Source organism: Dyadobacter sp. LHD-138 (genome assembly GCF_030929615.1).
In the GTDB taxonomy this organism is placed as follows: Bacteria; Bacteroidota; Bacteroidia; order Cytophagales; family Spirosomataceae; genus Dyadobacter.
In genome coordinates this window covers 115,343-173,013 of record NZ_JAVFVU010000005.1, presented here as the reverse complement: position 1 = coordinate 173,013, position 57,671 = coordinate 115,343, and the positions used below count along the sequence as shown (strand labels likewise).

Annotated in this window: 45 protein-coding genes (2 of these 45 running past the window's edge); 21 read left to right on the top strand and 24 right to left on the bottom strand. The window is 43.8% G+C overall.

What is annotated here, in order from left to right:
* The 5 genes from lon to RB622_RS04895 form a co-directional block, all read right to left on the bottom strand.
* Window positions 1–880, bottom strand: the start of a protein-coding gene (lon, locus tag RB622_RS04915) for an endopeptidase La (protein ID WP_308045408.1). Its footprint begins 1,598 nt before the window's first position; only the first 880 of its 2,478 coding nucleotides appear in the window; it begins with the start codon at window positions 878–880; its stop codon lies off the left edge, out of view.
* Window positions 881–1,049: 169 nt separating this feature from the next.
* Window positions 1,050–1,499: a DUF6702 family protein gene (locus RB622_RS04910; RefSeq protein WP_308045407.1), complete on the bottom strand. Its 450-nt coding sequence runs from the start codon at window positions 1,497–1,499 to the stop codon at window positions 1,050–1,052.
* Between the two features lie 117 nt (window positions 1,500–1,616).
* Window positions 1,617–2,918: an RIP metalloprotease RseP gene (rseP, locus tag RB622_RS04905; RefSeq protein ID WP_308045406.1), complete on the bottom strand. Its 1,302-nt coding sequence runs from the start codon at window positions 2,916–2,918 to the stop codon at window positions 1,617–1,619.
* Window positions 2,919–3,139: 221 nt separating this feature from the next.
* The gene (locus RB622_RS04900; protein ID WP_308045405.1) at window positions 3,140–4,954 is read right to left on the bottom strand and encodes a MutS-related protein; all 1,815 of its coding nucleotides are present in this window, start codon (window positions 4,952–4,954) and stop codon (window positions 3,140–3,142) included.
* The gene (locus RB622_RS04895) at window positions 4,954–6,771 is read right to left on the bottom strand and encodes an ABC transporter transmembrane domain-containing protein (protein WP_308045404.1); all 1,818 of its coding nucleotides are present in this window, start codon (window positions 6,769–6,771) and stop codon (window positions 4,954–4,956) included. Before RB622_RS04895 ends, RB622_RS04900 begins: the two co-directional genes overlap by 1 nt.
* Window positions 6,772–7,534: 763 nt before the next feature.
* Here RB622_RS04895 and RB622_RS04890 point away from each other — a divergent pair.
* The 5 genes from RB622_RS04890 to RB622_RS04870 all read left to right on the top strand — a co-directional run bounded on the left by RB622_RS04890 (window position 7,535) and on the right by RB622_RS04870 (window position 11,722).
* The gene (locus tag RB622_RS04890) at window positions 7,535–8,104 is read left to right on the top strand and encodes a sigma-70 family RNA polymerase sigma factor (protein ID WP_308045403.1); all 570 of its coding nucleotides are present in this window, start codon (window positions 7,535–7,537) and stop codon (window positions 8,102–8,104) included.
* Window positions 8,085–9,617 carry a hypothetical protein gene (locus RB622_RS04885; protein ID WP_308045402.1) on the top strand — a complete coding sequence of 511 codons (1,533 nt, stop codon included), beginning with the start codon at window positions 8,085–8,087 and terminating at the stop codon, window positions 9,615–9,617. The genes RB622_RS04890 and RB622_RS04885 overlap by 20 nt, the downstream gene beginning before the upstream one ends.
* A gap of 93 nt (window positions 9,618–9,710) precedes the next feature.
* The gene (locus tag RB622_RS04880; protein WP_308045401.1) at window positions 9,711–10,229 is read left to right on the top strand and encodes a Rieske (2Fe-2S) protein; all 519 of its coding nucleotides are present in this window, start codon (window positions 9,711–9,713) and stop codon (window positions 10,227–10,229) included.
* 11 nt (window positions 10,230–10,240) lie between these two features.
* Entirely contained in the window at window positions 10,241–11,143 is a 903-nt protein-coding gene (locus tag RB622_RS04875; RefSeq protein WP_308045399.1) for a DUF5777 family beta-barrel protein, read from the top strand.
* Between the two features lie 12 nt (window positions 11,144–11,155).
* Window positions 11,156–11,722, top strand: coding sequence for a YceI family protein (locus tag RB622_RS04870; protein ID WP_308045397.1), 567 nt, complete (start codon window positions 11,156–11,158; stop codon window positions 11,720–11,722).
* An 18-nt stretch (window positions 11,723–11,740) separates the two neighbouring features.
* Here the strand turns inward: RB622_RS04870 and RB622_RS04865 are convergent, their stop codons facing one another.
* A complete protein-coding gene (locus RB622_RS04865; RefSeq protein ID WP_308045396.1) occupies window positions 11,741–15,220 on the bottom strand; it encodes a glycoside hydrolase family 2 TIM barrel-domain containing protein in 3,480 nt (1,159 codons plus the stop codon).
* Window positions 15,221–15,403: 183 nt separating this feature from the next.
* On the opposite strand from RB622_RS04865, the gene RB622_RS04860 reads away from it, so the two are divergent.
* Window positions 15,404–16,177 (top strand): type III pantothenate kinase, encoded by a 774-nt coding sequence (locus RB622_RS04860; protein WP_308045395.1) that lies wholly within the window; start codon window positions 15,404–15,406, stop codon window positions 16,175–16,177.
* Window positions 16,178–16,182: 5 nt separating this feature from the next.
* Here the strand turns inward: RB622_RS04860 and RB622_RS04855 are convergent, their stop codons facing one another.
* Window positions 16,183–16,590 (bottom strand): gamma-glutamylcyclotransferase family protein, encoded by a 408-nt coding sequence (locus RB622_RS04855; protein ID WP_308045394.1) that lies wholly within the window; start codon window positions 16,588–16,590, stop codon window positions 16,183–16,185.
* Window positions 16,591–16,742: 152 nt separating this feature from the next.
* Between RB622_RS04855 and RB622_RS04850 the strand changes: the two genes are divergently transcribed.
* Both RB622_RS04850 and RB622_RS04845 read left to right on the top strand, forming a co-directional pair.
* Window positions 16,743–18,203: a TonB-dependent receptor gene (locus RB622_RS04850; RefSeq protein WP_308045393.1), complete on the top strand. Its 1,461-nt coding sequence runs from the start codon at window positions 16,743–16,745 to the stop codon at window positions 18,201–18,203.
* Between the two features lie 337 nt (window positions 18,204–18,540).
* Window positions 18,541–19,851 carry a Gfo/Idh/MocA family oxidoreductase gene (locus RB622_RS04845; RefSeq protein ID WP_308045391.1) on the top strand — a complete coding sequence of 437 codons (1,311 nt, stop codon included), beginning with the start codon at window positions 18,541–18,543 and terminating at the stop codon, window positions 19,849–19,851.
* Between the two features lie 573 nt (window positions 19,852–20,424).
* On the opposite strand, the gene accC is transcribed toward RB622_RS04845, so the two are convergent.
* From accC to RB622_RS04800, 9 genes are all read right to left on the bottom strand, one after another.
* Window positions 20,425–21,768, bottom strand: a complete 1,344-nt coding sequence (gene accC, locus RB622_RS04840; RefSeq protein WP_308045390.1) for an acetyl-CoA carboxylase biotin carboxylase subunit — start codon at window positions 21,766–21,768, stop codon at window positions 20,425–20,427.
* A 37-nt stretch (window positions 21,769–21,805) separates the two neighbouring features.
* The gene (gene accB, locus RB622_RS04835) at window positions 21,806–22,282 is read right to left on the bottom strand and encodes an acetyl-CoA carboxylase biotin carboxyl carrier protein (RefSeq protein WP_308045389.1); all 477 of its coding nucleotides are present in this window, start codon (window positions 22,280–22,282) and stop codon (window positions 21,806–21,808) included.
* A gap of 34 nt (window positions 22,283–22,316) precedes the next feature.
* The gene (gene efp / locus RB622_RS04830; protein ID WP_308045388.1) at window positions 22,317–22,883 is read right to left on the bottom strand and encodes an elongation factor P; all 567 of its coding nucleotides are present in this window, start codon (window positions 22,881–22,883) and stop codon (window positions 22,317–22,319) included.
* Window positions 22,884–22,958: 75 nt separating this feature from the next.
* Window positions 22,959–23,963 (bottom strand): beta-ketoacyl-ACP synthase III, encoded by a 1,005-nt coding sequence (locus tag RB622_RS04825; protein ID WP_308045387.1) that lies wholly within the window; start codon window positions 23,961–23,963, stop codon window positions 22,959–22,961.
* 89 nt (window positions 23,964–24,052) lie between these two features.
* On the bottom strand, window positions 24,053–24,991 hold the full coding sequence (plsX, locus tag RB622_RS04820; RefSeq protein ID WP_308045386.1) for a phosphate acyltransferase PlsX: 939 nt from the start codon (window positions 24,989–24,991) through the stop codon (window positions 24,053–24,055).
* A 131-nt stretch (window positions 24,992–25,122) separates the two neighbouring features.
* Complete coding sequence (gene rpmF, locus RB622_RS04815) at window positions 25,123–25,317, bottom strand: 50S ribosomal protein L32 (protein ID WP_090337350.1); 195 nt, start codon at window positions 25,315–25,317, stop codon at window positions 25,123–25,125.
* A 63-nt stretch (window positions 25,318–25,380) separates the two neighbouring features.
* Window positions 25,381–25,947 (bottom strand): DUF177 domain-containing protein, encoded by a 567-nt coding sequence (locus RB622_RS04810; protein ID WP_308045385.1) that lies wholly within the window; start codon window positions 25,945–25,947, stop codon window positions 25,381–25,383.
* Window positions 25,948–26,091: 144 nt separating this feature from the next.
* Window positions 26,092–26,724, bottom strand: coding sequence for a NeuD/PglB/VioB family sugar acetyltransferase (locus RB622_RS04805; RefSeq protein ID WP_308045384.1), 633 nt, complete (start codon window positions 26,722–26,724; stop codon window positions 26,092–26,094).
* A gap of 85 nt (window positions 26,725–26,809) precedes the next feature.
* Window positions 26,810–27,469, bottom strand: a complete 660-nt coding sequence (locus tag RB622_RS04800) for a hypothetical protein (protein ID WP_308045383.1) — start codon at window positions 27,467–27,469, stop codon at window positions 26,810–26,812.
* 110 nt (window positions 27,470–27,579) lie between these two features.
* On the opposite strand from RB622_RS04800, the gene RB622_RS04795 reads away from it, so the two are divergent.
* A complete protein-coding gene (locus RB622_RS04795; RefSeq protein ID WP_308045382.1) occupies window positions 27,580–29,055 on the top strand; it encodes a M61 family peptidase in 1,476 nt (491 codons plus the stop codon).
* Between the two features lie 74 nt (window positions 29,056–29,129).
* Window positions 29,130–30,482 (top strand): hypothetical protein, encoded by a 1,353-nt coding sequence (locus RB622_RS04790; RefSeq protein ID WP_308045381.1) that lies wholly within the window; start codon window positions 29,130–29,132, stop codon window positions 30,480–30,482.
* A 289-nt stretch (window positions 30,483–30,771) separates the two neighbouring features.
* Here RB622_RS04790 and RB622_RS04785 read toward each other — a convergent pair whose 3' ends face one another.
* Window positions 30,772–31,686, bottom strand: coding sequence for a TIGR01777 family oxidoreductase (locus tag RB622_RS04785; RefSeq protein ID WP_308045380.1), 915 nt, complete (start codon window positions 31,684–31,686; stop codon window positions 30,772–30,774).
* Window positions 31,687–31,741: 55 nt separating this feature from the next.
* A complete protein-coding gene (locus RB622_RS04780) occupies window positions 31,742–32,557 on the bottom strand; it encodes a lysophospholipid acyltransferase family protein (RefSeq protein ID WP_308045379.1) in 816 nt (271 codons plus the stop codon).
* A gap of 269 nt (window positions 32,558–32,826) precedes the next feature.
* Between RB622_RS04780 and RB622_RS04775 the strand changes: the two genes are divergently transcribed.
* A complete protein-coding gene (locus RB622_RS04775; RefSeq protein WP_308045378.1) occupies window positions 32,827–34,302 on the top strand; it encodes a M48 family metalloprotease in 1,476 nt (491 codons plus the stop codon).
* A gap of 82 nt (window positions 34,303–34,384) precedes the next feature.
* On the opposite strand, the gene RB622_RS04770 is transcribed toward RB622_RS04775, so the two are convergent.
* Entirely contained in the window at window positions 34,385–36,499 is a 2,115-nt protein-coding gene (locus RB622_RS04770; RefSeq protein WP_308045377.1) for a cytochrome c biogenesis protein CcdA, read from the bottom strand.
* Between the two features lie 320 nt (window positions 36,500–36,819).
* Here RB622_RS04770 and argB point away from each other — a divergent pair, with 320 nt between their 5' ends.
* The 3 genes from argB to RB622_RS04755 all read left to right on the top strand — a co-directional run bounded on the left by argB (window position 36,820) and on the right by RB622_RS04755 (window position 43,039).
* Window positions 36,820–37,608, top strand: a complete 789-nt coding sequence (argB, locus tag RB622_RS04765; RefSeq protein ID WP_308045376.1) for an acetylglutamate kinase — start codon at window positions 36,820–36,822, stop codon at window positions 37,606–37,608.
* 499 nt (window positions 37,609–38,107) lie between these two features.
* Window positions 38,108–41,431: a SusC/RagA family TonB-linked outer membrane protein gene (locus RB622_RS04760; RefSeq protein ID WP_308045375.1), complete on the top strand. Its 3,324-nt coding sequence runs from the start codon at window positions 38,108–38,110 to the stop codon at window positions 41,429–41,431.
* A gap of 18 nt (window positions 41,432–41,449) precedes the next feature.
* Window positions 41,450–43,039, top strand: coding sequence for a SusD/RagB family nutrient-binding outer membrane lipoprotein (locus RB622_RS04755; protein WP_308045374.1), 1,590 nt, complete (start codon window positions 41,450–41,452; stop codon window positions 43,037–43,039).
* A 177-nt stretch (window positions 43,040–43,216) separates the two neighbouring features.
* Here RB622_RS04755 and RB622_RS04750 read toward each other — a convergent pair whose 3' ends face one another.
* A complete protein-coding gene (locus RB622_RS04750) occupies window positions 43,217–44,773 on the bottom strand; it encodes a VCBS repeat-containing protein (RefSeq protein ID WP_308045373.1) in 1,557 nt (518 codons plus the stop codon).
* A 127-nt stretch (window positions 44,774–44,900) separates the two neighbouring features.
* Window positions 44,901–48,317, bottom strand: a complete 3,417-nt coding sequence (locus RB622_RS04745) for a HEAT repeat domain-containing protein (protein ID WP_308045372.1) — start codon at window positions 48,315–48,317, stop codon at window positions 44,901–44,903.
* 287 nt (window positions 48,318–48,604) lie between these two features.
* Between RB622_RS04745 and RB622_RS04740 the strand changes: the two genes are divergently transcribed.
* From RB622_RS04740 to RB622_RS04730, 3 genes are all read left to right on the top strand, one after another.
* Window positions 48,605–48,850 (top strand): DUF1456 family protein, encoded by a 246-nt coding sequence (locus RB622_RS04740; protein ID WP_254561857.1) that lies wholly within the window; start codon window positions 48,605–48,607, stop codon window positions 48,848–48,850.
* A 144-nt stretch (window positions 48,851–48,994) separates the two neighbouring features.
* The gene (locus RB622_RS04735; RefSeq protein ID WP_308045371.1) at window positions 48,995–50,284 is read left to right on the top strand and encodes a hemolysin family protein; all 1,290 of its coding nucleotides are present in this window, start codon (window positions 48,995–48,997) and stop codon (window positions 50,282–50,284) included.
* Between the two features lie 74 nt (window positions 50,285–50,358).
* Window positions 50,359–50,706: a hypothetical protein gene (locus RB622_RS04730; RefSeq protein WP_308045370.1), complete on the top strand. Its 348-nt coding sequence runs from the start codon at window positions 50,359–50,361 to the stop codon at window positions 50,704–50,706.
* A gap of 12 nt (window positions 50,707–50,718) precedes the next feature.
* Here the strand turns inward: RB622_RS04730 and RB622_RS04725 are convergent, their stop codons facing one another.
* Window positions 50,719–51,408 carry an SDR family NAD(P)-dependent oxidoreductase gene (locus tag RB622_RS04725; protein ID WP_308045369.1) on the bottom strand — a complete coding sequence of 230 codons (690 nt, stop codon included), beginning with the start codon at window positions 51,406–51,408 and terminating at the stop codon, window positions 50,719–50,721.
* A gap of 92 nt (window positions 51,409–51,500) precedes the next feature.
* A complete protein-coding gene (gene argH, locus RB622_RS04720; RefSeq protein WP_308045368.1) occupies window positions 51,501–52,838 on the bottom strand; it encodes an argininosuccinate lyase in 1,338 nt (445 codons plus the stop codon).
* Between the two features lie 246 nt (window positions 52,839–53,084).
* On the opposite strand from argH, the gene RB622_RS04715 reads away from it, so the two are divergent.
* Together RB622_RS04715 and RB622_RS04710 are read left to right on the top strand one after the other, a co-directional pair.
* Complete coding sequence (locus RB622_RS04715) at window positions 53,085–53,519, top strand: carboxymuconolactone decarboxylase family protein (protein ID WP_308045367.1); 435 nt, start codon at window positions 53,085–53,087, stop codon at window positions 53,517–53,519.
* 12 nt (window positions 53,520–53,531) lie between these two features.
* On the top strand, window positions 53,532–53,930 hold the full coding sequence (locus RB622_RS04710) for a GNAT family N-acetyltransferase (protein WP_308045366.1): 399 nt from the start codon (window positions 53,532–53,534) through the stop codon (window positions 53,928–53,930).
* Between the two features lie 28 nt (window positions 53,931–53,958).
* Here RB622_RS04710 and RB622_RS04705 read toward each other — a convergent pair whose 3' ends face one another.
* On the bottom strand, window positions 53,959–54,465 hold the full coding sequence (locus RB622_RS04705; protein WP_308045365.1) for a C40 family peptidase: 507 nt from the start codon (window positions 54,463–54,465) through the stop codon (window positions 53,959–53,961).
* A 282-nt stretch (window positions 54,466–54,747) separates the two neighbouring features.
* On the opposite strand from RB622_RS04705, the gene RB622_RS04700 reads away from it, so the two are divergent.
* Entirely contained in the window at window positions 54,748–55,920 is a 1,173-nt protein-coding gene (locus tag RB622_RS04700; protein ID WP_308045364.1) for an AIR synthase related protein, read from the top strand.
* Between the two features lie 178 nt (window positions 55,921–56,098).
* Window positions 56,099–57,671 carry the 5' portion of a PQQ-dependent sugar dehydrogenase gene (locus tag RB622_RS04695; RefSeq protein ID WP_308045363.1) on the top strand. It continues 134 nt past the right edge of the window, so 1,573 of the gene's 1,707 nt are visible here — the first part of the coding sequence; its start codon is at window positions 56,099–56,101; its stop codon lies off the right edge, out of view.

Here is a 57,671-nt window from a genome sequence, read left to right as displayed (position 1 = left end):
GCAAACGAACGGAATCAGACCATTTTTTCTGATTTGCTTTGGCACGGATGTCATCCATATCGCGCTCCGGACTATCAATACCCAACTCATCGTGCAAAACTTTGATTTGCTGACGCAGGTAATAATCACGCTGTTGCTGGTCGATATCCGAACTGGCTTTCGACTGAATTTCACGCTTCAGTTCAAGCATTTCAATCTCCCGCATCATGTACTGAAGCAAAAGCGTAGCCTGCTTGTGTCCGTTTCTTTCTTCCAGTAATCTCTGCTTGTCGGCTACTTCAACATTAATATTTGAAGAAAGAAAATGGATCAGGAATACGGGACTTTCAATATTGTCCAGCGCAATTCTTGCTTCCTGCGGAATCTCAGGGTTCAAACGCATAATTTTATGCGCTCCGTCACGAAGTGACTGCAACAATGCTTTTGATTCTTTTTTAGTAGGTGTCACGAAGGAATCTTCGATCGCCTCTACTTCCGCAGTCAGGTATGGATCTTCGCTTAAAATCTTTTTAATTTCAAAACGCTGACGGCCCTGAACGATGATTGTCACGTTTCCATCGGGAAGTGTGATCATTTTCAGGATATGTGCAACCGTTCCGATTTTATGCAGATCGTCGGCCGTAGGATCTTCTTTATTTGGTTTTGCCTGGGTTACAGCACCTAAAATCCGCATGTTTATATCCGAATTCCGGTAGATTTTCTTTACCAGACGTATCGCTTTTTGGCGCACGACGGTGACAGGAATTACCATGCCCGGAAAAAGTACAGTTTGCCTGATGGGCAAAATGGCAAGTTCATTAGGTACTTCAAAAGGTTCATCGGAGCCCTCAGGACCACCAAGGGGGACAATTTCTAGGCTATCTAAATCCGAATCGGACATAAGCAGCCGACTATAGAGGTCAGAAGGTTCAAATTTCATAGGCATTCTGTCATAATGACAGATAATCTTTTCCCAATTTATAAATAATGACTTTCAAAAGAAAGGGAATATATAAACAAAATAGCCGTGCCAATGGAATTATTGTCAGGCTATTTGTAAATAAATCCATTTAAATCGTTTGAACGGTTTGTCCTTTCTTAAACAAAAATGTTTTAGGTCCCGTGGTATATTTTAGATTTGTCATATTGACCTGGTCGTCAAAAATTTCCATCAGGATCGTATTCTGAAGTTTCCAGCCTTCCGGGTTGTCAGGAAAAGGCACTTCAAGGTATATCCAGGTTGCATCTGCCTCCTCTTCTTTGCCAAGGTACTGCACTTCCGCTTTCTTTTGCGCGTTGCTGAGTGCAAAATGTTTCCGGATATAACGTTCTACAAACGGATTATTCTGATCATTATTTTTAATCGAGAAAATGCGTTTGTTGTTATCCTCGGAAACGCCTTTTTCAAGGTCGTCGGTAAAAATCCGTATGCTTATTTCAAAAGATTTGGCAGGCTTGTTATACTGCATCTGCGTTACGCTGACATGATATTGATGTTTTGGCGCAAATGAGCTGGACAAGCAAAAGATTAGGATCAGAAAGGGGAGATGGTTGATCTTCAATGCAAACCTTTAAGAAGATGTAACAGTATTTGAATTGCCCGGTTTATGTCAGATAAGCCGGGCAATGAATATTTTCTAGAAAACAGCTTTCCAGACGTCGTTGAAAATAGCAAAGGCCATTAAACCCAGCAGTAAAACCATACCTACTTTCTGCGCATTTTCAAGGAAAGTGTCAGATGGTTTGCGGCCTGAAATGATTTCGTAAGAAAGGATCACGGCATGTCCGCCATCCAAAGCCGGAATTGGCAATGCGTTCATAAAGGCTAGCACCATCGAAAGCAGACCTGTAAGGTGCCAGAAACGTGCCCAGTCCCAAACGCCACCAAACATTCTGGCAATACCGATCGGGCCACTCAGCGCTTTGGAAGCAGAAACTTCACCGCGGAATATTTTACCAAAACCCTTGATGTTATTGAAAACAACGGCAAAAGCGTTTTTAGTACCTTCCTGCATGGCCTGACCAAGCGTGTAGTTAATTGTTGTAAAAACAAGCAGGTTTTCCGCGCCAATACCGATTGTTCCTTCATCCGAAACTTTAACGTCTATGATCTGCTGCTGTCCTGCACGGTCGATACCGATTTTGGCGACCTGCCCTTTCAAGGGAGGAAGCTGAGCCTGCAATTCCGTGTAAAAACGAATAGGCGCACTGTTGATCGAAACAATTTTATCACCTACTTTAAGTCCGGCTTTTTGTGCAGGGGCGCCAGGAGAAAGCTCGCCAATTTTAAATGGCATCGCCGGGCGTATGAAATTCCCTTTTTCTTCCGGATCAGATAGTTTTTCGATAAAGTTATTAGGGATATCAATATCAATTTCTTCGCCGGCACGATCCACGGTGTAAGAACTGTTGCTGCCTAAAAAGACATCAGAACTGATTACCTCGTTAAAGTCGCTAAAAGATTTTCCGTTGACCTTAATGATCTTATCGCCCGTACGCAGGCCGATCTGCTGTGCAAGATCTCCCGCAATAATTCCGTATTTATTAACTTCTTCTTTGGATAGAATCTTTTCTCCTTCATTGTAAGCAATCACGATAAAGATGATCACACCCACGATGACATTGACGATGATACCGCCAAGCATTACGATTAGGCGCTGCCAGGCGGGTTTTGAACGAAATTCCCATGGCTGAGGATCTTTGTTCATCGCATCCGTATCCATGGATTCATCAATCATACCCGATATTTTCACAAAGCCACCCAGTGGAATGGCACCTATTCCATATTCAGTTTCTCCTTTTTGTATACTCCATATCTTCGGCGGAAATCCGATGAAGTATTTTTCCACACGCATACCAAACATCTTAGCGGCAAACATATGCCCCCACTCATGCAATCCCACCAAAATAGACAAACCCAAAATGAGCTGTCCCGCCATAATTAAGTACTCTAAGTATTCCATTCAGATCTTTGAAGTAATTGAAAATTGATAATGGAAAATTGAAAATAAAACTCCTTTTCGCGAGGCGACCAGGAGCCTGTCATTTCAAAGATTAAACTTTTACTTTTATTGTTAATACAAATAAACGTAAACTCAAACAGTAAAGTTACGCAAAAGCCACAATTTCGTTTAAAAACCTTTGATGAACGGTATCAGGGTTATGAATTTTTCATATCGATATCAATGCCCATCATCCGCATGAGCTCCGACGCGTTGAAAGATTTGCAAATTCCGTCGTGCAGCTGATAATCGAATTTTAGCTGACCGTTCTCCACATCCGACCGGAAGTGGAAGTTATGGACGTAAGACTCCGTCGCTCCCCATTCTCCTAATTCAAGGTCATGTGTTGAGACCAGTCCGGCTGAGCTTTTGGTATGCAACTGACGGATTAACGCCTCGGCACCTTTATGTCGGTCGGCGGAATTTGTTCCTTTTAATATCTCATCCAAAAGATAGAAAACCGGCGACTGATTTTTTTCGTCGGCGAGTTCCAGTAGTTGTCTTAACCGTTTTAATTCGGCATAAAACGATGATGTGCTTTCTTCCAAAGAATCCTGTGTACGCATGCTGCTGAACACGCGGACCGGTGCGCATGCAAATTTGGCGGCAGAAACCACTGCGCCCATCTGAGCCAGTACGAGATTAAGTCCGATCGTCCGTAAAAAGGTACTTTTGCCCGACATATTGGAACCTGTAACCAGGATGGTGTGGCCCAAACCATTCATATGGAAAGGATTACTCACCCGTTTTTCTCTGGGAATAAGCGGATGGCCCATTTGGATCGTTTCAATATACACATCTTTTTGCCAGGTGACCTGAGGAACCGTATGTTCCGGATAAGCAAAGGCATTCCCCGCCAGACTGTTCATGGCTTCGATATCAGCCAGGACGTTGAGCCAGCTATTTAAATCATCCTTGTGGGCCTTTTTCCATTTTTCAAGACCAGCCAGACAATACAGATCCCAAAGCATTGGGATACAGACAAAGACGAAAAAATAAGGATTGTTATGATAATCGAGTCTTTCAAATAAGACACCTGATTTTCTTAAAGAATGTGCAGCGCCGCGGATTAAAGTCTGGCGTTGTTTCCACCAGCGGGAGCGAAAAGTTGCCCCATCGGCAATATCCAGCAAATCGGCATAAGCAGCCAATGTAAGTCCCAGCGCCGTGGTACGGGAAACAAGTCCCTGTATTACTTCCTTATAACGTCGGAGTATGAGCAGGTGCCATGCTAAACTCAGCATCAACAACCAGGCAGGAATTAGTCCTGCGAAAGTCAGTCCGCCAATGATTAGCGTCACAAGTGGCCAGAACCGCCAGCGCAAAGATGCCTGTAAGGAATCGGGTAAAATTTCCGTGGACCAATCCCGGAATGCGCTTACCTGCTGCTGCGCATGCTGATGCAAAAGGGCCGTGGCTTCCCAGGTTTGCCGGAACTCGGGATTGTTTTTAAATTCTTCAACTGCCTCCTGCCGCATCAGAATTTCTTCCAGCGGTGCATGGTTTTTAAGCCAATTTGCCAGTCTGCGGCTGCCTTCTGCCGTGCGCGTTCGGTTTAGAACCCTATACAATGAATAATCGCCGAAAATATCAAGGTCTGTTGCGAACGCGTGATTTTTTTCCTGATAATGAATACCCGTGTCTTTTCTTTTAAACCGAAATGACAAACGTTCGATTTCATCCTCATTGATGGTCTGGATATTGCGCTGGAAATTACGTTTTCTCTTTGCCGTTTGCTGTAACCGCATCAGAATCAGAAAAAGTACAAGTGCGATCGCCGCACCGATGCCCCAACCCGGTTGTCCTGTTTTATTTCCAACCCATAATGTCGCGAAAATGCAGAGAAAAGCGACAACCCTACCGATAGAAAGTACATTGGAACGTTCCTGAGCAATTTGCTCAGCTACTTTTGCTTTCTGAAGTTCCGTTTCAAAAAAAGTGTGTGGGTTTGTCGTTTCCTTATGATTATCCATCAATGCGCCTCTGCTGTTTCAAACTGTAATTTAATCAGACTTGCATACAAGCCGTTGTCGAGCAGAGATAATTCCTGATGTGAGCCCGACTCGGCAATTTTGCCGTCTCTGATTACATAAATGGAATCTACTTTTCTGATCGTTGCCAGTCTGTGTGCAATGACGATGGTGGTGCGGTTTTGCATCAGTTCATTCAGGGCAATTTGGACCAGTTTTTCTGATTCTGCATCCAGCGAGCTTGTTGCTTCATCCAGGATCAGGATTTTCGGATCCTTTAAAATCGCACGTGCAATGGCAATACGCTGACGTTGTCCTCCTGATAGTTTTATACCACGCTCGCCAACAACGGTTTCGAACCGCTCAGGGAACGAATCGATGAACTCAGTGGCATAGGCTTTGTTCGCAGCCTCATAAACCTCTTCTTTTGTCGCAGAAGGTCGGCCATACGCAATATTTTCATAAATCGTCCCCCCAAAAAGAATAACCTCTTGTGGAACGATGGCAATGTTTTTCCGTAATTCTGAAATTCCGTATTCGGATATTGGTTTTCCATCAACCAGAATATTTCCGGATTGATTGTTGTAATACCGCATCAGCAGCTGAATGATCGTAGATTTCCCTGCGCCGCTGTATCCGACCAACGCAATTTTTTCTCCTGCATTCACATGGAAAGAAATTCCCTTTAGTACCGGCAGATCAGCCCTGGATGGATAGGAGAAGTGAACGTTTTTATAGGTAATATCCCCTCTAACCGGTGAAATCGAAGTGTTTGCCGACTCTTCAACCGATACTTCGGATGTTTCTGCCAGCAATTCAAAAATACGTTCCGACGCTCCGACGGTTTTGTTGATCTGTGCATACAAATCGCCAAGGCCTCCAATGGAAGCACCAATAAAAGTGGTATACAAAATGAACGTGAACAAATCGGACAGGTTCATATCCCCGGATTGCACCAGACCTGCGCCAAACCAAATCACGCCAACAATGCCTCCAAAGATTGCAAAGATGATAAACGAGACAAATCCACCACGATAAGTCGCGGCATGGAGTGCCAGTTTTACAACTTTTCCCAACGCCGTTTGATATCTGTTCACTTCCAGATGTTCATTTGTAAAAGCCTTCACAACATTAACAGACTGCAAAGTTTCTTCCACGATCACGTTGGCGGCAGCCAGTTCATCCTGTGCTTTTTTAGACAAACGACGGATGTATCTTCCAAAAAACATGGCTGCAATAACCAGAATCGGGAATGTACCCATCATGAACAATGTTAGTTTCCAGGATGTGTATGAAATAATGGCAATACCGACGACCAACGTGGCTATCTGACGGAAAAATTCAGCGATCGTGAATGACAAAACACCTTCCAGCTGAGAAACATCGGAAGTTACGCGGCTGGTTAATTCTCCGACACGGCGCTGTTCCAGAAATCCTATGGGCAGCGTTATAATTTTGGCATAGGTGTCCCGGCGCAGATCGGCCATGGCCCTTTCGCTGACACGGGTAAACAGGAATATTCGCAGGAAAGAAAAAACAGCCTGGAAAATGAGGACAAAAACCAGGAAGAAGGTAATCTGGTTGATGGTATATTGTGATTTTCCTTCGATGACTTCAACAATGCTTCCGATAAGTTTCGGGAAAGCGAGCGATGTGAAGGTTGAAAGTGTCAGGAATATCATCCCGACTATGAAAAGCCACTTGTAAGGAAGTATGTAACGAAAAAGGGCGAAAGTTTTTTTTAGTCCTTCCCAACTAATTTTTTTTACTGCAAAAGGAGATTCTGATTCTCCCTCATCACTAATTCTTCTTTTGGCCATTGCAAAAATCTATTCAATAAAGGTTACTTAACTGGTATTAACAAAGGGGTAACGGTAATTACGGATTGGTAAATTTAGGTCAAATGCCTGATAACCATATTCCTATCATCAGGGCAGCAAAAGTACGGAATAATTGATAATTACGGACAAGATTGATAAGCCGGATCATTGAGAATTATCATTAGTTTAATAAAAATGGCATTTTTCTGTTTTTTACTAAAAGTAATCCAATGGATATTTTGTAGAATGAATTTTACAAATGTCAATTTAGTGATAAACTGTTATCTGCGTGAAAAAAGAGAAAAAAATTATTCGATTTTGTCGCTTCAAAGCATATAAAACCAACTCTGAAAGGTCTGGATATGAGAACCAACCGCAGCCAACACCACCAGCCGTTCCGTAGGAACGTTTCGTGGTATTGACAGGACTAATTAAATTAATGAGGAATGAAAAGAATCTTAAACGATGGGTGAAATTAAGAATCATGAAATGTTAAAAAAACTTCGGGTAGCGTACGTTTCCTGTTTTTCGTGATGAAAAAAAACCAAGAAAAATCATGAACTTGAGTAATTATTTTTGGAGGTTAAAAATGATAGAACTGGCTCTTTCTTTTGCTCTTTATCCTGTGCTTTCGAAGCTTTATTTGGAGGATAAATTCAGGATTTGGCGTATTACTTACTGCTTTGAAAATTTATTTTCAAAAAAACAGAAACGCACGCAACCGCGGTGACAATTACAACGTAAGTATAGAAAAACAAACGAGATGCCCGAGTATAACTCCGCCGTTCTACAAGAACTACTCGACGGCTGTTTGCAAAAGAACCGCCGTAGTCAGGAGCTGTTGTATAAACAGTTTTATGGCTATGCTATGAGTATCTGTTTACGCTATACACGGAGTCGGGAAGAGGCGAAGGAAATAATGAACGATGGTTTTTTAAAGATTTTTACCAAGCTTGATAGTTTTGATCAAAGCCGTTCCTTTAAAAGTTGGTTGAGCAGGGTCATGATAAATACCGCACTGGATCATTACCGGCACGAAATTCGTCATGAAGTTTTGGATGATGTGGAAGCTGCGGATCAGGTGTTTGTGGATGAAACTGTAATCAACAAAATGGCGCATGAAGAGATAATCAGCCTTGTACAAGAATTAACGCCGGCCTATAGACTGGTTTTTAGTCTGGCTGTGATTGACGGGTACACGCACGAAGAAATTGCCGAACAATTAAATATTTCCGTAGGCGCTTCAAAATCAAATTTGTCGCGGGCCAGGGAAAAGTTGAGAATTATGCTATCCAAAATTAACATTGACAATTATGAAAGAGTTACCAGATGACGAACTGGATAAGCTCTTCAAAAAGTCTGCGGAAGAGCTTGATTCGATATTTGATCCTCAGGATTGGAACGCGCTGAGCAAGAGTTTGGATGGTGCTGATGGAAAAACACCCGCGATGTGGTGGAGAAAATGGTGGTCGGCAGGTTTGCTTGCCTTGCTGATGACAGGCGGAATTGGTACTTATTTGCTAACGAATAACGCAAAAGAATCTGAAAATAATTTTGCTGCCAAGAATGCCGGTCAAACATCGATAGGTCCTGCGCCTGCGATTAAAAAGGATGAAGCGGATAATAATAAAACGGTTGAAAAACTGGCCGGTGAAAATTTGGATGGACAAAATAAAGATGTTGTCCGAATCAAAAACGCTGGCCAGGGCGATGAAACTGGTACTGTTGCAAAAAGCGATGGGGTAGGGATATCAACGAGAGAAAATGGTTTGCCGGGGACGGTGGTTAACAAAGAAATTGCTGCAACAAAAAATAGAAAGATACTGCCCCGTCGCTGGTCTAAGACAGGCGGAGTGTACTTAGAGCCTAACCGTTCTATTGGGAGAGGGGGTGACGGGGCATTTAATTTAGCGGACAATGTTGATAATTCTTCGGGAATTCAGCGCGGTGCCGGAAAAGTAAGGGAGAAAGAAGTTTTGGAGCAGTCAGGAAGCGCTGGAAGTGAAGTTTTTAATTCCGGAAACCGGATGGCAGAAAATGCCGGGACCGACAACGTTTTCAAGCCTGGTGTCGCGGACAATATTCCCGTTGGCTCCCATGATGTGGCTGAGGAAAACCGGTTATTGATTGCTGCGGATTTGCTGGAAGCGCGGGCAATGGTTTGGAATAAAACAAGTACGTTGCCGAAGGTGAGGCCAGCTGGGACACCGGTTTTGGAAACAACCAAAACAGCGGAAGAAAAAGAACCCTCCCCGAAATTTGCCGTGCGTTTTAGTTATTCTCCGGAGCTTAGCACCGTAGGTGTGAAAAATTTCTCAAAACCGGGCACAGCCGTTTCGCTGCTTATTGAATATGCATTGTTCCGGAAATTATACATTCAGACCGGCGTAACCAGAAGTTCGAAAGTTTACAATGCAAAAGCCGGTGAGTACGAATGGCCTGCCAGCTGGTATGACCAGAAAGTGTTGCCAACCAGTGTTGACGGGGTGTGTAAGATCATCGAAATACCGTTGAACCTGCGTTATGATATAGCGCAAACCGAACGCTCACGCTGGTTTGCAGGCGCAGGCGCTTCCTCTTATTATATGCAAAATGAAAAGTACGATTACAATTATTCTAAATACGTTCATTACCCAAAGTGGCCGAATTATGAAACTTCAACCGGCTGGTATTGGCTGAGCCACTTGAATGCCTCGGTTGGATATGAGTATCGTTTGTCGAAAAAATTATCGCTGATCGCAGAACCCTATGTGAGAATTCCAGTTAAAAAGGTTGGGTTTGGTAAGGTGGATCTGTTTACGTTTGGTACTTGGTTTTCAGTTAGATATACCCCTGTTTTTAAATAAGTAGTAAAATTTAATGTCTCCTGTTCATTCCCTGAAAATCAGGGAACGGGATGTTTTTGCCAATTTTTTTCATTCATTCCTAATTAATTCACCATGAACACTACTCAAAAAGAAACGATGAAAAGGGCCGAATTCCTGAGAAGTCTGAGCCTTGGAACATCCACACTGATGGCTGTTTATTGTCTTGGCTCACTTACCTCATGCAGCACAGGGGAAATGGATCCGGTTACAACGCCTCCAACGCCGACAACGCCTGGCGGGACAACCGGTCTTACAGGCAATGCAACGACTTCGGCAGGTGCGATCAACTTTACGGTTGACCTGACCAATGCGACCTATTCAAAGTTGAAAACGGCTGGCTCATTTGCCATCATCGGCGATCTGATCGTGGCTTTTTCCACAACCAAAACATACGTGGCACTGTCAAAAGTATGCACGCATGAAGGAACAACGGTGCAGTACCGCAGTGCTGAAAATGATATCTATTGTCCGAACCACGGCTCGGAATATGCCCTTACGGGCACAGTGGATAATGGTCCTGCTGTTGCCTCGCTGAAGGCGTACAAGGCTGTTGTCTCCGCAGATGGAAATACATTAACAGTAACCGCGTAATTCTGAAGACGATGAAAGCACTCCGCCCCGCAATCATTTTACTTTTTGCTGTAAATTCGCTCCATGCACAGAATGATCTGCTTGGAGAATTGAATAAACTGGATAGCAATGCCACTGTGCCCGTGCAGGCAACTTTTAAATCGACCCGGATCATTAATGGACACTCGGTGGAGACGGTTAAGAAAAACCACATGGATTTTCGGATCTCTCACCGTTTTGGCCGACTGAATTCTGGGTCATATCAACTGTACGGATTGGATCAGGCCACACTGAGACTGGGTTTTGAATATGGTATTTCGAACGATCTGATGATCGGTGTGGGCCGTAGCACGGAACAAAAAGCATTTGATTTTTTTGGGAAATACCGGCTGATCAAACAAACTACCGGAGCGCGGCAGATACCTTTATCGGTAACACTCTTTGGAAGTGCGGCGATCCGTACGCTGCGTCCGGTTTTAGAAGATGAAGTCACCCGCAGTTTTAAAAATAAGCTGACTTATGTATATCAGGCACTTATCGCCCGCAAGTTCAGCGAGAGACTTTCACTGCAAATAACACCAACCTATCTATATCGAAACCTGCCTGAACTAGCCGGAGACAAGCGTGGGCTTTTCTCCGTTGGTTTGGGGGGGCGCTTAAAGCTGAGCAAAAGAGTTTCCGTGAATGCTGAATATTTTTGGGCAGCGCATGATAAAAACGCTACGCTGCCTTATCATGACTCCATGGCCTTTGGCGTCGATATCGAGACCGGCGGGCATGTGTTTCAGCTACATTTTACCAATTCACTGGGGATGATCGAAAAACAATTTATAGGAGAAACGACCGGCAGCTGGGGGAAAGGGGATGTGCATTACGGCTTCAATATCTCACGAACTTTCAGTTTTGACAAGAAAAGCAAGAAAGTGCAATATTAAACATACAGATTTATGAGACATCATATAGTCCTGATCGTAATCTTCCTGATTGCGTTTGCAGGCGTATCAGGGGCGGTTTTCGCCCAGGGAGGCATGTTTGCAACAGCTGGTGGGAATACAAAGTTTTCGTCTGAAACGCCGATGGAAAATATCTATGCGGAAAACAAAAAGACGCAGGTGTTATTGAATACGGCGACGAATGAAATCGCCGTCCGAATGAACATGCGTGACTTTGTTTTTCCAAATAAATTGATGCAGGAACATTTTAATGAAAACTACATGGAGTCGGTCAAATATCCTACGGGGACTTTCAGCGGAAAACTGGATCAGGTTATTGATTTTACTAAAGACGGAACCTATGACGCCTCTGCAACCGGAAGTTTTACGGTGCACGGAGTCAGTAAAAACCGGACGATTAAAGGGAAGCTAAAAATAGAAGGGGGAAAAGTGATGATTAGCGCCGATTTTGAAGTGGCCCTGGTTGATCATAAGATCGATATTCCTCAGATTGTTTTTGTGAAAATCGCACAATCGATCAAGGTAAAAGTGGAGTACATCCTCTCGCCATACAAAAAATAGGAGAGGATGTACAGGAAGTTATCTTCTTCTCTTTTTCTTTTTAGAGCCTGATTTTTTTCTAGAAACCGACTTGTTTTTACGAGTCGGTTTCTTTCTGTGTGATACTTTCTTCCGTGCGTATTTGGATGAATATTTTCTTACTGTTGGTTTTACAGCTTCTTCTTCCTCATCGTCAGCTGAATTGTCCCCTGCAACCTGCTCGTCTCCTTCGGCAGCGGCAGTTTTTGCTTTGGAAGCGACATCCGGAAGCCTGGTATGCGTGATTTGGTCAAGATTGGAAGCATTGTCAATTCCTTTTAAACGGTAAGCATAGGAATACGGACGCGCTTGCAGCCTGTACTTGTCATGCACACGCGGCGACCAGCTGTCATCACCACCAAGTCCCATTTGCGCAAGGTCCAGATTTACCACGGTGGTATTCCCTCTGGAAAGTACTGAGGCACGTTTTTTTGCCGCCAACAATTCCTTGTCGGTATAATCATGGACATTTACGTTGAAAACCGAATCGCTGATCGCAATCAGTCCGAGGCCTTCTTCATTGGTAATGGCAGTCCAGCGTACATCCGTTTTATTTCCGTTTTCCTGAGGACTTATGTACGGGAAATGCTGGTCGGCAACGCTACCCTCATACAACCCGATTCGGCCACTTGTTTTTCGGTCGGCATACGTTTCGTACGGCCCGTTTCCAAACCACTGAATCTTGTTATAGGTGGCAGGCATTTGAAATTGAAAGCCAACTTTTGCCAGTTCCGGCCATTCGCCGCTTGGTGTGAAGGTGTTTTGTACACGAATATCGCCCGTTGCATAAATCGTGTAAACGGAGCTGACGATCATGCCACCAGTCCGGCTGCGAAGGCTTTTCATCATTGTAACCTTAAACACGTGCGGATTCAGTTTCTCAACACGCAGGTCAGAGCCTGTCAGTTTCAGTGAATCCAGATTTGCGTTTCTCCATTGGGCGGCAAAGCTTTGTTTTCCACCGCCTTCGTCGTTATCCGTAGGTACGCGCCAGAAATTTGCAAAAGGACCTGATTCCAGCATTTCTTCCTTTTTATAAACAAACGAAGACATGCGGGCGTTTTTCTTGTTAAAACTGACAGAAAAATGCTGTCCGCTGATCGTTACCCCTTTACCGCGAACCAGCGATAATTTCAAGGCAGGACTCCGGGTATAAGCGACATCTTTTTCTTCCTCAGTGGAAACTTCAAGAGGAACCTGATACCAGGCAATTTCATGATTGTCTAGAGCCCATAAAGTTGGTTTTTTTAACCGGATGCTTAAATTTAAAAAGTATTGGTAACCCGGTTTTGGGTTATTGGGAAACTGATACGGGATCGAAAGCTGCTGCGATTGTTTGGGTAGGGCATTCAGGTTTGCAAGGGTCCCCTCGCTAATAAATTTCCCATTTTCCTGTAAAGACCAAACCAGTTCAAAACCGTTTAGCGAAATAAAATCATAATTATTTTTGATCTTAATCTGACGCTGACCAGTGCGCAGGGTATCGGGGAGATCGAATTTAATGTACTGATAAACTTTTTTTACCTCATTGATTTCCGGTTGCGGTACACGGTCGGGGTTAACGAGCCCGTCACCTGCATTGGCCCCATCAATGTAGTTGAAATAATCCCAGTAAGTCGTTCCATCGGCTGTTTTAAACTGCAAACCCTGATCGACCCAGTCCCAGATAAAGCCACCCTGCATGGTCGGATATTTTTCAATAACATCCCAGTATTCCTTGAAATTGCCAATGCTGTTGCCCATGCCGTGGGCAAATTCGCAAACGATTAACGGTCTGTTTTTATCTTTTTTTACCAATTCGATCATGTCATTGACCGAAGGGTACATCACCGAAATGATATCAAAATTGCTGAGCGCCGTCGGCTTGTAATTGCTTCTTCCCTCATAATGGATCGGCCGTGTCGGATCGGACAGACGGATATAATCAGCCAACGCGTTGAAATTTGCGCCCATACCGGATTCATTTCCCAGGGACCAGATAATAATCGAAGGATGATTTTTATCCCGCTCAATCATCGCAGTGCCTCTGGCAAGAAACGCGGCCTTCCATTGCGGTTTGTCAGCCAGAATGATATTCTTTCTCCACAGTTCATGACTTTCGATGTTCGCTTCATCCATCACGTACAGGCCATATTCGTCGCATAAGTCATACCATTCGGGCACGTTCGGATAATGCGAGGTACGTACGGCATTGATATTGTGCTGTTTCATCAGCGTAATATCTTTGATCATTAGCGCACGGCTCATCACCCGGCCGGTCTCAGGATCAAATTCGTGGCGGTTGACACCTTTGATGGTGATTGCCTTACCGTTTACGAGCAGCTGTCCGCCCGCGATTTTTATCTCGCGAAACCCGACGCGCTGGCTGACGGCTTCAATGGTTTTGCCATCGGAATTGAGTATTTGAATACTGAGGGTATACAATGAAGGCGATTCTGCACTCCATTTTTCCGGATTGGTTACCGGGATTTCAATCCGGATGGGAATTTCACCCTGGGGTTCAACATTGCCAATCTGCCGGCTGATGGGTGCCACAACCACAGATTTTTTTGAGTCATACAACGTGAAAACCAATTGATTTCCCGCAGCGGTCTGTTTTGAAAAATTCTTTACGTAGGTGCTGATCTTTAACGTGGCGTTCTGGTAATTGGCGTCCAGATCCGTGCGCACTGCAAAATCGTTGATGTGGACATCGGGAAGGGTAATCAGATTGACATCGCGGAAAATTCCTGAAAGGCGCCAGAAATCCTGATCTTCAAGATAACTTCCATCGGACCAGTTGACAACTTCTACCGCCAAATGATTTATTCCCGATTTTACGTCGCCGGTCACATTAAATTCAAAAGGAGTCATCCCGTCTTCATGATAGCCAATGGCTTCACCATTCAACCAGACATAACAAGCCGACTGAACGCCTCCGAACTGAAGAAAGAAAGTCTTTCCTTTGTCGCTATCGGATACATTAAACGTTGTGCGGTAAAGTCCGGTCGCATTGGTGTCCGCATCGATTCCCGGAGGATTTGCCTTGAACGGATGTTTGATATTGGCGAAAACCGGTTTGTCATAAGCACGGCCTTCACGTGCACCGGCGACCTGCCAGTTGGAAGGAACGGTAAGATTATCCCAATTGACGGTAGAAAATGACGGCTGGAAAAAATTTGAAGGCGCTTTGGAAGGATGGGAAACCCACTTAAATTTCCATGTGCCGTTTAGCGAATGTACAAAAGGTGATTTTTTATCAAGCTGCAAGGCACTTTTTTCGTCGTCATAAGGGACAAAATCGGCACGCCCTTTTTCGGTATTGACACTGATGATTTCAGGATCCTTCCATTCTGGAACGACCCGGTCTGGAACGACCCGGTCTGGATTGACCCGGTCTGGATTGACCCGGTCTGGAACGACCTGGGCGTTTGAAGATAAAGTGGTTAAAAACAGAAAAATATATAATGCAAGGAACCGGCAGTCATTCAAATGATACATGTTTTTACTAAATCGGGGATGAACTTTACCTACTACAAAAGTAACCTGAGGGTGTAGTGTCGGGTATTTGTAAAAGTATTAAAAGTAGGTTTAAACAAAAAGAAACTGTGGTTAAAAACGCCCTTAATTGCCGTTTTATTTCGATAATGCTTTTATTTGTTCTCTTAATATAAAATTCTGATTATGCTGTTAGCTGTCGATGTTGGTAACACGGATACTGTTTTTGGTCTTTACGAGCGGGACAGCTGGACGCATGTCTGGCGGGTGCGTTCTCTGGCGCAGGAAAGTGAATCACATTATGCATCCAGGTTAATGCTTCATTTTCTGGAAGCCGGCATATCCTTTGATGATGTAAAAACGGTGGTATTAAGCAGTGTGGTGCCGGCGCTCACCCCTACGATTCAGAAAATGCTCCGTTCGTTTTTCAGTGTTGATACCATCACGGTCGGGCCAAACACATTTCCCGGTTTGACGATTGCCATTGATCATCCGCATGAACTGGGCGCGGACCTTATTGCCAATGCCGTGGCGGTGATGACCCGGTACAAACAAAATTGCGTGGTGGTTGATTTTGGTACGGCGCTTACTTTTACAACGGTTTCAAACAAGGGAGAAATTCTGGGCGTGGCGATTCTGCCGGGACTGGTTACTGCCGTTAAGGCATTGTTTGCCAATACGGCTCAACTTCCTGAAGTTCCTTTGAAACTTCCTGCTTCGGCTATTGGCAAAAACACAGTCCAGTCGATCCAGGCTGGAATTTTGCTGGGTTATGAGGGTTTGGTAAAATCTTTAATTCACCGCATCCGGCTCGAAATGAACGGTGATTGTATCGCTGTCGCGACGGGTGGCTTATCATCCATTATCGATACGCTCCGTGATGAATTTATTGAAATCGACCCGAAACTGACTTTGGACGGTTTGAGGATTATTGGTGAAAAAATTAACGCGACGCGATAGCCGGATTACGGCTTGCAGGTTCTGAAATCACCGTTTTCTATTTTTTTTAAGTTCGTCGTATCCTGATTGTAAAGATAAACCCAGCAGGGAAGATCCGATCCGTCCTGCATTTGGATGGGTATGATCTTCCGGAGGTACAGACTTTTCTCTTGGTCTTCAAAAACGTCCTCATATTCGTCCAGTTCGGGCAGTACTATGGCTTTATTGGTCAGCCTGTAAACCTCTCCATGAACGCTGTTTTCGCTGTTTTTCATATAAACGGCTCCCGGATACCAGCTTATTTGATACAGCGAACCGGGGAATGATCCCTTGCCTTCGAACCTTGATAAAGCATGCAGTCGCCGGGCAAAAGGATTTTCGAAGCCTTGCATCAAAGTACCATAGGTAAACAGGAAATCGGTGTTTGCATTCATGGGGATAAATTGGATTTAAAACAATCTTATAATAGTAATATTATATAGAATTTTTCGGTTCTAAGGTATAATTGATCATTCTTAATAACTATTAGGAATGGGATTTTTCTTATATTTACGATGAAGAGCACTTCATCTAACCCAGAATTGATATGTACGAAAAGAATCTCGGTACCAAACAAAAGGCGTTACGGATTAATCTTGATCGCCGGATTTATGGCTCATTTGCTGAAATCGGTGCAGGGCAGGAAACAGCTGCCTTCTTTTTCAAATCGGGTGGTGCATCGGGTACGATTGCCAAGACAATGTCTGCCTATGATATGACTTTCAGCGATGCAATTTATGGAACGGAAGAAGGCGGGCGTTATGTCGTTGAGTCAAGGTTGATGAAGATGCTGAACCGGGAATACAATCTGGTGGAAAAACGTCTTCAGGAAAAAAGAGGTGAAGAGAGCCAGTTTTTTGCATTTGCCAATACTGTAGTAGCGTTAAACTTTCAAAAAACGAATGAATCCCACGGCTGGATCGGCCTTCAGTTTCAGCTGACACCGCTTGGCCCCACCAATTATGTGGTGATTCACGTACGGATGCGTGATGATGAAAATCTGCTTCAGCAACAGGCGTTGGGTATTATCGGCGTAAATCTGATGTACGGTTGCTTCTTTTATCATAAATCTCCGGAAATACTTTTAATGTCCTTAATGGACGATCTTATTCCCGACAGAATCGAAATCGATATGGTCCGTTTCAGCGGTCCTGATTTTGTAAAGGTTGATAACCGTCTGATGAGCCTTCGTTTGGTAAAAAACGGGTTTACCGACGCGGCCTTGTTTGGTTCTGATGGTGGTGTTTTACAGCCTTCCGAGGCGTTGTACAAAAAACATATTCTCATGATGCGCGGCCGTTTGCGCCCGATCACGAATGTACATATTGATTTGATCAGCAACGGGCAGAAGCAATTTCTTGCTGAACCGGATGTTGATGAATCCAAAGTTGTTTTGGTTTCAGAGCTGACACTTCACAATTTGAAGGGCTCTGATAAGGATATTGATGAAAAGGATTTCCTTGACCGTGTGGATATTTTGTGTTCGCTCGGCCACATGGTTATGATCTCCAACCACCACGAATATTTCCGTCTGGTTGCTTATCTGTCGCGGCTTTCTAAACTGAAAGCAGGTTTATTGCTGGGCAGCCCGAGTTTGCAGGATATTTTTGAAGAAAAACACTATGAATTTCTTCCCGGAGGCATTCTTGAGTCGTTCGCTACACTGTTTAGCCGTAAGGTGAAGTTGTTTATTTACCCGACTTTGCAGCCCGATGGCTCGGTGTACAGCTGTGAAAATTTTGTTGTGCCGGATCACCTGCGCCCTTTGTTCCAGTACCTGATTATTAACAATAAAATTGAAGATATCCGGAACTACAACAAAGAGCACATGCACATCACGACGGACAGCGTGCTTGAAAAAATCAAAAGGGGAGAACCCGGATGGGAAAAACTGGTACCGGAAAATGTCGCCGTTATCATCAAGGAAAAATCACTTTTCGGTTTACCAAATCAAGAAAACTATATCAATACGGTGAAGTCAATTCATCAGGCTGTTGGTAATTTATGAGTTTGATAAGCTGACATTTCGCGTGACATTTCATTACGTCACAGGAAAACCCATCGTGCCAGGATTATTTTCTGGTGCGATGGGTTTTCTCACGCTGGCACTTTACAGTCCTGCACTCTTCTTTTTTGATTATAAATGAATCGGCGTTTCATTTCTGCTATTCGGTAGCTGGGTAAAATTATTGTGATTGGTACTTAAGTAAATAATAATTGTACTTTGAGGCACTTGTCGTTCGGGGTATGATTTAAATAACTCGTCTAAATTATTAGCGGTCAGTAGGGTATAATCATTTGTCTATTGACTTGTCTAAACTTTAAACTTCCTAAATCAGCGACTCATGAAGAAAGAACACGAAGTTTCGCGCCGTGACTTTATCAAAAACACGGCCGGTGCGGCAGTAGTATTTTCCATTCCTTCCATTATTCCAGCGAGTGCTTTCGGTGCCAACGACCGGGTTCGTGTGGCGGTTATCGGTGTGAATGGCCGCGGACAGGATCATATCAAGGGTTTTTCAAAACTTGCCAATGTGGAAGTGGCAACCTTATGTGACCCGGATGATGTGATTTTACAAACACGGGCGAAGGAGTTTTCTGAAAAGAATAATGGTAAAAAAGTGAAGACGGAAAATGATCTTCGTAAAGTTTATGAGGATAAATCCATTGACGCAGTCAGTATTGCAACGCCAAACCACTGGCATTCGCTGGCGGCAATCTGGGCTTGTCAGGCTGGTAAAGATGTGTATGTGGAAAAGCCCGGCTCCCATAATCTGCATGAGGGACGCAAGATGGTTGAGGCGGCGCATAAGTATAAGCGCGTTGTCCAGCATGGCGTGCAATTGAGGAGTTCAGAAGCTTTGCAGGAAGCGGTGAAACATATGCGCGCCGGTTTGATTGGAAACGTGTATATGGCCCGTGGATTGGTGTATAAATGGAGACCGGATATTGGAAACAAAGGCACAGAGCCCGTTCCTGCCGGATTAAATTATGATCTGTGGACGGGGCCGGCAGAAATGAAGCCTTTTTCCAAAAACTACGTGCATTACAACTGGCACTGGCATTGGAATTATGGAAATGGTGATGTGGGAAATCAGGGCATCCATGAAACTGATATGTGTATGTGGGGATTGGGCGTGGACACTTTCCCTGAAAAGATAACTTCCTCGGGCGGTAAATTTCTGTGGGACGATGCGAAGGAAACGCCGGAGGTATTAAGTTCTTCCTTCATTTATCCAAAGGAAAAGAAGATCATTGAATTTGAAGTACGTCCCTGGATGACCAACGATGAAGGCGGCGTGGGTATCGGTAATATATTTTATGGCAGCGAAGGTTATCTGGTTGTCAAAGGATATGATTTTTATGAAACATTCCTGGGGAAAGATAAAAAGCCCGGCCCCACACGGAAGGCTGGGGGAGACCATTACAAAAACTTCATTGATGCCGTGGTGGCACGTGATCCTAAAATGGTGAATGGCCCGGTAGAAACGGCCCATTTATCGTCGGGATTGGCGCATTTAGGCAATATTGCGTACCGGACGGGTCGTGCGTTAACCTTTGACCCTAAAACGGAAAAGTTTGTGGGCGATGACGATGCGAATACTTACCTGACAAGGAAGTACAGAGCACCGTATACCGTCCCGGAAATTGTATAGAGAATTATTTTGAGTGTGCTTATAAGAGAATAGCCCGGAAGAATTTTTTCGGGCTATTTTAATACAGCTCATGTTTTGCTGCATTTGATATTAATTTCATTGGAAAATAGTTTTCTACCCGAAAATAATTTAGTTGGTTCTATCAATACCACGAAACGCTCCTACGAAGCGAAAACCACATAAATTCATCCGAGTTTCTACCAACGAAATGTCCCGATGGAACAGAGATATTTGGATGCTTCGGCGTTTTGTTCCAATAGGATATTTGTTTGGCGGTCCGCCGCGCGGTAGCAATGATATTGAAATATCGTTCCCTTGGAACGGTTGGTGCTTCAAAGTTTAGTCTTTTTGATTGCTATAAGAATTATCTTCGCGTAGCGTAGGGAAATAGTTGAGGAAGAATATGATTTATGCAGCTTGACAGGCTCCTTAGAGCTATTTGTTTTTTACTTCACCTTCAAACACAGAAAAGGTGTCCGGTTATCAAAACCAAACACCTTTTCAAATAATATATAAGTATAAACGCAGCGCTACTCCGCGTAAACCTCCCGAAGCTCTGCGTTTAAACGAAAATTAAAGCGTAGAAAAATCAAACGACTCCAGATATTTCGTTGTGAAGTTTCCGGATTTGAATCCAGGATCGTCCATCAGTTTGATATGGAATGGAATGGTTGTCTTAATGCCTTCAATGACAAACTCCTGCAACGCACGTTTCATTCTGGTTAGGACTTCTTCGCGCGACTGGCCGCTTACGATCAGTTTCGCGATCATCGAGTCATAGTTTGGCGGAATGGTATAACCGCTGTAAACATGGCTGTCGATACGGATACCGTGACCGCCAGGAAAATGCAGATTTGTGATTTTTCCAGGAGACGGGCGGAAACCATTTGCAGGATCTTCCGCATTGATACGGCATTCCATAGCGAACAATTTAGGCGTATAATTGATACCCAGAATAGGCTCGCCTGCTGCAACTTTGATTTGTTCTTTAATTAAATCAAAATCGGTAACTTCTTCCGTAATCGGGTGTTCAACCTGGATGCGTGTGTTCATTTCCATGAAGAAGAATTCACCGTGTTTATCAACGAGGAATTCAATCGTTCCGGCTCCTTCGTATCCGATAGCCTGCGCACCTTTAATGGCAGCAGTACCCATTTTCTCACGAAGTTCAGGCGTGATGATTGGAGAAGGAGTTTCTTCTACCAATTTCTGGTGACGGCGCTGAATAGAGCAATCACGCTCGGATAAGTGACAAACTTTGCCATATTGATCACCGATGATCTGGATTTCAATGTGACGAGGTTCTTCAACAAATTTTTCAAGATATAAACCATCATTTCCAAAAGCCGCAGCAGATTCTGTACGGGCATCATTCCATGCCTTTTCAAACTCTTCCGGTTTGTTGATGATACGCATACCGCGTCCACCACCGCCGGCTGTTGCTTTCACAATCACAGGGTATCCGATCCCTTTCGCCAGTTCTTTTCCCTGCTCAACGGATTCTAACAAACCTTCTGAACCCGGAACGACAGGTACACCGGCTTTGATCATGGTCGCCTTGGCCGTAGCCTTGTCGCCCATTCCGTTGATCTGAGCGGCAGTTGCACCGATAAATTTGATACCGTAATCGGCACAAATTTGCGAGAACTCAGCGTTTTCAGATAAGAAACCGTAACCCGGATGTATGGCATCTGCGCCCGTAACTTCGGCGGCAGAAATAATATTTTGAATGCTCAGGTAAGACTGACGGCTTGGCGGGGGGCCGATACAAACAGCTTCGTCAGCAAAACGTACGTGAAGGCTGTCGCGGTCCGCAGTTGAATAAACTGCCACCGTTTTTATGCCCATTTCACGGCAGGTTCTGATCACACGTAATGCGATTTCACCTCGGTTGGCAATGAGAATCTTTTTAAACATGAAATTTAATTAAGTTTTTTAAGACCGGTCATTACCGTTATACAGGTTCAACAAGAAACAAAGGCTGGTCAAATTCTACCGGCGTAGCGTTTTCAACCAATACTTTAACAATTCTTCCTGAAATTTCAGATTCGATTTCGTTGAACAATTTCATTGCTTCAATCACACAAACTGTCTTTCCTGGCGCGATTTCGTCACCAACACTTGCAAATGCAGGCGTTTCAGGGCTTGAAGCGCGGTAGAAAGTACCAATCATCGGGGACTTAATGGTAATCAAATTTGCAGAAGCGGCTGGCTCAGCCGGTGCCAAAGGCGCTGCATGCGTCGGCACAACAGGCGCTGAAGGCGTGTAAACAGGAGCTTGGGCAGCAACTTGTGCAGGCGCAACCGTTACTACCGGGGCATTGCCATATCTTTTAACCTTAATCTTAAGATCAGTTGTTTCAATGTTTACTTCATCAAGGCCGGACTGGGCGATGAAGTCAATCAGTTTTTGAATTTCTTTAGTTTCCATTTAGTCAAGTTTATACAGTTGCAGGAATTGTAGCCTATGATTTCACTCTTTCAACGTAGTCGTACGTGCGTGTATCTACTTTGATTTTCTGACCTTCTTCAATAAATAAAGGTACCATGATACGAGCACCTGTTTCTACTTCAATCGCTTTTTTAGGAGAGTTTGCTGTATCTCCCTTTAAGCCTGGTTCAGCATAGGTTACTTCTAATTCTACAAATGGTGGCAATTCACATAGCAAGGCACCGTCGGTTTCGGTATTGATCAAAATCTCTACTTCCTGGCCTTCTTTCATCAGGTCAGCCGCTGTTACAAGTTTCTCATCGATCAATACCTGATCAAATGTTTCGGAGTTCATGAAGTTATACCCAACCTCATCTTTGTATAAAAACTGGAATTTATGTCTTTCTACGCGAACCGGAACAATCGTTGCACCGGATGAAAATGTATTATCCAGTACTTTTCCAGAGGTAAGGCTCTTCATTTTAGTACGAACAAAAGCGTTTCCTTTCCCAGGTTTTACATGTTGAAACTCGGTAATCTGAAACAGATCGTGGTTAAAATGTATTACTAGTCCGTTACGTAAATCTGCAGTCGTTGCCATGTTTAATTAATAAAAAATGTATAAAATCTTAAATGAAAAAATGAATAATGAAGCAAGATCATTATTCATTTTACATTATTCATTTCCTTTATCGTAGGCCCATTTCAGGTAAATCGCCCCCCAGGTAAATCCTCCACCGAAGGCCGCAAGTACAAGATTATCGCCCTTTTTCAATTGTGATTCATAATCCCACAAACAAAGTGGTATGGTTGCCGAAGTCGTGTTACCGTACTTCTGGATATTCATCATCACCTTATCCATGCCGACACCCATGCGGTTGGCCGTAGCCTCGATGATACGTCTGTTGGCCTGGTGAGGTACCAGCCATGCAACATCGTCACTCGCAAGGTGATTCTTTTCCATAATTTCAGCGGAGATATCGGCCATGTTTTTCACAGCAAATTTAAACACCTGAGCTCCGTCCTGATACACCGAATGCCATTTATTGTCAATGGTTTCATGTGTAGGCGGAAAACGGCTTCCTCCCGCTTTCTGGTGCAGATAAGGATATCCGGCTCCATCGGAACGGATGATCGAATCTACAATGCCATATCCTTCGGTATCCGGTTCCAAAAGCACCGCTCCTGCGCCATCACCAAAAAGAATACAGGTTTTTCTATCCGTGTAATCGACAATTGCTGACATTTTATCAGCGCCAACCACAATTACTTTTTTATATTTTCCAGTCTCAATAAACTGAGAACCGATCGTAAGTGCATAAACAAATCCGGAACAAGCCGCCTGAATATCAAAACTTCCGACATTTCTGATGCCCGTCATATCACAGATAAGATTGGCAGTACCAGGAAAAATGAAGTCGGGGGTAGTCGTGGCGCAGATTAATAAATCAATATCTTCCGGAGCTGTATTGGTTTTGGCAAGCAGCCCCTTTACAGCCTCAGCGCCCATATGCGAGCTTCCTAAACCTTCTCCTTTAAGTATGCGACGTTCCTTGATGCCGGTACGGCTCACGATCCATTCATCGTTAGTCGCCACCATTGTTTCCAATTCAGCATTTGTCAGAATATAGTCAGGCACATACCCGTGTATTCCTGTTATAGAGGCTCTTGCGTGGGTCATGGTTAATTTCTAGCATTCAAAATTCCCGTGAATTTTGGTAAAAAACATTATCAGAGTTAATTCGCAAATCGTGCTGTCCCGGTCGGACATCAGTTCAAAGCATTGGCAATGTGAACATATGCCTTTGATTTGACTTGTTTGTAAGCCCAGCCCAGCATATTTTTTATTGCCAGCGGTGAAGAAATGCCATGTGCGATCATCACATTACCATTTACTCCGATAATCGAACTTCCGCCGATGGATTCATAATTCGTCTGATCTATAAAATCATCCTGAATCCCTCTTTGTTTGGCAATTTCGTATAGCGACTCTCCTAATTTAAATAATACATTCCCGGTGAAACCGTCCGTGACGATCACATCTGCTTTATTAGTGAAGAGATCTTTCCCTTCAATATTTCCAATAAAATTGATTCGTTTGTTGTCCTTGAGCAGCGGATAGGTAGCCTGCGCAGTTAATGAACCCTTCTGTTCTTCCTCGCCAATGTTCATTAAGGCCACACGAGGGCTTTCAATCTGAAAAGTATGCTGAACGAACAGAGAGCCAATTTCACCAAACTGGGCCAGTACTTCCGGTTTACAATCGGCATTGGCGCCAATATCGACCATAATAGCATATCCGCCTCCAACCTGAGGGACGAAACCGGCAATGGCAGGTCTCAAAACTCCTTCAATAGCTTTTATACTAAAAAGAGCGCCGACATGCATGGCTCCGGTGTTGCCCGCACTACAGAAGATGTCTATTTCTTTTTCCTTCAGAAGCTTAAATCCAATGGCAATACTAGAGTTCGGCTTCTGAGAAAGAGCTTTTGTAGGGTGCTCACCCATCTCAATAACATCTTCAGCATGAACGATATCAACGACGGGCGAGGAGAAGTTATGCTGGCGAAATATCTCCAGAATAGCACTTTCCCGGCCAATTAATACGATTCGGGCATCCGATGGCAGTTCGGAAGCGGCTTGTATAACCCCTTCAACTATTGCTTGTGGAGCTAAATCTCCCCCCATAGCATCTACCGCAATTTTCATTTACACGCTGTTATTTTGTACTAAAAGTTAGAAATCGAAGGTGTAAATTTAGCAGTTGTGCCTTAGTAAAAAAGAATTTCGCAACAACTTTTATAAGGTTGTTGCGAAATTGGCATTCTCATTGTTAAAATTTAGACCGTTTTGGCATAATTTTCAACAACAACTTTGCCTCTATAAACTAGATTTCCTTCGTGTACGTGCGCACGGTGGAACTGATGAATCTCCCCTGTTGACGAATCAACTGACAATTGCTTGCCAGTAAGGAAGTCATGTGCTCTGCGTGTATCGCGACGGGTTTTGGAAATTTTCCGCTTAGGATGTGCCATGATGCTTTATGTTCTGTATGTTAATATTCGGTTTGAAAAACTTTTATATCGCAGACCGGAAATTTATTCCTGATTGCCTTTTAATTTTTTTAATGCTTCCCAACGTGGGTCAATTTTTTCTTCAGAGTCACTGTTTCCCTCGCCTTCGTCCTGATCTTCCGAAGAATAGACAAGAATTACTTCATGGTCGTCTTCTAAATCCTCCTCATCATGCGCTTCTTCACGAAGACTTGGATGTAATTTTTTTACGGGCAGAGATAATGCGATAAACTCAAAAATGTATTTCGCAACATTAATACGGTTCGTATTTCTGTTTATAATCTCAATCTCGTCGGTCAGCTCCTCATTATGGTCGCCGAACTTTAAAATAATCCGTTCATTTGAATCAACGGGCTCTTCAAACGGTTCCAAAGTGCGGTCGCAAAGTAATTCAACCGAGCCTTCCGTGTGAAAATGAAGCTGGATCATCGTAGCCGATTTTTTCAAAACAACATGCGTTTTGAAATGGCCGTGTTCGATGAGATCCTGCTCTAATTCTTCAAAAAACGCGTCTCCCGATTCCATATCATAGTCATACTGTTTGTCTTCCAAACCGTAAATGTCTATGTTGTATTTACTTAGCTCTTTCACTATTTCTGTCAAAAGGACTGCAAAGGTAGTGTCTTTTCATGTGAATAAAAAAACTATCTACAATTTTTATTGATTTGAACTGAGGGATTTGATACTGAAGATGCTGTCCCTCAACCAGCACCCGTTTTTTTTCTGTGAATCCGGTTAAATCTTGCGCGCTGGATTGCCAAAAAATGTGGCACCAGCCGATACGTTTTCAACCACGACAGATCCTGCCCCGATTCTGGCATTTTTTCCGATCTCGATACCGGCTACAATAATAGCCCCCGATCCGATAAATACGCCATTGCCGACTTTTACGCGGTCATTGATCACAGCACCGGCACCCACCGTTACGTAATCGCCAACCTCGGCAGCAGTTTCAATAACGGACGCGGTTTGGAAAAGCGAATGATTTCCCAATTTGGACAAAGGACCTACGGTCACACGCGCGCCGAAAAGATTTCCATGCCCAATGGCAGCCGTTTCAGAGATAATGCTGCTTTCGTGAATGGCATTGACAGGCATACTTTTAAAGCGCTCGTTCAGTCCTTCGGTCAATTGCTTGCGGACAGAACGTTCGCCTATGGCAACAAAGGTTTCACATTTTTCACCAATAATATTGATAAAGGCCTCATCGTCGGTAGCGCCCAAAACGCTGATATCGCCGAATTCTTTACCATGTAATGCTTTATTGTCGTCCAGGATCCCGAAGACGAGCACGTTGTTTTTCTTGAAGATATCAAGTGCCTGCATTCCTAAGGAACCCGCACCGAAAATTAAAACTGGATTTTCCATAATTGATTTTATTCATCCGCGCTGCATGCAGGGTTTGATCGGATGAAAGTGTAAAAGGGAATTATTTACAAAAGTACACATTCATTTACAGAAACAGGACGCGAAATACAAACGGACTTCCGTAAGGCGAAATATTGTTTCCATAATCGTCTAGCTGATTATCGTAATTTAAATTGTATAACGCGGTGAAATGTATAGCCCTAATTAAGCGCCCACCCGTTGGCTGGGAATAAGAGGCACCAATCATAGGCGAGCCTATCCATTTCCTGGCATCATATTTAATGAAGGAATCAGCTTCTACATTCATGGCTTCGTATTCAGCAATAATATTTATTACTGGTACCACCTGATACATCAGAAATCCTCTTCCTCCGTAGTAAACAGAATTGACCCCATAATTTTTTGATTTGAACCACATCAGTGTTGCGCCCACGCCACCCACCAGCTTGTCGGTGATCTGGTAACCGGCCATCGGAGACACGTTCACATTGGTAAATGTTCCAAAACTTAACCCGAAACTTCCGCCCAATCTGATTCTTTCTTTAAAGGCAAGATTTTTTAATTCACTTTCCACTTTTTTGTTTTCAACAGGAGCCCTGTTTTCAATAGGTGGTATTTCTTTTCTTACCGGCCTTTCTTTTTTCACAGTATCGGGGCGGTAGTATTCGTCTGTTTGGGCAAAAACTGTTGATTTAATCGATAGCGTGATGATAAATAAACAGGATAGGAGGATTTTCCTTTTCATTTCTAAATGGTTTATTTTAATATTGTTAATAGTAACGCAAAATTCTTAACTTTTGGTTTATTATTGCGTAAACCCGCATCCATTCTGCCTCATTCACTGCCTGACTGTTTATGCATTATCACATTTCTGTAACTGACCCTGCTTCCCACTTTTTAACGATTACCTATACAATTCCTGAAATTACAACGGATCGTATTGAAATTCAATTACCTGCATGGCGGCCAGGACGTTATGAAATTCAAAATTTCGCCAAAAATATTCAATTTATTGAAGCAATTTCAATAAGCGGTGATAAACTGCCCTTACGCAAGATTACCAAGGATCGTTGGGAGGTTAAAACAAATGGAGAAAAAGAAGTTCAGATTCGTTATGCATTTTTCGCGGCGATTCAGAATGCGGGCAGCAGTTATGTGGATGAAGAGCTCTGGTACCTCAATTTTATCAACTTTTGCTTTTATACCGAAGGACGAATTACCGACGAATGCCTGATCACGCTGGCTTTACCGGAAACTTTCGAGATTGCCTGCGGACTGGCCTCTGCCGGGAAGCATCAGCTCAAAGCCAAAGATTTTTATCAGTTGGTGGATAGCCCGCTCCTGGCTTCCGAAACATTACAGAAATCCGATTATATCGTTCGTGGGGTGCAGTTTCATATCTGGATGCACGGAAACCTGAAACCGAACTGGAAACGTATCCAGCGGGATTTCAGAAGATTTTCCAGGGAACAGATCGCTACCATGGGCGAATTTCCGGAAGAGGAATACCATTTCCTGAACCTTATTCTGCCCAATGCTTTCTACCACGGTGTGGAGCATCATAATTCCACGATGATCGTGCTCGGTCCCGATGACGAAGGGGAAGGCCTGTATACCGATTTGCTGGGCGTGAGTTCGCATGAGTTGTTTCACGCCTGGAATATCATCCGCATTCGTCCGGTCGAACTTTTACCTTACGATTTTACCAAAGAAAATTACTTTGAAACCTGTTTTGTAGCGGAAGGCTGCACGACCTATTATGGAGATTTGTTTTTAAAGCGCGCCGGTGTTTTTAATGATGAGGCCTATATTAAGGAGTTACAGGTTTATATGAAGCGGCATTTTGAGCATAACGCGTTCGCTGCGCAGTCGCTGGCGGAATCTTCTTTTGACCTATGGCTGGATGGTTATGATAAAGGTATCCCGCACCGTAAAGTTTCGGTTTATCATAAAGGAGCACTGGTAGCTTTGATTCTTGACTTGTTCCTGCGAAAAAAAACAAACCATGTTTCGTCGCTGGATACCGTGATGCAGATCCTTTGGGAGCGTTTTGGAAAACCGTTTATTGGCTATACCGTTCAGGACTACAAGGATATCGTGGAAGAAGTGGCGGGGGAGAAAATGGGCTGGTACTGGAAAGACTGTATTTTTACCAACGAACCGCTGGAAACCCGGCTGAATGAAGCACTGAGTTTTGTGGGTTTACAGATGACCATTTTTAGCAACGGCAATATCCAGCTCAATGTGCAGGATGATTTTCGTGCAAAAATACAGCGGGATAAGTGGCTGGAAACGCGCCAGATACTTTCGGAGGAAGAAGAGGAGGAGTGACATAACCTCAACAATAACTGCTTAACAAAAAGATAAACCAATGCTTGCTTAGAATTGGCTACTGAACTGCTTTCATGAAGATACATTTCCTAAATCCTCCAACCGTGAAAGCAGTAAGTATGGCCGGGCGTATGCTGCTTGTTTTGGTCAAAATTATACTCGCGTTTTTCGCCGGACTAATTGTATATTTTCTGGCAGAACCGTTGTGGAACCGGTATATCGTTTATCCTGCATTAGAAGGGGAGCGCGCCGAGCTTTGGCTTAACTATAAAAAGCCGGAGCAATTTATATCCCATACCGACTTTAAAGGCGTGCTTCATTCCCACACGTATCGGTCACATGACAGCCGGGGGATTTTGGAGGAAATTATTCCGGCTGCGAAAAAAGCAAAACTGAATTTTATTTTCCTGGCTGATCACCGGATGGCCGATCTGGATACATTTCCAAGGGGAATCCACGGGATTTTTGAAGGCATTGTGATCGAATCGGGGACAGAATCGCCGGGTGCCAGCATGATGGTAACGCCTTTACGAAGCGTGGTACTTGACTGGACGAAGGACCGCAGTCAGCTGATTCATGAGGTGGTGAAAAATGACGGGATGGTGTTTTATCTTCATTCTGAGGACGAGCACGACTGGGGAAATCCGGATTATCAGGGAATGGAGATTTACAACATTCATTCGGATCTTATTGATGAAAAAAGCCCGCTCCGATTTCTTGTCAACGGGATGGTTAACAGCGGTGTGTACAGGCACTGGAGTTATCGGGAGCTTTTCGATGAACAGACAAAGATTATCTCACTTTGGGATTCTCTGAATAAGTATCGGCGGATTGTGGGAATGGCTGCGGTGGATGCACACAATAATCAAAGTGTGCGAGCACGGCATACCAAAAATGGCATGGTTGAATGGGTCGGACCCAATGCAAAAACATGGTCGGTAGACAAACCCGGCTGGAAGGAAAAACTACTTTTGGGACAACCTGACGTCGGCGGCTGGGCTTTCAAAATGGAGCTGGATACCTATTTCCACTCTTTCAATTTTGCCAATACGCATATTTTTGGAGATTCATTGTCCAGCCGCTCGCTTAAAAATGAGCTGGTCAAAGGCCATGCCTATATCGCCTTTGAAAGTCTGGCGGAGGCGAATGGTTTTCAGTTTTTTGCCAGTGATAGCTCGGGTAAGGTCAATGCCATTCTGGGAGATTCCATCCAAAGCGAAAACGTGGTTAAGCTCGGCGCAGTTTCACCTTATCCCGTACGGTTCGAGCTGTTCAAAAATGGCAAACTGATCGATAGTCAAGAGGATCGCTATGCGTATGAATTTAAGGTCAGGGACAAAAAGGGGAATTACCGGATTGTAGCACGACTGAAATTCAGAGGAGAATGGATTCCCTGGGTTTATACCAATCCGATTTATATATTTTAGCGGCTAGCATTCAATAAGGGGAATTTAAGCTCCTTTGGAGCTCCCTGTTTATAGGTAAAGAAAAGGCAAAGGTTTGGGGGGTATATATTTTAACCGCTAGCATTCAATAAGGGGAATTTAGCTCCTTTGGAGCTCCCTGTTTATAGAAAAAGAAAAGACAAAGGTTTGCGGGGCTCCATCGGAGCCTCCTGGAATACCCAGACAACCCCTGCGGAGCTCCTAGGGCAATGAAACGAATATTACGATAAACAGGATACGCTGTTAGCGTTTGGCTCTATGGAATTTGCCTTCAAGATCTGAAAATAATTCTCAAAGCTTCCGGTAAATCCGGATACTGATACTTAAAATCGGTCTCCTCCCGGATCCGCCGATTGATCACGTAATTACTTCCCAAAACTACATTGGCCATTTCCCCAAAAACGAGTCGCAGTGCAAATGCCGGCACATTGGGGAGCCACAGAGGTTTATGCAGCGCCTTGCAGATTTGTCCGGTGAAATATTCATTTGTCACAGGAGGACTGGCAACGGCATTATAAGCTCCATGCCAGGCATTATTTTCCATAGCCTCGATGTACATCCGGCAAAGATCGTCGATGTGGATCCACGATAACCACTGTTTTCCGGAACCCAGTGGCGCACCAAAACCAAATTTGGCAGGCTGGGCCATTTTTGGAACGGCACCACCGTCGTTGCTTAATACGATACCTGTTCTGAGTTTCACCGTTCTCACACCAAGCGCTGCAATTTCATCCCCTGACTTTTCCCAGGCAAGGGTTACTTTGGATAAAAAATCGTTGCCGGGCGGAGATTGTTCGGTCTGCTGGAAATCCCTGGTATCTTCACCATAATAGCTACTCCCGGATGCGGAAACAAAAGCTTTTGGGATAATATCAAGTGCTTTTAACCGTCGCGCAATCAGCTCAATGCTATCAGTTCGGCTACTGAAAATTTCTCTTTTTCGCTTTTCCGACCAACGCTCGTCCGCAATGCCGGCACCGGCAAGGTGAACCAGATAATCAGTATTATCGAGTGCGCCTGCTTCGATAAAATTATTTTTTATATCCCATTCATACACCTTTACCGAAGGAATATTTAGTCTTTTTCGGGTGAGATAAGCAACTTCATATCCTTTTTGAAGGAGCAAAGCCGTTAGTCTTTTTCCGATTAATCCTGTTCCGCCGGTAATCAGTACTTTTTGTGCCATAAATGTCGGGATGAGATTTTTGATGAATCAGGTTGCAAAAATGGTGCCGTGGTTATTATTCAGGGAGGGCCGGATTGAAGTCTTTTGGCGGCTCCTGTTCAATGGCTTTTGTGACACGGTCAATAATACTGTCGATGGATTCATCAGGCAAAAAATGCATAGGGGCTTTAAACTGAACGGTAAGGGTAGTGTTTCTCTTTTTAAAACGTAAACCTTTTTTATCAAATGCCCTTCTGAAACCGTTGATAACAACCGGAATAACGATAGGCTGGTGTTCTTTGATGAGGTAAGCGGTTCCTTTGCGAACTGGTGCAAAAGGTTTGGTCGTGCCCTGCGGAAAACTCACAACCCAGCCATGTTTGAGTCCCATGCCAATTTTATCCTGCGCTGAATTATCCAGCTGCCTTTTTACATTTTCACCGTTGGCACGCCAGGACCGGTCGATCGTGATGGCTCCGCCGATGCTGAAAAGTTTAGGGAGAATGCCTTCTTTCATGGTTTCGGACGCTGCGACATAATAACATCTTGCTCTGGGGGAAAAAAGGTAAAAGGGGGGCGAAATGGTATCTTTATATCCCCATTTTGTAGCACAAAAAATGTGGTAAAAAGCGATAACGTCGGCGAAATAAGTCTGGTGGTTTGACAAAAAAATCACACCATGATCCGGAAGATCCACAAGCTGCTCACTGCCTGTGATACGGATTTTATTGACGGCCGTATAGCGGTAATAGGTAAACCATCCGATTACAAAAATGAAAAAACGTTTAATACTCAGGAAATTGCCGAAAGGATCCTTTTCGAAAATTCCCAGAAAATCAAATCGTGCCAGCCAGGACGGGAGTGCACTGAATATACTTTTTTTTGAATTCATGTAGTAAAGTATGGTTCAATAAAGCACGCTTAAAGTTGGAAACCGGTTCTCAAAGGTTGATTTGTCAGCATGTGCGCAATGAATAACGAATGTAAGATATAAATTGAATCTTGTATTTAATAAAATAACCAAACCGCAAAATTGACTGTAACCAAAATGATGTTTCTGCGTCATAACCATATTAAGGAACTATTGGCATGATTCTTTGATTAACGTTCAATACTTACTTAATTTTGACCTACTCACTAACAAAAAATTACCCATATTTTATGAACATTAAGTATCAGACACACATACTTGCTTGTTTTCTGGCAGCCGGGATTTTTTCGGGCTGTTCTAAAAATCCTGTGACAGGTAAGAAGGAGATTATTTTTATGTCCAAAGAAAAGGAGCTTGCCCTGGGTGCGGAGTCGCACCCGGCAGTAGTTGGTTCTATGGGTTTATATGATGATAAAAATCTTCAGGCCTTTATCGGCGAGAAAGGGTCCGCTATGGGAAAAATATCGCACAGGCCTGAGTTGAACTATCAGTTTTTTATTGTTGATTCTCCCGTCGTGAATGCATTTGCTGTGCCGGGTGGTTATGTATACTTTACCCGCGGTATTATGGCACATTTCAACAATGAAGCCGAATTTGCCGGGGTTTTAGGACATGAAATTGGTCACGTAACAGCACGGCATTCAGCCCGTCAGCAAACGACACAAATACTTGGCCAGGTTGGGTTAATGGCCGGTATGGTGCTTTCCCCTCAAATACGGAGTATGGGCGATCAGGCAACGCAGGCCTTGCAATCGTTGTTCCTGAGTTACAGTCGGGAACATGAAACGGAGTCCGATAAAATTGGAGTAGCTTACTCTAGCAAGATCGGTTATGACGCAGTGGAAATGGCGGATTTTTTCGGGACATTGAAAAGGATCAGTGACAAAAACGGTCATAGCATCCCAACGTTTCAGTCAACACACCCGGACCCGGGCGACAGGCTTAAAAACGTAAAAGCACTGGCTTTGGAATACCAAAAGGCTAATCCGGGGCAATATACCGTCAATCGGGACCAGTATTTGCGCCGCATTGAAGGCATTGTTTATGGTGAAGACCCCAAGCAGGGCTTTGTTGAGAATGGACAGTTTTACCACCCTGAGCTTAAAATGCAGTTTCCTGTACCGGGGGATTGGCAGTACGAAAACTCGCCTGCTCAATTCCAAATGGCTCCTAAAGATGGAAAATCAGTGATGATTTTTACGATGGCCCAAGGAAAAACGCTGGATGAGGCAGCTCAGACTGTTATTAAAAATTACAATTTACAGGTTTCTGAAAATGATAAAGTGACCATCCATGGAAATCAGGCCATTGCATTGATCTCGACGCAGGCGGCACAGGCCCAGGAAGGCCAGCAGCAGCAGGCGCAAACCCCGGAAACCACAACAAAAGTGGCTACCTGGCTTATTCAATACGGGGGGAACATCTATGCCATGCATGGCGTGGCAACAGCAGCTAATTTTGCAAATAACCTGGGGCAGTTCCGCTCTATAGCACAAGGATTCAAGGCTGTTAATGATGCCAATATTTTGAACCGTCAACCTGAACGCATTAGAATTAAAACGGTTCAGCGTAATGCAACTTTGCGTGACGCGCTTAAAGATTTCAAGATGCCGGATGCTAAACTGGGTGATTTGGGAATACTAAATGGCATGGAACTAACGGACCAGGTGAGTAAAGGAATGTTGATAAAAACTTTGGGTAAGTAGGAGGTCGGGATAACGAAATGAAGGTTGAGCGACCTTGCAAGGCTTAGGCCATGCAGGGTCGCTTTTTTGTGGTGTTATTTCTTTATTTAGCTGCAAAAGCCGCCTTTCCTTTGTCTAAATAGGCCGCAAAACTGGCCGGATTAAGGTCATAATTTTTAGGCGCAACCAACAGATTTCCCTCCTGATCAACGATGCAATAATGTGGCTGCGCATTGTTATTGTATTTCACAATCTGAAAATCAGCATTTTGTCCCCCAATGGTTTTCTTTACTTTGTTATCATATTTGGAGGTATACCATTCTGATTCAGGTAATTCTGTTTTGTCGTCAACATACAAAGCTGCGATAACAAAGTCGTTTTGAAGACGTTTTAAAACCTCGGGATCGGACCATACGCGCGCTTCCATTTCACGACAATTGACGCAGCCATGCCCGGTGAAATCTATAAAAACCGGTTTGTTGACCTTTTTTGCATAAGCCTGTGCTTCCTTGATATCAAAGAAACCATCCAATTCGTGCGGCAAATGGAATAAGTCTGCATACTTTTTCGTGACGCCGGATGAAGCAGCGGGTGCTACACCGACTCCCTTTTTACTCAGATCAAAGTCTATCGTCGACTGTGGGGGCAAATAACCAGCCAAAGCTTTCAAAGGAGCACCCCACATGCCCGGAAGCATGTAAATAACAAAGGTGAACGTGATAATGGATAACAAAATTCTGGGTACGCTCACACGCTCAACGGGTGAATCATGCGGTGTTGAGATTTTTCCTAACAGATAAAATCCTAACATCGAGAAAATTACAATCCAGAAAGCAAGGTAAACCTCGCGGTCGAGTAAGCGCCAGTGGTATACCTGGTCTGCGATGCTGAGGAATTTAAGTGCCAGAGCCAGTTCAAGGAAACCCAGCACCACTTTCACCGTGTTTAACCAGCCGCCCGATTTTGGCAGTGATTTAAGCCATTGCGGAAATAAGGCAAATAAGGTAAAAGGTATGGCAAAAGCGGAGGAAAATGCGGCCATCCCGATGATGGGTTTTACGACTGCACCACCGGCAGAGGCTACCAAAAGACTTCCTACGATAGGGCCTGTGCACGAAAACGAAACCAAAACGAGTGTGAATGCCATGAAAAAGATCCCTGCATAGCCGCCCTGATCTGCCTTTGCATCCATTTTATTGACAAATGCACTGGGCAAAACAATTTCAAACAATCCTAAAAATGATAATCCGAAAACGAAGAAAATACCGAAGAAAAGTACGTTGGGAATCCAGTGTGTACTCAAAAAGTTGGCAAAAGCGGGTCCGTTCAGCCGGGAAACTACGGTTCCTATTAATGTGTAAATCAATACTATAGAAATTCCATAAAGCAAGGCTTTCACTTTTCCATTGGTCTGGTTGGTGAAGTAACTGACCGTCATGGGGATAATGGGGAATACACAAGGGGTGAGCAAGGCAACCAGTCCCGATAAAAACGCGGCCAGTGCAAATGCCCATAATGATTTGTCTGCCGCAGGGGCACCTGCCGCCGGATCTTCACTGCTGCTCAGATCAATTTTCGGGGCCTCATTTTCTGACATAGCGCCTGCTGAATCACCCGCAGATAACGCGATATTTGCCGTTTCCTGCATGGTCGTGTCTGTTGGGGAAACTGCGTTTGCCCCCACGGATTTTGTTTCGGAAGGTGTTGTGCTTTCCAGTGCCGGGGCAGTACCGGCGGAGGCCACAACTTTTAAGCCTTTAAATTCAAAATCGTCATTTCCAGGCACACAAAGACCCGATGTATGGCTGCAAGTCTGATATTCAGAGCTCCCCTTGATGACCGGTTTGTCAGTTAAAACCTTTATCGTTTGCTTGAAAACCGCTTTGTCGTCGAAAAACTTAACATTCCCGCCCCATACCTCTTCATATTTGGTTTTAGGATGCTGTGGTTTCAGTTTTCCTACAAGTGAAAAAGATTTGTCGGGCGTGAAAGCAAAACTGGTCAGCATGGGACCCAATTCGGGATCGAAGTCGGATGAGTACAGGTACCAGTCTTTATCGAGAATTGCCGTAAAGATTAAGTCGACGGTTTCACCTTGCTTTACATCGTTTTTTGAAAATGTATAAGTCCAGTGGGCATGTTTCTGAATTTGGGCAAACACACTGGTTTTTGCGAAAAATGCGCAAACGATTATAAATAGAAAAATACTTCGTTTCATCTGATATTTCGATAGTAGGAGCCGAATTTAATAATATTCAGGCTTTCTTTATTTGATTAATGATCTAGTAAACGAGTGGAGTTTACGCGGACTTACTTATTTAACGTAATTTTCCTGAAAAAATTCACCGCTGGCGGATACCTTTTACGGACGTAAAACTGCAAATTTCCGGGTAAAATACCCTTTGCAAAGGTTAAAAGTGTTGAAAGGGGATATTTTATTCGGAAATAACGCCCTGATTTCGTTCGGAATTTTAATGCTGCTAAACGTTTTCTACTAACTTTACGACCTTATAAAACGCATCGTAAAATATTATTTCAATGTCGCAACCACTTTATGTAATCAAAATCGGAGGAAATGTTATTGATAACCCGGAAGCTTGTTCCCGCTTTCTGAGTGCTTTTGCAAAGTTATCAGGAATTAAAATTCTGGTTCATGGCGGTGGAAAGGTAGCCACCCAAATGGCAGCCAGGCTTCAGATTGAAACCCAGATGGTTGAAGGGCGTCGGGTTACAGATAAAGCGATGCTGGACGTAGTCACGATGGTGTATGGCGGACTGGTCAATAAAAATCTGGTTGCACATCTGCAATCCGTCGGGTGTAACGCCATCGGTCTGACCGGTGCGGACGGAGGTATCATCCGTTCGGTGAAGCGACCGGTAAAAACGGTCGACTATGGCTTTGTCGGTGATATTGAAGCCGTCAATGATGTTCAGATAAATGCTTTGCTGCATAGTGATTTGATTCCGGTGATCGCGCCGTTAACGTATAGTGACGATGGGTTACTTTTAAATACCAATGCGGACACAATGGCTTCCGCGATGGCGGTTGCTATGGCCAAACATTATGATGTCAATCTTATTTATTGCTTTGAAAAGAAGGGGGTTTTGTCAGATCCTGATGACGATGATTCGGTAATCCGTTCTTTAACACCTGGTCAATATGCTGATTATAAAGACTCCGGGGCTATTAATAAAGGTATGATCCCCAAATTGGATAATGCCTTTGCTGCCTTAGAAGCCGGTGTTGCCAAAGTTACAATCTGCAATGCCGATGAGTTGAATAAAGTAGACGCAGATGGCGCAGGAACCATTATATCATTAAGTTAAATGACATAACTAACTGTATTTTAGTAAGTTGTTGTTGAGTGCTCCTAAGCACTCGTATTATATGGCATAAAGGGTACACATTCGAAAGCCTGTGTACCCTTTATGCCTATTTTTTTCATACAACAGGATACAATTCTAATTTATTGACAATTAATTGCACTGATCGAATTTTGTAAAAATGAAATCAGATTGATTTTTGCTTTCTGTATCTATTGTAATTTACAATTAATTTGATTTATTATTTTGAGTTTTAATATAATACCAGAATTATATTTTTGGAGGCATGGGCTGAATTTATTCTACGAAATTGTGTCATATATTCTTTATTCAGAATAATCTTTCTTTTTAGGGCATATTGGGCATATTTATTAATAAGATTAAGACTTAAATCAATTTTTTTTAAATACTTTAAATATTTATTAAAATATATTATTAAGTTTGTGCCGTGCTATTTTTCATAGTACAGAATTAGCTAGCAACCAAAATCATTTAACTCTCTATGGGAAAAAATTTACTTAGGCTTATTGTCATGTTTATGGTTATAAGCGGCCCTGTTTTCGCACAAACGATAACGGGAAAAATTTCCAGCGGTTCTGACGGATCCACTCTGCCTGGGGTGTCAGTGCTGGTAAAAGGTACTACCTCTGGTACAACAACCGATGCCAATGGGGCATTTAGCATTTCAGCCAAAGCAAGTAACACGCTGGTTTTCTCTTTCATTGGGTATAAAACCAAAGAAGTAGTGGTAGGATCCCAGACAGTTTTGAACCTTGCTCTGGAAGAAGATGCTTCTCAGCTTAATGAGGTCGTTGTTACTGCGCTTGGTGTAGCTAAAGACAAGAGGGCGTTGGGCTATGCAACGGCGGTTGTAAATAACGAAGCCTTGGTGAGAACAGCTTCCCCAAATTTCGCGAACGCTTTGTACGGAAAGGCTCCGGGTGTAACAATCAACACCACACCTGGAGGTGCAACCAGTGGCGTAAGTATTAGTATTCGTGGATTTGCTTCGATTACTGGAAATACCCAGCCTCTGATCGTGATGGATGGTATTCCTATCCGGAACGGATCATTTAGTAATGGTGACTACTGGGGTGACCAGCGTTTACGCGGTAACGGCCTTTTGGATTTGAACCCGGCTGACATCGAAAATATTTCTGTCCTAAAGGGTGCATCGGCAGCAGCACTGTATGGATCAGAGGCGGTGAACGGGGTTTTGCTCGTTACTACAAAATCAGGTAAAGGTAAAAAAGGACTTGGCGTTGACTTTAGTGCCAGTTACAGTGTTGATAAGATCGCTTATCTTCCAAGATACCAGGACGTAAGAGGTCCTGGTTACATGCTGAATTACAACAATGGCGGACAGGATGATGCAGGATTTATTTACTACGACGTGGACGGTGACGGTGTAAAGGAAACTAGAGGCCTACTAGCTGCAACTGTGAACTTCGGTCCAAAATTTGACGGTCAGCCAGTGATGTCGTTCGATGGGGAAATCAGACCGTACTCTCCATCTGGCAGCAGCTACGCTGATCTTTTTCAGAACGCATCCAGCTCAAACATCAACCTTGCGATTTCGAAATCAGGCGAAAACTCTAATCTGCGTTTTTCGTTTACGCGCCAGGATAATGGTATGATCAGCTACGATTCAAAGAACAGTAAAAATATTGCGAACCTGAATGCGACATTTAACCTCAACAAAAAGCTCAAAACGGACTTGATGGTTAACTACGTAAATCAGCATACTCACAACCGTCCATATAAGGTTGACCGTATGATCAACAACTTTTCTGGGATGATGAACCGGTTTGAATCTGCTAAATGGTATGAAGACGCTTACCAGACAAGTCTTGGCTACAAGTATGTTACCGGAACAAACCAAAGTCTTACGCCAAAGGAAAACATTATTCGCAATGGTTTCAAGACTGACATTGGCGATTACATGTGGAGCACCCGCAAGAACCTTTATGATGAATATAGTGATCGGATAATAGCCAGTATTACACAACATTGGGATATTACCAAGGATTTGAATCTGAGAGGAAGAATCGCAACTGATTTCACATCAGAGCGCATAGAAGACAAGCAGTTTAGTACGCAACCGTTAGCGTTTGGTTATTCAGGTTCATTTGGGATGAAGAATAATCTATATAACACAGTATATGGCGATTTGCTTTTGAGATATACGAAGGCGATAACTTCGGACATCACAGTGTCGGCCATGGCTGGATATAACGCCACCAAAATGCTGAATACTTTCGAAAATATTTATACAAGTGGAGGACTGAGCACTGAAAACTTCTTTGATCTGGCTGCATCCGTTAATAATTTGGGTGGCGCTACTTCCCGGGAGAGGTCGCTTAAGAATGCATATCTCGGTACGCTGAACTTCGATTATAAGAATTTCTTTTTTGTAGAGGGAACAGTAAGACGTGACCAGACTTCAACCCTGGCACCGGACAATAACTCATTTTTTTACCCTTCTGTTAATTCCAGCTTTATTTTTACGGATGCATTCAGCCTTCCATCTTTTCTTAGTTATGGAAAGTTGAGAGCGTCGTGGGGTATTGTTGGTAACTATCCACTATTGTATGGTGCTAATGTGTCCTATACTCAGGGGTCTTATGGAATTCAGCAAACAGGTGGATCTTCTGTATTGTATACGAATATGAGTTCTACTGTGGGTAATGACAAAATACGTCCTGAACAAAAACATGAGTTTGAATTCGGTTTGGAAACGAAGTTTTTCAACAACAAGCTGGGACTTGATATTTCGTATTATAATGCACAGATCGTAGATCAGATATTGCCATTGTCAATCGCTTCATCAACAGGAGGTAGGTCGATTTTGGCTAATATTGGTACCCTTAGAAATCAGGGAATTGAGTTGGCATTGAACGCTTCACCTCTGAAGGCAACTAGTTCAAATGACCTAAACTGGAATGTTATATTGAACCTCGCAAAAAACAGCAACAAAGTAGAAAAGCTTGCGAATGGCTCTACTGAACTATTACATTCGGACATGGATGGTAATGCTGCTCAGGTTAGATCAATTGTTGGACAGCCAATGGGAGATATTTACGCGCACGGTGTTTTGACCAACTCGAACGGCAAAAAAGTTGTAGGAGCGAACGGTCTTTACCAACTTGATGGCGTCAACTGGATTAAAGTTGGAAATGCTATGCCAAAATTAACAGGTGGTTTTATCAATAGCTTTTCATACAAAGGATTTAGCCTTGATGTGGTAGCAGATTTCCGTTTTGGTGGAAGTATTATGCCAACAGGGATTAACTGGATGACATCAAGAGGGCTTACCAAAGAAAGTTTGAATGCAATGGATGCTGAACATGGGGGCTTGCGTTACTATAAGGACAAAAATGGTCTAGGTATTTCCACAACTGGTAATGCAGGGCCAGCCGGAGAGAAGGTGTATAACGATGGTATGTTGATGGATGGAGTTTTGGCATCGGGCGAAACAAATACCAATATCGTATCTCAGGCAACCTATTACAATGCTACTTACAACTGGGGTGGACCTCAATATGGTAATGCACGTTACGAATTGTTTGTGAAAAAAAATACTTATATCAAAATGAGGGAAATCTCTTTGGCTTACAAACTTCCTGCACGTATTTCAAGCAAGTTCGGATCGCAGAATGTTTCTGTTTCAGTATTTGGGCGTAACCTGTTCTTTATTTACAGAACTATTAAGGATCTGGATGCTGAACAGACAAATTCAAGCTCTAGATGGTATGAGAACATCAGCAATGCAGGTGGTAACCCTTCGTTCCGTACAATCGGTGTTATGTTGAGAGCTAGTTTCTAATTATTAAATATTCCCGAAATGAAAAAGATATCATTATTTATTTTATCAGGACTAATGCTTGTAGCTATGTCCTGCTCGGAATCCGAGTTTGCAGCTCGATATGCAGATCCGTCCAAAGTCTCGACAACAACTATTGAAAAGCAGTATACGGGATTTTTGGGATCCAATATGGATTACATACTTCCAAAGTACCGGAATTATTTTGTATCGTTACGCACTAGTGTTAATCGCTACACGCAGGCAACAGGCTGGGCAAACGATGCAGGGCAGTACGTCCCAGGGTCATCAGGAATTGAAGATGTGTGGTTTAACTACTACAATACACTTGCCCAGTACCGGGCACTTGAAAGGGTTTTCGCGACTGCGACTGCGACAGAGCAAACGGACAAGAGAATTTTTATGCTCACTGCGACAATACATCTTTATGATTATACACAAAGATTGATAGATTTGCATGGAGGTATTCCTTTCCTGAAGGCTGGTATGCTTTTGACCAACGGAGGAGACTATGATGCTTCAAGTGCGCCGTTTGACAGTGCTGAAACGCTTTATGTTATGATGTTGGATCAGCTTAAGGGAATGTCTACTGAACTTAACGGTATTACCTTGAATGCTGGATACCAGCAATCGTTTAAAACACAGGATTTTATCAATAAGGGTAATCTTACTGCGTGGAAACGTTATTGCAACTCACTACGTCTCAAAATGCTCAACAGGGTGTCTGCCGTGCAAAGCCTTACAGCAAGGGCTAATACCGAAATGGCAGAAATATTGAGAGATCCAACTACGTATCCAATCGTTGAAACCAATGATCAGAACATCCAGATCAATATCTTTAACGTAAATACTGCTATCAACATTGATGACTTTCAGGGCGGACTTGAAGGTAACGGCTGGTACGGTAATACCGCTGGTAAAAGGATGATAGATAATATGAATACCAATGCGGATCCGCGGTTACCGATCATCTTTGAGCCGGGAGAAAATGCTGGAGGAAAGTATACGGGTATTGATCCTTTGGGTGCCAATGCCGACCAATCCCTACAAACCAGTACTGGTCTAATAGCCATCTATAACAGGTATACGATCAGCCGGAACAAGTTTTTGCCGGGAACGATTTATAACGCGGCCCAGATGAACCTGATAAAATCAGAGTACTATTTGAGAAGTGGCAATGCGGCTTCTGCAAAAACAGCTTATGAATCGGCGATCAGTAACTCGGTGAAATTCTACAATGGTTTCCTTGCTCTTAGCAATGCAACAGGTGTAACTGCCCCTGCCGCTGCAACCGACGCACAGATCACCGCATATATTGCAAAAGATGGTGTCAATTGGGATAAGGCTGAAACCTCGGCTGACAAATTATCGCTGATTGCAACTCAAAAATGGCTTCATTCTAATATAATCCAGGCCTATGAGAACTGGGCTGAAATAAGAAGATTGGATCTGCCGGTTCTAAATTTTGTTAAAGACGCATCTAATAATCAGACTGTACCGCCGGTAAGATGGAATTATCCTAGTAATGAAATTACTTACAACAAGATAAACTATGACGCAGTAAGGGCAAATGATAACTTGACGACCAAACTTTTCTGGGACGTGAAATAGAATTTGAATAAGTTAGCTATTCAGCTAAATGTTTATTAGTTTTTGATTTAAGCTAAAAGGGGTAGACCATTTGGTCTGCCCCTTTTAGCTTAAATCAAAATAAAGACACAATATTTCAGTTTTTGACAACGTAGGATTTGAAAATTTTCTTAATCCTTATTACGGCGAGATTTGATTTTACTTTCCTTGATTAGTCAGCACTAGTAACTGTGGAAAGGATAACACCCCACGTGCGATCAACTTGGTCATTTCCCCGATGGTGTGAAAATACGAGCCGAGAACGATATCAATATCGCCATCCTGGTCGAAGTCGGCGGCTTCCATCGTCAGCCATTTTCCGTTGGCAGCTTCGGGTGTGAAAAGTGCTTTGAAATTCAGTTTTCCTTCATTGGACAAATAAACAAATCCGTGTGCTGGGTTTTCCAGGTCAGAATAGAAGGACGTTGCGGCGATGTCCAGATCGCCATCCTGGTCGAAATCTCTCGCAATCGCTTTGCTTGCACCATAGAGCGGGTAGAAGAAGGTTTCTTTGAAATTGTCTTTGCCGTCGTTCAGATAAATTCTGACACCGTGATAATTCTTCAGAACCGGGGATAGATCCCAGTTATCTCCATTGGTCAGCAGAATGTCCTGAAAGCCGTCTTTGTTAAAATCAACCAGTTCAAAATAACTCATACCATAAGCCGGTGGAAAACGAAGCAGGACCTTTTCCTTGAATTTCCCATTGCCCAGATTATAAAAAATTGAAATCTCTTCCCTTGCCTGCGCCATCAACGCGACGATATCAGGTTTTTTGTCATGATTGAAATCCGATATTTCAGCCTTTCTGGCTCCTGGCAAACCTTTTAAAATATGTTCCTGATCCGATTGAAAACCATCATACCAAGACAACTTACCAGAGTGATTGCCAAAACCCGACAGTATGGCGTCTTCCTTCCCATCCAGATTGATATCTGCTGACGTGAATTGTACGGGACGCGGGAGGGATTTGATATTGATCGCTGAGGGTGATGCTGTTTTTTCGAGCGACATAAGTCTCCCGGATTTTTGTTCAGAAGGTTTGAAAACACCAATGGTCAATACCCTTGGTGCCGCATTTTTAGGAAAATCGATATCGGTTGGTGCGCTTTCAACCCACCAGGTATCTTTTAACTGAAACTGATTGTTCAACACATACAACGCGTTCTGTGCGTCACCCACGTAGAGTTGTGCGGTGGCTTTGTCGAATTTTAATAAAGTGGTCTGAGGAAAAGGCTTATCGCCGAGTGCAATTTCCTGTGATTTGAATAAAAGAAGCTGATCGAAAATGGGGGGCGTTGCCTTTTGGGGAAGCGGTTCTGCGGGCGCTTCTGTTTGATAATACGAAACAATTTTCTGCCACTCGATATTGGAAAGCAAAGCCGTTTCGGGATAGATATTCAGTTCCTGCATGGCCTTTACTTCTTCCGGTTTTAAATCGTCGTATGGATTTGTACCCGGCTCTCGAATCCCCAGTCGCAGCCCCATGTTGGGTAAAACAGAAGTAACCCAGGTATTTTTGTCCAGCAAGGCAGGATCCGGAAAAAGATGACAGCTGGCACAATATTGTGCGGCAAGTTGCTTTCCCGATAATGAATCGGAAAATGAAAAGTTCCTGACAGGTGCTGCAATTTCCTCTTTATGGGTATCGATAACGGCAAATGCGGTGATCCAGAGAGATAGAGAGACGGCCGCTGTGATTTTGATCAATGACATTTTATTATTCGCATAATTAGTTTTCAGATCCCGGTAAACATAGGAGAAGCCAAGTTTTCAAAACTTGACTTCTCCTATGTTTACCGGTTTGGACAACCTGACTTATCTGGCAATAAAATATTCGGTATTACTTCAAATTTGACAAAAATTCAACGACATCCCGGATCTCTCTTTTTGACATAATAGAACCCATTGGAGGCATGCTCGACGGTACATTGTCACGTTTTGCAATCCTTGCCACGGCAATTTTCAACGGCTCCGCTTCGGAGGTTTTCAAAACCAGCTCATGATCATTTTCTTCGGTAAGAATACCAGCGGCGGTTTGACCGTCTTTAAGCGTAAGGACAACCATACCGAAACCGGGAGATAATCTGGCACTTGGCTCGATCAGGGCTTGCAAAATTTGCTCCCTTGTTAGCGTGCTTCCGATTTTAGAAAGGGATGGTCCAACGGCGCCGCCCTGACCGCCAATCGAATGGCAACGCGCGCATTCTCCCTGCGAGCTGGTCATGAAATACCTGCGTCCCAATTGGGCACTGCCGCCATAAAGTGATTCCTGGTAGTCGGCTGCCGTTGCTCCGTTTTTACGCATAGGAGCCAGTTTGCCAATCAACACACTTGATTTGGTAGAATCGACAGCCTCTCCAAGGTCAAGCGCCAGGTTATTAGGCAATTCTTTTGAGGCCATTTTTGAAATCAAACCGTCAAAAATAGTTTCTGTTTTTGCAACGGGAAGTCCTCCCAAAACACGTAACATTTGCTGTTGTTCCTTCACACTTCCTTTTTCGAAAATTACTTTTGAAATATCTGAAAGTGTTTCTTTTGACATATTCACACTGCTTACCAAAGCCAGCGCGGCCGTGCGCACATCAGCATCGGAGTCGTTCATGCCCTTTTTCATTGCTGACTCCATGTCGGAATATTTCAATGTATTAAGGGCAGTCAGCATGGAAGCTCTTACTTTTGGATCTTTGTGACCGTCAAGGATTTTTGCGAGTGCAGCATTGTTATCGGAAATACCCAGCTCGCCGATCATTTGTGCTGTGGCAATCAAAATACTTGCGTCATCATCCTGTAACAAAGTACTGATCTGCGGTTTGATCTTCGCTTTTACGAGCTCAGCGTTTCTGGTGATAACACCTCTGTAACGGCCATCTACGCGGTCAAGTACGGATGGATTAGCCCAGCTTCCCAAAGTTGCCAACGCTTCGGCCCTTAGCTCTTTATCCACATCGGTTCTTCTGGCGAAAGTAATCAGGTCGTTAAGCTGTTCTTCCCCGCCCACACGCAAAGCAGCGTTAATCGCGCGACGAAGCAATGGCTCGGAAGTAAATCTTTTTTCTTTCAGCGTAGCGGCCAAAGCAGGTAACGCAGGAACAATCGAAAGGTCATCGTTGATCGCACGTGCCGCTTCTGTGGCAATGTATTCATCTTTATCCTGTAAAAACAAACTCACTTTATCGCTGCTCAATCTGCGCAGCACAAGAACGGCAGCCAAACGAAGCGATTTATCTCCATTATTTGCTAAAGCTACCATTGGCTCCACTTCACCGATACGTGACAGAGCCAGCACAGCGGCGTGTCTTAAATAAAGATCTTCATCTTTATTCGCTTTGATCATATCCAAAAGGGGAGTTACCGCCTGTTTGTCATGGATACGTCCCAAGGCCTGTGCTCCGAAAAATTTAACACGAGGATTTTTATCGGTTAACAAAGGAATCAGCAAGGGACCTGCTTCTGCAATTTTGGCATCACCCAGCACTTTTGCAGCCTGTGCAATGATTTCAGGATCTGAATCTTTTAACAAAGTCATCAGGGTATTCGCATAAGCCTTGTCCTGGCGGGCCAGCTGTCCAACGCCCCAGATTCCATGTACACGTGCCAGTTGATTTCCTGTTTGAGCCATTGCTTTATTCAGTTCAACGGCACCTTTTGCACCGCGCAAGGTCAATTCAAATTGCGATTTCAGTCTGATTCGCATGTCCGGATTGGACAGCAAGGTGAACAACAATGCTTCGGTTTGCTTCGAATAATCCAGCTGCATCAGGCGTTTGGTCTCCATTCTAAGCGCCTTTAAGTCGTTTTTGCTATCCGTAACGTCAAGTTTCCAAACACGTCCGTAGTTTTTTGTATCCCATCCGTTGATCCAGTCGGCTACGTACAATGCGCCATCCGGACCGAAACGAATCCCTGTTGGCAAAATTCCACTCAGAATATTTTTTTCACCATCCAATACAAAAGAAGCTCCCTTTGGCTTCAAGCCAAAAGACCAGATTGGTGACCGCGCCGGATTTCCAACAAATTCAACCAGGAAAAATTTGTTTTTCCATTCCGATCCCAAAGCGGTGCCGGGATTGTACTGCATACCGGTCGGGCCGTTGTGGAAGTTTTGGATGGGGGGAATGATGTAAGCAGCCTGTCCGTCCCAACGTGGCACGTACAATTTTTCGTCCATCCAGACCTTATAGCTGTTGTTTTTTGGATCAGTGTACTTTCCATACTGCCAGTTGGAACGCCAGCCTGCGTCGGAACCTTCAACCACGTGTACCAGACGCTCGCTTTCGCCGGGATGATCACCGTCGTTATCAGAGCTGATCAGGTTTCCGTACTCGTCAAAAACAAATTCGTGGGTATTTCTTAGCCCGCCTGCAAATATTTCAAAATCACTTCCGTCCGGGTTCGAACGGGCAATGATTCCCTCATTGGGCCTACTATGGTTGACGCCTTCTTTGGTGGTGATGTTCGCACCGATATCGCCGATGTTCCAGTAAATTTTTCCATCAGGCCCCTCGATCGGGTTTGACATGCCGTGTCCGCCGAAACCAATATGCACACCATACCCGTGGCTGATCGACGTTTTTTCGTCCAAAATACCATCTCCATTATTATCTTTCAAACGCCATACATCCGGTGCGATCGCCACGAAAACGTCATTTGCACGAACCAGTAAACCTCCGGCAACGTCAGAAACTTCTTCAAAGAAATCACTCAGAATACGCATCGACACGTCGGCGATACCGTCGTTGTCGGTATCTTCCAGGCGCCACACCTCATCTTTTTCAACAGCCAGGTCTTTCCAGTCGTGAGAACCGTCACCGTTCAAATCTTTGAGCCAGTTGTTTTCTTTGCTTTTGGCAGGATCAAATGTACTGCGTAAAAATGCACGACGGTCTTCAACGGATTGCAGTGCGATGGAAGGCGTCATCCAGTTGCGGTGTCCCCTGATGTCAAATTCTGAATTTTTTTGTCTGTTTGTCCTGTTCAGATACACCCTTCCCTTGTCATCGATCGCAATGGCAACGGGGTCGGGGGCGAGCGAGTCGGATGCCCACAGATCGAGTTTTAATCCATCAGCAATTTTAACAACGGTGTTTTCCCGGATTTCTTTGGACCGGGCTTTTGCCGTGGTAGCGTCCTCTTTGACAACCAGCGGTTTGCTCGAAATTTTCGAAGTCGTAGGAGCCATTTTCATACAGGAAACAACTACAACAGCGGTGATAGCCAGAAGCGGGAGTGGTTTGCGTAATAAGTTTTTGGGGATCATCAGGTTGAATTACTTTTTGATATGGAATTACGTCTTAGTCTTGATAAACTAAATGTAAGTGAGAAAAAAGTTAAGAGGAAGAAATAAATCTTTTTTACTGATAAAAATGTGAATGAGCTTTCTTATTGCGTGCATGATTTTAGTGAAGACGTTGAAAAAGGCACGCATTACTTCGCTTCCGCAAACCCGGAGGAAACCAGTTTTTTTTATTTTAAGAAAGACAAGAGCAAAACAAGGGCGATATTTGCACAAATGTTTTACTAAATAATTTTAAATCCGACAACGATATGACCAATAACGATATCCTTAAAAAATTACGCGTAGCGCTTCATTTGAGAAATGATGAAATAATTAAAATCCTGGCTTTGGTTGATTTTAAAGTAACTGCCAGTGAATTAGGTGCGTTATTTCGTAAGGAAGGTCATGAGAATTACAAGCCCTGCGGAGACCAGCTGCTGCGTAACTTCCTGAACGGATTGATTATTCACATGCGCGGGCCTTCTGCGGACGGTAAGGTCAGAGACGAGGAATAATTGGAAAAGAATCGGTATTAACGGGAAGTAAAAACTTCCTGATGATATCATTTTTATATCTTTGAGTTCAACCGGGTGGCGTTTTACGATAAATTGTCCAACCGGTCCGTTGCCATCCACGCTAAATAACTTAAAAAAGACCCAATGTTAATTCAGGTAATTATTACCCTAGTCCTCGTTCTTTTGAATGGTTTTTTCGTAGCAGCCGAGTTTGCTATTGTAAAAATAAGAGCTTCTCAACTTGAACAAAAGGCGCAGGAAGGTAATAAAATGGCCATTTTGTCCAAACAAATTGTGTCCAATCTGGATGGTTATCTGGCTGCCACGCAGTTCGGGATTACCCTGGCAAGTTTGGGACTGGGATGGATTGGAGAGCCTGTTGTCTCCAAAATATTGATTAGTGGCGTAGCATTGATCGGGATTACATTAGATCCTGTTTTGGCGCATCAGATCGCCTTGCCGACCGCATTTGCGATTATCACCGTACTTCACATTGTTTTTGGGGAACTTGCTCCCAAATCAATCGCCATTCAGCGGCCTGAGGCTACGACGTTGTTTTTGTCTTATCCATTACATGGGTTCTACGTCGTATTCCGGCCGATCGTTTGGGTTTTAAACGGTATCGCCAATTTTATTTTAAAGGGAATCGGCATTACGCCAACCCATGGCAGTGAAGTGCATAGCAGCGACGAATTGCGTTACCTTGTGCAGCAGCAAAAGGAAAGCGGTATGATCGAAGCGGCGGATTATGACCTGATTAAAAATGCATTTAATTTTTCGGAGCGTATAGCAAAACAGGTTATGATCCCGAGAACCAAAGTCGTTGGTGTTGATATCAATGATTTTACGGAAGTCGATCTCGAAAAGGTATTGGAAGAAGGTTATTCAAGGATTCCGGTGTATGAGGATTCGATGGATCAGATTATTGGTGTGCTTCATCTGAAGGACCTGTTGATGAAAATGCGAAAGGGAAGCGAAATCGTCCTTTCTGAGCTTGTGAGACCAATATCTATGGTGCCGGAGTCAAAACCGATCGGGGCTATTTTGCGTGATTTTCAGTTAAGCCGACAGCAAATGGCCGTCATTGTGAATGAATACGGCGGCGTTGAAGGCATTGTTACCATGGAAGATATCCTCGAAGAATTGGTGGGAGAAATCCAGGATGAGTATGATAATGAAACACCGATCGTCAAAAACGAAAATGGGAATTATCTCGTATTGGGTTCTGCTTCGCTGAGTGATATCAATGAGCACCTTCCTACGGATATCTTTAAGGAAGGCGATTATGAAACGCTGGCCGGTTTCCTGATTTCCAAGTTTAACAGGATTCCTTCGATCGGGGAGAAGATTCGGACGAGGGATTACGAATTCATGGTCATGAAAAAACAGAGAAGTATGATATTGCTTGTGCAGATTACAGCGTTAGAGGATTAATATTTCAGGCCGGGCGCCAATATTGCTGCGGCTGATTTCTTTAAATATTAACCACAGTCATTTTTCTAGCCACCATGAAAATTTATTCTTTTATTGTAATCGGAGGATTGTTGCTGACCGGTATATCGGCCCATGCGCAGAAGAAGCAACGGAAGGAAAGTTTGCCGACTTATGAGCAAATCATGCCGAAATTTTCTGAAATGTCCGATCACGGGCTTCCTGCCAAAACAAAGACCTATGAATTGCCGAATGGACAGACTTCGACATTGAACGAGGTAAATGCCAATGGTACGCCCAGGTTTGTAAAAACCGAGGTTATCATGACGCCAAATGAAAGTGGCGACAGCACCAATAGGGGAGGGAAACAATCCGGAAAAAATAAGCTTCAAAAATCAGAGACCAAAAGGAAATTACGGGAATAGTTTTGGAAACTCTCAACCGTTGTTATAAACCTTTAAAACGGTTTCTCTTAGTTTTTGTCCACTGTTGCTAAGCACAAAAGCAATGGTTTCCGCGATGTCCGAGGGCGCTATCCATTTGGTGAAATCGGCATCCGGCATGGCTTCGCGGTTTGGCGGCGTGTCAATAATGCTGGGAACGATGACGGTGGCCGTGATATTCTTTGATTTCCCTTCGGCATTAATAAATTCGGCCATTTTAAATAGCAGCGATTTGGAAAGCGCATAAGCAAAACTGCCTTTCCCCTGATCTGCTTCGAGTGCCGGTCTGGCACCAATAAATATGAATTGCCCCCCGCCATTTGCTTCAAAATGCGTCATTAAAGGTTTAACCAAATGGAACGCGGTGAAAAAATTGACACCAAACATTTTTTCCATGAAAGCGTCATCGGTTTGGTCAATATCGCCCATGGCAAAAGCACCCGCCAGGAAGATTCCCGCCTGAATGGTTTTTGCTTTAGACAGCGTTTGTTTTACAAAGTTGAGCGAGGCCTCGTTATCCAATAAATTCACCACCTCAGCACTAACGTTTTCAAAATCATTAAACATTCCCGGATCTTTGGAGCCGAGCGTTACGTAAAGCTTGTTTCCGTTGCCTGAAAGTCGTTTGACAACTTCTTTTCCGAGATTTCCGGAAGCGCCGCTGATGATGATGTTTTGAGACATGATGTGATAAATTTATTGACTTACATTGAAAATGCTGACAGATGAAAAACAAGAAGTCTGACTGTTCTTATCTCACCCGCAGCCCACTTATCTCAGGAAATAATCAGGTCGTTCAAGGCTTTCTCCACTTTTTCTAACGCAAACCGCGCCAATTCCTGATCCATGCGGGTTTTGATCAGATCGTTCTGTAAATTTCCGATACTTCCTTCGTGTGAATGTTTCAGCTCACGGGGTGCAACATAACTGCCATCGCCAATTTCGGCGCCAACCTGGCGGTAGGCATCACGGAAAGGAACGCCGTTAATCACGAGTTCGTTAACTCTTTCGACACTGAAAAGAAGATCATATTTGGCGTCGGCCAGCAGATTTTCTTTTACTTTAATATTTTCAAGCATGAAAGCAGCAACATCCAGACAGTCCAATATTTCGTCGAATGCCGGCATCAGTATTTCTTTCAGAAGCTGCATGTCCCGGTGATATCCCGAAGGCAGATTGCTCAATACCATCGTCACTTCCATCGGCAAGGCTTTCATGCGGTTCGTTTTTGCGCGAAGCAATTCCGCGACATCCGGATTTTTCTTGTGCGGCATAATGCTGCTTCCGGTTGTCAGATCATCCGGTAAAACGATAAAGCTGAAATTCTGGCTGTTGTACAAACAAACGTCCATCGCGAGGCGCGAAACGGTTGCGGCCAGAGAAGATATCGCCGTCAACGCCGCCTGTTCCGTACGTCCGCGGCTCATTTGTGCATAAACGACGTTATGATGCATGCCCTCAAATCCTAACAACGCGGTGGTCAGTGTTCGGTTTAGAGGAAATGAAGAGCCATAACCAGCGCCTGAGCCCAATGGGTTTCTGTTTGCCAGACGGTACGCAGCATTTAATTGAACCACATCGTCAATCAACGCTTCCGCATAAGCCCCAAACCACAACCCGAAAGAAGACGGCATGGCGATCTGCAAATGGGTATATCCTGGCAGCAGATCATTTTTATGTTTTTCCGATTGATTGATCAGTACGTTGAAAAGTTTTTCCGTAGCCTGAACAACCTGAAAAAGGCGATCGCGGGTGTAAAGTTTCATATCCACCAGAACCTGATCGTTGCGTGAACGGCCGCTGTGAATTTTCTTGCCAATGTCACCCAGCTTGCGTGTTAGCATTAATTCAACCTGTGAATGAACATCTTCAACCCCGTCTTCGATGGTGAAATCTCCTTGCTGGATCTGTTCATAAATCGCATGAAGTTCCGTTTTTAAAGCGCTCAGGTCATCAGTGGTCAGCAAACCGATCGTTTCCAGCATAATCGCGTGCGCCAGATTTCCTAAAACATCAAATTCAGCAAGATGCAAATCCATTTCACGATCGCGGCCGACGGTAAAACGTTCTATTTTTTCAGAAGTTACGGTATTTTCTTTTTGCCAGAGTTTCAAAACAATATCGAAATGAATGAGCGGTAAACCGGAATAAATTCCGCCGCTGCGATGATAGAATGCGCGAATAAGGGATGGTATCCTTTATCAACTTTGAAAGCACAAATTTACAATTAAAACCGCTTCATTTGGAAATGAAGATGCATATCAATTTTTGCTTGCAATCTGGACTACCGGACTTCTCAAATCTGGATGACTGCGGCGGTCCATTTGCCATTTACCTTTGACATGTAAACAATCGTAAAGATGTCAAGAAGGAAGATTTTAAAAGAGGCAGATCCCAAGGCATTTGAAGCCATGATGGGTTTTGAGCGCTATCTGGCGCAGAGTTCATTAACCAAAATTCATGCGGAGCTGATTAAAATCAGAGTCTCTCAAATGAATGGTTGTGCTTATTGTCTCGATAAACATATTGCAGATGCGCTCGCTGCCGGAGAAAGTGGTCGCCGGATACACCTGTTGAGTGTCTGGCGGGATACTGCTTTTTTTACAAAGGAAGAACAGGCGATTTTAGCCCTTGCCGAGTCCATGACGACCATCGCCAATGGCGTATCGGACAAAGTCTACAACGATGCCATTGACCTGCTTGGGCAACAATATACCACAGAAGTGATGATGGCGGTCATTGCCATCAATGCCTGGAACCGGGTTGGGGTTACGACAGAAAGAAAACCGGAATAACATCTATTAGCCATGAATATTACATATCAGATTGACCTGAAACCTGAAATCGATGCGATTATAGCGTTGTATGATAATGCAGGGCTTAACCGGCCGACGCGGGATAAGGCGCGGATCGGCAAAATGTACGAAAACTCTAACCTGGTTATTTCTGCCTGGGACGGGGATTTGCTGGTGGGTATTGCCAGGTCGCTTAGCGACTTTTGCCATTGCTGCTATCTGTCCGATTTGGCCGTGAGAAAGGATTACCAGAAAGCGGGAATCGGGAAGAAACTGATTGATCTGACCAGGGAAAAGATCAGCGATGAAAGCATGCTTTTACTCTTGTCCGCCCCGGGCGCCTTGGAATATTATCCTAAAGTAGGATTGGAAAAAGTACAAAATGGGTTTATTATCAACAGGAAATTGTAGCAGGAGTCGGCCGAAAGCCGATGGCTGGTTAATCAATCATTCTCCTGATCGCTACAAAGCGTTTTTTATAATAATCGGCACTGAGCAAATCGTAACGTACGCCGCCTTTCCAGGCTGAATGGATGAAGCGCACGTAGCCGGGTGTGACGTCTGTGATGATTCCGACGTGACCGATCCGGGAGTTTTTAGAGCTGTGACCTTTGAAAAAAATCAGGTCGCCCGGGCGTGCTTCGGGGAGTTCAACAATTTCCCCCTTTTCAGATTGGGCTTCGCTTGAATGAGGTAAAAGAATATCCCATTGGCTGAAACAATAACGGACAAATCCAGAACAGTCAAAACCTTTTTTGGAAGAACCACCTGAGCGGTAAGGGATATGTAAATGTTTGTTTGCAAAGGAAACCAGAGATTCGATCGCATTCAGCGTATCGGCATCAGCCTGCTGTGGATTTTTTGATTGTGCATTGGCATGATTGCCGAATATAACTGCGCAAAAAAGTAAGCCTGATAAAACGGTACGTTGAATCGTTAAAAACATTCAGGTTGGGTTAGGTTCCGAGTCTTAAACTCCTAATCAATAGAATATATTGTCTTTTTTAAATTTACCTTAGTTGTGTAAAGCTAAACAGGTTTTTTTAGTAATGAAATTTTAGGTTGTGTTGATTTGATGAATATTTTTGATTTAACGGTTAAGTCGCTTATTCCCAGCAATTCAGGGTTTCTATTCTTCATTCCTTACACTTAGCTTCATTCCCCCCATCTTTTTTGCTATTTTTGTGCCCTTCAAAAAGATTATTCAAGAATTAACTATACCTATTGCATGGAAACCACCGATCGTTATTTGCAACGCGGCGTATCTGCATCGAAAGAAGATGTTCATAAGGCAATCGAGAACATTGATAAAGGGCTGTATCCAAAAGCTTTCTGTAAAATTGTTCCTGATACGCTGGCCGGTGATCCTGAGTATTGCACGATCATGCACGCGGACGGCGCGGGGACAAAGACTTCGCTGGCTTATTTATATTGGAAAGAAACCGGAGATATTTCGGTTTGGAAAGGCATAGCACAGGATGCGATTGTCATGAATACGGATGATTTATTGTGTGTGGGTGCAACCGGCCCCATGTTGTACTCTTCGACCATTGACAGGAATAAAAACAGAATTCCAGGCGAAGTGATTGCAGAAGTGATCAACGGAGCGGAGGAAATCCTGGAAATGCTGCGTAGTTATGGTGTGGAGATTTATAGCACGGGTGGTGAAACTGCCGACGTAGGTGACCTGGTACGCACAGTGACCGTCAACAGTACCGTGATTGCCCGCATGAAAAGATCTGAGGTGGTGGACAATGCCAATATCCTGGCAGGAGATGTCATTGTTGGGCTTGCCTCTGCGGGCCAGTCTACCTATGAAACTTCTTACAACGGAGGGATGGGGAGCAACGGATTAACTTCGGCCCGCCATGATGTGCTGGGCAAATACCTTGCGGAAAAGTATTCCGAGAGTTTTGATCCGGAAGTAAATAGCGACCTGATATACAGCGGTTCGAAAAAGCTGACCGACCCTGTGGAAGGAACGCCCCTTAATGTGGGACAACTAATTCTTTCACCGACAAGAACTTACGCGCCGGTTGCGAAAGCTTTACTGGATGAACTTCGTCCGCATATCCATGGCATGGTGCATTGCAGCGGTGGAGCCCAGACCAAGATTTTACATTTTATCGATAACCTTCATATCATTAAAGATAACCTTTTGCCGGTGCCTTCTTTGTTCCGTTTAATCCAGGAAGAAAGCGGTACGTCATGGCAGGAAATGTATAAGGTGTTCAACATGGGGCATCGTCTTGAAATATATTTATCCGCAGAACACGCAGCCAGGGTGATCGAATTATCCAGGTCGTTTGGTATCGAGGCTCAGATTATCGGCCGTGTTGAAGCTTCGCCTGTTAAGAAATTAACGATTTCAAGCGAGGCTGGGACGTTTTTGTATGAGTAGGTTTCTTTAAGGTATTTAATATTTTTAAAGGTTGTAACGGCTAATCAAGTATTGCTTTTACAACCTTTTTTTTGTAATCCATTGATAATAAGGGTTTGTGTTTTTTCTGGCATGAAAATTTTAGAATTAGTTTTACAAACTAGTTCGGGTGTTTCTCACTTATAATATTTCAGGAACCATGGAAAAATTTAACTCAACGTACAGCAAGGTATGCCTTCATACTTTGCTGTTTTTTTGTTTTGCCCTGCGCGTTTCCGTTGCTCAGCCTACGATTGCCTTCGACCCGGTTATTACCGGATTAAGTTCTCCCATGCAGCTTGTACACGCGGGAGATGGTTCAAACCGTATTTTCATTGTTCAAAAAGGCGGGACTATCCTGGTTTATGATAATAATTACGCCAATATTGGTACTTTCTTAACTGTCACTGGATTACTGACCGGCGGTGAGCAGGGCTTGCTAAGTTTGGCGTTTCACCCCAATTATGAAACCAATGGATTTTTCTTTGTCTATTACGTCAATGCTGCGGGAAATCTGGAAATAAAAAGATTTCAGGTGAGCGCCGACCCGAATATTGCCAATGCTGCTTCCGGTGTCGTGGTGCTTACCATTCCGCATCCCGGACAGTCAAATCACAATGGCGGTGAACTGCATTTTGGAACCGATGGCTATTTATATCTTTCAACCGGTGACGGGGGAAGCGGTAATGACCCCAGTAACAATGCACAAAATGCCACCGTTTTGCTTGGTAAAATGCTTAGGATCAATGTGAATACTTCCGCAACGGCTCCGTTTTATACCAATCCTGCTAATAATCCCTACCCGGCTGGTAATGTTCCCAAAAATGAAATCTTCGCCACAGGACTTAGAAATCCGTTCCGGTGGAGTTTCGACAGGCAGACAAATGACATGTGGATTGGCGATGTCGGGCAGGGTTCCGAAGAGGAAATTAATCACAAAACAGCGGCGACGACTTCAGGTGCTAATTTTGGATGGCGCTGTTATGAAGGGGATAACGCCCATTTAACGGGTGGCTGTCCGCCGATAGCCCAGTTTCATTTTCCTGTACATACCTATACGACCGGATCCGCGGCGGGGAGGTCTGTGGTGGGCGGCGTGGTTTATCGGGGAATATCCAAACCCTTGATGCAGGGCTATTACGTTGGCGCCGATTATTTCTCCGGCGATATACATGTTGTTGGTCCGGTCGATGATCCGGAAATGACAACCACCGTGCAAACATCCATTTATACGGGAATTTCCGATTTTGGAGAAACCGAAAATGGTGAAATTTTTGCAGTAAGTTTAACCGGGGGTACCGTTTATGCACTGTCTCCCGCCAATCCTTTGCCTGTGGAACTCGTAAGTTTTACCGCGACTCCCGGCCTTGAAAGTGTTCAGCTGAGCTGGAAAACGGCAATGGAGAAGAATTTTAGGCAATTTGATGTGGAATACAGCACCGATGCCAAAAGGTTTGATAAAATTGGAACCGTCGTCTCACAAAGTTTTCCCAACGGCGGTGTATATCATTTTTCGCATAACATCATGACGAGAAATACAACGTATTACCGATTGAAAATGGTGGATAATGATGATCGCTTTAAATACTCCAAAATACTCAGCGTTAGTCGGGATGGTGATGATCTGAGCGCAAATTTTGTCCGGCCTTCTTTCATTGATAACAGGATGATGAATGTAGTACTTGAAGAACCTTTCACATCAATCGAGTTGGTCGGTGTGAACGGCAGCATTT

Bases quoted from the DNA above. Each gene is read 5' to 3' on its own strand.
- efp (WP_308045388.1), bottom strand. From the start codon at position 22,883: ATGGCAACGACTGCAGATTTACGTAACGGACTAGTAATACATTTTAAC.
- RB622_RS04705 (WP_308045365.1), bottom strand. From the start codon at position 54,465: ATGTTTTTAACGATTCAACGTACCGTTTTATCAGGCTTACTTTTTTGC.
- RB622_RS04865 (WP_308045396.1), bottom strand. From the start codon at position 15,220: ATGTATCATTTGAATGACTGCCGGTTCCTTGCATTATATATTTTTCTG.
- RB622_RS04770 (WP_308045377.1), bottom strand. From the start codon at position 36,499: ATGAAACGAAGTATTTTTCTATTTATAATCGTTTGCGCATTTTTCGCA.
- plsX (WP_308045386.1), bottom strand. From the start codon at position 24,991: ATGAAAATTGCGGTAGATGCTATGGGGGGAGATTTAGCTCCACAAGCA.
- RB622_RS04855 (WP_308045394.1), bottom strand. From the start codon at position 16,590: ATGAATGCAAACACCGATTTCCTGTTTACCTATGGTACTTTGATGCAA.
- RB622_RS04740 (WP_254561857.1), top strand. From the start codon at position 48,605: ATGACCAATAACGATATCCTTAAAAAATTACGCGTAGCGCTTCATTTG.
- RB622_RS04845 (WP_308045391.1), top strand. From the start codon at position 18,541: ATGAAGAAAGAACACGAAGTTTCGCGCCGTGACTTTATCAAAAACACG.
- RB622_RS04760 (WP_308045375.1), top strand. From the start codon at position 38,108: ATGGGAAAAAATTTACTTAGGCTTATTGTCATGTTTATGGTTATAAGC.
- RB622_RS04825 (WP_308045387.1), bottom strand. From the start codon at position 23,963: ATGACCCACGCAAGAGCCTCTATAACAGGAATACACGGGTATGTGCCT.
- RB622_RS04890 (WP_308045403.1), top strand. From the start codon at position 7,535: ATGCCCGAGTATAACTCCGCCGTTCTACAAGAACTACTCGACGGCTGT.
- RB622_RS04895 (WP_308045404.1), bottom strand. From the start codon at position 6,771: ATGGCCAAAAGAAGAATTAGTGATGAGGGAGAATCAGAATCTCCTTTT.
- RB622_RS04735 (WP_308045371.1), top strand. From the start codon at position 48,995: ATGTTAATTCAGGTAATTATTACCCTAGTCCTCGTTCTTTTGAATGGT.
- argB (WP_308045376.1), top strand. From the start codon at position 36,820: ATGTCGCAACCACTTTATGTAATCAAAATCGGAGGAAATGTTATTGAT.
- RB622_RS04900 (WP_308045405.1), bottom strand. From the start codon at position 4,954: ATGGATAATCATAAGGAAACGACAAACCCACACACTTTTTTTGAAACG.
- RB622_RS04875 (WP_308045399.1), top strand. From the start codon at position 10,241: ATGAAAGCACTCCGCCCCGCAATCATTTTACTTTTTGCTGTAAATTCG.
- accB (WP_308045389.1), bottom strand. From the start codon at position 22,282: ATGGAAACTAAAGAAATTCAAAAACTGATTGACTTCATCGCCCAGTCC.
- RB622_RS04885 (WP_308045402.1), top strand. From the start codon at position 8,085: ATGAAAGAGTTACCAGATGACGAACTGGATAAGCTCTTCAAAAAGTCT.
- RB622_RS04755 (WP_308045374.1), top strand. From the start codon at position 41,450: ATGAAAAAGATATCATTATTTATTTTATCAGGACTAATGCTTGTAGCT.
- RB622_RS04700 (WP_308045364.1), top strand. From the start codon at position 54,748: ATGGAAACCACCGATCGTTATTTGCAACGCGGCGTATCTGCATCGAAA.
- accC (WP_308045390.1), bottom strand. From the start codon at position 21,768: ATGTTTAAAAAGATTCTCATTGCCAACCGAGGTGAAATCGCATTACGT.
- RB622_RS04795 (WP_308045382.1), top strand. From the start codon at position 27,580: ATGCATTATCACATTTCTGTAACTGACCCTGCTTCCCACTTTTTAACG.
- rseP (WP_308045406.1), bottom strand. From the start codon at position 2,918: ATGGCGGGACAGCTCATTTTGGGTTTGTCTATTTTGGTGGGATTGCAT.
- RB622_RS04710 (WP_308045366.1), top strand. From the start codon at position 53,532: ATGAATATTACATATCAGATTGACCTGAAACCTGAAATCGATGCGATT.
- RB622_RS04725 (WP_308045369.1), bottom strand. From the start codon at position 51,408: ATGTCTCAAAACATCATCATCAGCGGCGCTTCCGGAAATCTCGGAAAA.
- rpmF (WP_090337350.1), bottom strand. From the start codon at position 25,317: ATGGCACATCCTAAGCGGAAAATTTCCAAAACCCGTCGCGATACACGC.
- RB622_RS04805 (WP_308045384.1), bottom strand. From the start codon at position 26,724: ATGGAAAATCCAGTTTTAATTTTCGGTGCGGGTTCCTTAGGAATGCAG.
- RB622_RS04750 (WP_308045373.1), bottom strand. From the start codon at position 44,773: ATGTCATTGATCAAAATCACAGCGGCCGTCTCTCTATCTCTCTGGATC.
- RB622_RS04780 (WP_308045379.1), bottom strand. From the start codon at position 32,557: ATGAATTCAAAAAAAAGTATATTCAGTGCACTCCCGTCCTGGCTGGCA.
- RB622_RS04870 (WP_308045397.1), top strand. From the start codon at position 11,156: ATGAGACATCATATAGTCCTGATCGTAATCTTCCTGATTGCGTTTGCA.
- RB622_RS04800 (WP_308045383.1), bottom strand. From the start codon at position 27,469: ATGAAAAGGAAAATCCTCCTATCCTGTTTATTTATCATCACGCTATCG.
- RB622_RS04745 (WP_308045372.1), bottom strand. From the start codon at position 48,317: ATGATCCCCAAAAACTTATTACGCAAACCACTCCCGCTTCTGGCTATC.
- RB622_RS04880 (WP_308045401.1), top strand. From the start codon at position 9,711: ATGAACACTACTCAAAAAGAAACGATGAAAAGGGCCGAATTCCTGAGA.
- RB622_RS04860 (WP_308045395.1), top strand. From the start codon at position 15,404: ATGCTGTTAGCTGTCGATGTTGGTAACACGGATACTGTTTTTGGTCTT.
- RB622_RS04715 (WP_308045367.1), top strand. From the start codon at position 53,085: ATGTCAAGAAGGAAGATTTTAAAAGAGGCAGATCCCAAGGCATTTGAA.
- RB622_RS04790 (WP_308045381.1), top strand. From the start codon at position 29,130: ATGAAGATACATTTCCTAAATCCTCCAACCGTGAAAGCAGTAAGTATG.
- RB622_RS04850 (WP_308045393.1), top strand. From the start codon at position 16,743: ATGTACGAAAAGAATCTCGGTACCAAACAAAAGGCGTTACGGATTAAT.
- RB622_RS04785 (WP_308045380.1), bottom strand. From the start codon at position 31,686: ATGGCACAAAAAGTACTGATTACCGGCGGAACAGGATTAATCGGAAAA.
- RB622_RS04730 (WP_308045370.1), top strand. From the start codon at position 50,359: ATGAAAATTTATTCTTTTATTGTAATCGGAGGATTGTTGCTGACCGGT.
- RB622_RS04775 (WP_308045378.1), top strand. From the start codon at position 32,827: ATGAACATTAAGTATCAGACACACATACTTGCTTGTTTTCTGGCAGCC.